This window comes from Ruegeria sp. HKCCD7628 (genome assembly GCF_057221005.1).
This window is the reverse complement of sequence record NZ_JBWVBA010000011.1, coordinates 1-57,070: the sequence shown is the minus strand read 5'-3', so window position 1 is coordinate 57,070 and position 57,070 is coordinate 1. Positions and strand designations below refer to the sequence as shown.

The 57,070-nt window shown below is 54.4% G+C and carries 54 protein-coding genes, 1 tRNA gene and 2 pseudogenes (1 of these 57 cut by a window edge); 24 read left to right on the top strand and 33 right to left on the bottom strand.

Annotated elements, in window-relative coordinates:
- The 3 genes in view from AC2TAD_RS18645 to AC2TAD_RS18635 are tightly spaced (at most 3 nt apart) and all read left to right on the top strand, a layout consistent with a single transcriptional unit that may run on beyond the window.
- A protein-coding gene (locus AC2TAD_RS18645; protein WP_480869458.1) for a selenium-binding family protein crosses the window boundary here: on the top strand, positions 1-561 show its end. The gene continues 795 nt to the left of window position 1, outside the view; the window shows 561 of its 1,356 coding nt (coding positions 796-1,356); its start codon lies beyond the left edge, outside the window; the stop codon is at positions 559-561.
- The gene (locus AC2TAD_RS18640; protein ID WP_010437915.1) at positions 558-923 is read left to right on the top strand and encodes a 2Fe-2S iron-sulfur cluster-binding protein; all 366 of its coding nucleotides are present in this window, start codon (positions 558-560) and stop codon (positions 921-923) included. The genes AC2TAD_RS18645 and AC2TAD_RS18640 overlap by 4 nt, the downstream gene beginning before the upstream one ends.
- A 3-nt stretch (positions 924-926) precedes the next feature.
- The gene (locus AC2TAD_RS18635; RefSeq protein WP_170754812.1) at positions 927-1,391 is read left to right on the top strand and encodes a CoA-binding protein; all 465 of its coding nucleotides are present in this window, start codon (positions 927-929) and stop codon (positions 1,389-1,391) included.
- Between the two features lie 343 nt (positions 1,392-1,734).
- Here AC2TAD_RS18635 and AC2TAD_RS18630 read toward each other — a convergent pair whose 3' ends face one another.
- On the bottom strand, positions 1,735-2,634 hold the full coding sequence (locus AC2TAD_RS18630; RefSeq protein ID WP_480869454.1) for a hypothetical protein: 900 nt from the start codon (positions 2,632-2,634) through the stop codon (positions 1,735-1,737).
- Positions 2,635-2,835: 201 nt separating this feature from the next.
- On the bottom strand, positions 2,836-3,294 hold the full coding sequence (locus AC2TAD_RS18625) for a glutathione peroxidase (RefSeq protein WP_480869451.1): 459 nt from the start codon (positions 3,292-3,294) through the stop codon (positions 2,836-2,838).
- A 576-nt stretch (positions 3,295-3,870) separates the two neighbouring features.
- On the opposite strand from AC2TAD_RS18625, the gene AC2TAD_RS18620 reads away from it, so the two are divergent.
- Positions 3,871-4,368 (top strand): lactoylglutathione lyase family protein, encoded by a 498-nt coding sequence (locus AC2TAD_RS18620; protein ID WP_170356644.1) that lies wholly within the window; start codon positions 3,871-3,873, stop codon positions 4,366-4,368.
- A gap of 342 nt (positions 4,369-4,710) precedes the next feature.
- Here AC2TAD_RS18620 and AC2TAD_RS18615 read toward each other — a convergent pair whose 3' ends face one another.
- Together AC2TAD_RS18615 and AC2TAD_RS18610 are read right to left on the bottom strand one after the other, a co-directional pair.
- Positions 4,711-5,928, bottom strand: a complete 1,218-nt coding sequence (locus AC2TAD_RS18615) for an HlyD family secretion protein (RefSeq protein ID WP_480869449.1) — start codon at positions 5,926-5,928, stop codon at positions 4,711-4,713.
- Complete coding sequence (locus AC2TAD_RS18610; RefSeq protein ID WP_480869447.1) at positions 5,925-6,305, bottom strand: hypothetical protein; 381 nt, start codon at positions 6,303-6,305, stop codon at positions 5,925-5,927. Before AC2TAD_RS18610 ends, AC2TAD_RS18615 begins: the two co-directional genes overlap by 4 nt.
- Positions 6,306-6,702: 397 nt before the next feature.
- Here AC2TAD_RS18610 and AC2TAD_RS18605 point away from each other — a divergent pair, with 397 nt between their 5' ends.
- The 5 genes from AC2TAD_RS18605 (at position 6,703) to AC2TAD_RS18585 (ending at position 11,023) form a co-directional block, all read left to right on the top strand.
- Positions 6,703-7,710, top strand: coding sequence for a helix-turn-helix domain-containing protein (locus AC2TAD_RS18605; protein WP_480869444.1), 1,008 nt, complete (start codon positions 6,703-6,705; stop codon positions 7,708-7,710).
- A gap of 143 nt (positions 7,711-7,853) precedes the next feature.
- The gene (locus tag AC2TAD_RS18600) at positions 7,854-8,144 is read left to right on the top strand and encodes a hypothetical protein (RefSeq protein ID WP_480869442.1); all 291 of its coding nucleotides are present in this window, start codon (positions 7,854-7,856) and stop codon (positions 8,142-8,144) included.
- A gap of 397 nt (positions 8,145-8,541) precedes the next feature.
- Positions 8,542-9,924, top strand: a complete 1,383-nt coding sequence (locus tag AC2TAD_RS18595; RefSeq protein WP_480869439.1) for a cytochrome ubiquinol oxidase subunit I — start codon at positions 8,542-8,544, stop codon at positions 9,922-9,924.
- Positions 9,924-10,925, top strand: coding sequence for a cytochrome d ubiquinol oxidase subunit II (cydB, locus tag AC2TAD_RS18590; RefSeq protein WP_170754826.1), 1,002 nt, complete (start codon positions 9,924-9,926; stop codon positions 10,923-10,925). Before AC2TAD_RS18595 ends, cydB begins: the two co-directional genes overlap by 1 nt.
- Positions 10,922-11,023, top strand: coding sequence for a DUF2474 family protein (locus tag AC2TAD_RS18585; RefSeq protein WP_170754828.1), 102 nt, complete (start codon positions 10,922-10,924; stop codon positions 11,021-11,023). Before cydB ends, AC2TAD_RS18585 begins: the two co-directional genes overlap by 4 nt.
- 865 nt (positions 11,024-11,888) lie before the next feature.
- On the opposite strand, the gene AC2TAD_RS18580 is transcribed toward AC2TAD_RS18585, so the two are convergent.
- The 4 genes from AC2TAD_RS18580 to gntH all read right to left on the bottom strand — a co-directional run bounded on the left by AC2TAD_RS18580 (position 11,889) and on the right by gntH (position 17,078).
- Positions 11,889-13,133, bottom strand: coding sequence for a HupE/UreJ family protein (locus tag AC2TAD_RS18580; protein WP_480869435.1), 1,245 nt, complete (start codon positions 13,131-13,133; stop codon positions 11,889-11,891).
- Between the two features lie 19 nt (positions 13,134-13,152).
- A complete protein-coding gene (locus tag AC2TAD_RS18575; protein ID WP_480869432.1) occupies positions 13,153-14,922 on the bottom strand; it encodes a hypothetical protein in 1,770 nt (589 codons plus the stop codon).
- Complete coding sequence (locus tag AC2TAD_RS18570) at positions 14,873-15,682, bottom strand: hypothetical protein (protein WP_480869430.1); 810 nt, start codon at positions 15,680-15,682, stop codon at positions 14,873-14,875. Before AC2TAD_RS18570 ends, AC2TAD_RS18575 begins: the two co-directional genes overlap by 50 nt.
- A gap of 64 nt (positions 15,683-15,746) precedes the next feature.
- Positions 15,747-17,078 carry a guanitoxin biosynthesis MBL fold metallo-hydrolase GntH gene (gene gntH / locus AC2TAD_RS18565; protein WP_480869427.1) on the bottom strand — a complete coding sequence of 444 codons (1,332 nt, stop codon included), beginning with the start codon at positions 17,076-17,078 and terminating at the stop codon, positions 15,747-15,749.
- 167 nt (positions 17,079-17,245) lie between these two features.
- On the opposite strand from gntH, the gene AC2TAD_RS18560 reads away from it, so the two are divergent.
- Complete coding sequence (locus AC2TAD_RS18560; protein WP_480869424.1) at positions 17,246-18,577, top strand: tetratricopeptide repeat protein; 1,332 nt, start codon at positions 17,246-17,248, stop codon at positions 18,575-18,577.
- A gap of 887 nt (positions 18,578-19,464) precedes the next feature.
- On the opposite strand, the pseudogene AC2TAD_RS18555 reads toward AC2TAD_RS18560, so the two are convergent.
- A pseudogene (locus AC2TAD_RS18555) lies at positions 19,465-19,661 on the bottom strand (integrase); the annotation flags it as partial.
- A gap of 422 nt (positions 19,662-20,083) precedes the next feature.
- On the opposite strand from AC2TAD_RS18555, the gene AC2TAD_RS18550 reads away from it, so the two are divergent.
- Positions 20,084-21,427, top strand: a complete 1,344-nt coding sequence (locus AC2TAD_RS18550; RefSeq protein ID WP_480869421.1) for a phospholipase D family protein — start codon at positions 20,084-20,086, stop codon at positions 21,425-21,427.
- A gap of 86 nt (positions 21,428-21,513) precedes the next feature.
- Here the strand turns inward: AC2TAD_RS18550 and AC2TAD_RS18545 are convergent, their stop codons facing one another.
- Complete coding sequence (locus AC2TAD_RS18545) at positions 21,514-22,761, bottom strand: serine hydrolase domain-containing protein (protein ID WP_480869419.1); 1,248 nt, start codon at positions 22,759-22,761, stop codon at positions 21,514-21,516.
- Positions 22,762-23,190: 429 nt separating this feature from the next.
- Here AC2TAD_RS18545 and AC2TAD_RS18540 point away from each other — a divergent pair, with 429 nt between their 5' ends.
- Positions 23,191-25,152, top strand: coding sequence for an amidohydrolase (locus AC2TAD_RS18540; protein WP_480869417.1), 1,962 nt, complete (start codon positions 23,191-23,193; stop codon positions 25,150-25,152).
- A 55-nt stretch (positions 25,153-25,207) separates the two neighbouring features.
- On the opposite strand, the gene AC2TAD_RS18535 is transcribed toward AC2TAD_RS18540, so the two are convergent.
- Positions 25,208-25,894 carry a YbaY family lipoprotein gene (locus AC2TAD_RS18535; protein WP_480869414.1) on the bottom strand — a complete coding sequence of 229 codons (687 nt, stop codon included), beginning with the start codon at positions 25,892-25,894 and terminating at the stop codon, positions 25,208-25,210.
- Positions 25,895-26,210: 316 nt separating this feature from the next.
- Positions 26,211-26,839, bottom strand: a pseudogene (locus AC2TAD_RS18530) (tyrosine-type recombinase/integrase).
- A 312-nt stretch (positions 26,840-27,151) separates the two neighbouring features.
- Here AC2TAD_RS18530 and AC2TAD_RS18525 point away from each other — a divergent pair.
- Genes AC2TAD_RS18525 through AC2TAD_RS18510 form a run of 4 tightly spaced genes read left to right on the top strand, consistent with a single transcriptional unit; the run spans position 27,152 to position 31,076 of the window.
- Positions 27,152-28,570 carry a circularly permuted type 2 ATP-grasp protein gene (locus AC2TAD_RS18525; RefSeq protein WP_480869411.1) on the top strand — a complete coding sequence of 473 codons (1,419 nt, stop codon included), beginning with the start codon at positions 27,152-27,154 and terminating at the stop codon, positions 28,568-28,570.
- Positions 28,571-28,572: 2 nt separating this feature from the next.
- Positions 28,573-29,514: an alpha-E domain-containing protein gene (locus AC2TAD_RS18520; protein WP_170751434.1), complete on the top strand. Its 942-nt coding sequence runs from the start codon at positions 28,573-28,575 to the stop codon at positions 29,512-29,514.
- Positions 29,515-29,517: 3 nt separating this feature from the next.
- Entirely contained in the window at positions 29,518-30,315 is a 798-nt protein-coding gene (locus tag AC2TAD_RS18515; protein ID WP_480869408.1) for a transglutaminase family protein, read from the top strand.
- 11 nt (positions 30,316-30,326) lie between these two features.
- Entirely contained in the window at positions 30,327-31,076 is a 750-nt protein-coding gene (locus tag AC2TAD_RS18510; RefSeq protein WP_170356820.1) for a proteasome-type protease, read from the top strand.
- Between the two features lie 104 nt (positions 31,077-31,180).
- Here AC2TAD_RS18510 and AC2TAD_RS18505 read toward each other — a convergent pair whose 3' ends face one another.
- The 5 genes from AC2TAD_RS18505 to AC2TAD_RS18485 all read right to left on the bottom strand — a co-directional run bounded on the left by AC2TAD_RS18505 (position 31,181) and on the right by AC2TAD_RS18485 (position 34,402).
- Positions 31,181-31,576, bottom strand: a complete 396-nt coding sequence (locus AC2TAD_RS18505) for a DUF6538 domain-containing protein (protein ID WP_480869573.1) — start codon at positions 31,574-31,576, stop codon at positions 31,181-31,183.
- Between the two features lie 228 nt (positions 31,577-31,804).
- Positions 31,805-32,845 carry a hypothetical protein gene (locus tag AC2TAD_RS18500; protein ID WP_480869406.1) on the bottom strand — a complete coding sequence of 347 codons (1,041 nt, stop codon included), beginning with the start codon at positions 32,843-32,845 and terminating at the stop codon, positions 31,805-31,807.
- Positions 32,846-32,924: 79 nt separating this feature from the next.
- Positions 32,925-33,560, bottom strand: coding sequence for a recombinase family protein (locus tag AC2TAD_RS18495; protein ID WP_170522432.1), 636 nt, complete (start codon positions 33,558-33,560; stop codon positions 32,925-32,927).
- A 199-nt stretch (positions 33,561-33,759) separates the two neighbouring features.
- Positions 33,760-34,065 carry a hypothetical protein gene (locus tag AC2TAD_RS18490; RefSeq protein ID WP_170522433.1) on the bottom strand — a complete coding sequence of 102 codons (306 nt, stop codon included), beginning with the start codon at positions 34,063-34,065 and terminating at the stop codon, positions 33,760-33,762.
- 136 nt (positions 34,066-34,201) lie between these two features.
- The gene (locus AC2TAD_RS18485) at positions 34,202-34,402 is read right to left on the bottom strand and encodes a hypothetical protein (RefSeq protein ID WP_170522435.1); all 201 of its coding nucleotides are present in this window, start codon (positions 34,400-34,402) and stop codon (positions 34,202-34,204) included.
- A 185-nt stretch (positions 34,403-34,587) separates the two neighbouring features.
- Between AC2TAD_RS18485 and AC2TAD_RS18480 the strand changes: the two genes are divergently transcribed.
- Entirely contained in the window at positions 34,588-34,767 is a 180-nt protein-coding gene (locus AC2TAD_RS18480; protein ID WP_170522437.1) for a hypothetical protein, read from the top strand.
- Positions 34,768-35,159: 392 nt separating this feature from the next.
- Here the strand turns inward: AC2TAD_RS18480 and AC2TAD_RS18475 are convergent, their stop codons facing one another.
- The 8 genes from AC2TAD_RS18475 to AC2TAD_RS18440 form a co-directional block, all read right to left on the bottom strand.
- Positions 35,160-36,287 (bottom strand): HlyD family secretion protein, encoded by a 1,128-nt coding sequence (locus tag AC2TAD_RS18475; RefSeq protein ID WP_480869403.1) that lies wholly within the window; start codon positions 36,285-36,287, stop codon positions 35,160-35,162.
- Positions 36,284-36,565 carry a DUF3302 domain-containing protein gene (locus AC2TAD_RS18470; RefSeq protein WP_170522440.1) on the bottom strand — a complete coding sequence of 94 codons (282 nt, stop codon included), beginning with the start codon at positions 36,563-36,565 and terminating at the stop codon, positions 36,284-36,286. Before AC2TAD_RS18470 ends, AC2TAD_RS18475 begins: the two co-directional genes overlap by 4 nt.
- A 46-nt stretch (positions 36,566-36,611) precedes the next feature.
- Entirely contained in the window at positions 36,612-37,688 is a 1,077-nt protein-coding gene (locus AC2TAD_RS18465; protein ID WP_480869400.1) for a DUF1214 domain-containing protein, read from the bottom strand.
- Positions 37,685-38,731, bottom strand: coding sequence for a DUF1214 domain-containing protein (locus tag AC2TAD_RS18460; protein WP_480869398.1), 1,047 nt, complete (start codon positions 38,729-38,731; stop codon positions 37,685-37,687). The genes AC2TAD_RS18465 and AC2TAD_RS18460 overlap by 4 nt, the downstream gene beginning before the upstream one ends.
- A gap of 762 nt (positions 38,732-39,493) precedes the next feature.
- Positions 39,494-40,000 (bottom strand): hypothetical protein, encoded by a 507-nt coding sequence (locus tag AC2TAD_RS18455; RefSeq protein ID WP_170522444.1) that lies wholly within the window; start codon positions 39,998-40,000, stop codon positions 39,494-39,496.
- A 133-nt stretch (positions 40,001-40,133) separates the two neighbouring features.
- A complete protein-coding gene (locus AC2TAD_RS18450) occupies positions 40,134-41,720 on the bottom strand; it encodes a hypothetical protein (protein WP_480869396.1) in 1,587 nt (528 codons plus the stop codon).
- A gap of 95 nt (positions 41,721-41,815) precedes the next feature.
- Positions 41,816-41,891: transfer RNA gene (locus AC2TAD_RS18445), tRNA-Val, on the bottom strand.
- A 62-nt stretch (positions 41,892-41,953) separates the two neighbouring features.
- A complete protein-coding gene (locus AC2TAD_RS18440; protein WP_480869393.1) occupies positions 41,954-43,207 on the bottom strand; it encodes an aminotransferase class V-fold PLP-dependent enzyme in 1,254 nt (417 codons plus the stop codon).
- A 225-nt stretch (positions 43,208-43,432) separates the two neighbouring features.
- On the opposite strand from AC2TAD_RS18440, the gene modA reads away from it, so the two are divergent.
- The 5 genes from modA (at position 43,433) to AC2TAD_RS18415 (ending at position 47,048) form a co-directional block, all read left to right on the top strand.
- Positions 43,433-44,212, top strand: a complete 780-nt coding sequence (gene modA, locus AC2TAD_RS18435; protein ID WP_480869391.1) for a molybdate ABC transporter substrate-binding protein — start codon at positions 43,433-43,435, stop codon at positions 44,210-44,212.
- Between the two features lie 3 nt (positions 44,213-44,215).
- On the top strand, positions 44,216-44,908 hold the full coding sequence (gene modB / locus AC2TAD_RS18430; RefSeq protein WP_480483500.1) for a molybdate ABC transporter permease subunit: 693 nt from the start codon (positions 44,216-44,218) through the stop codon (positions 44,906-44,908).
- Positions 44,905-46,002 carry a molybdenum ABC transporter ATP-binding protein gene (gene modC, locus AC2TAD_RS18425; RefSeq protein WP_480869389.1) on the top strand — a complete coding sequence of 366 codons (1,098 nt, stop codon included), beginning with the start codon at positions 44,905-44,907 and terminating at the stop codon, positions 46,000-46,002. Before modB ends, modC begins: the two co-directional genes overlap by 4 nt.
- An 84-nt stretch (positions 46,003-46,086) precedes the next feature.
- Positions 46,087-46,494 carry a hypothetical protein gene (locus AC2TAD_RS18420; RefSeq protein WP_480869387.1) on the top strand — a complete coding sequence of 136 codons (408 nt, stop codon included), beginning with the start codon at positions 46,087-46,089 and terminating at the stop codon, positions 46,492-46,494.
- Positions 46,495-46,634: 140 nt separating this feature from the next.
- Positions 46,635-47,048: a hypothetical protein gene (locus AC2TAD_RS18415; protein WP_480869385.1), complete on the top strand. Its 414-nt coding sequence runs from the start codon at positions 46,635-46,637 to the stop codon at positions 47,046-47,048.
- Here AC2TAD_RS18415 and hemF read toward each other — a convergent pair whose 3' ends face one another.
- The 4 genes from hemF to clpS are packed head-to-tail and all read right to left on the bottom strand — an operon-like array spanning position 47,049 to position 50,104.
- Entirely contained in the window at positions 47,049-47,933 is an 885-nt protein-coding gene (gene hemF, locus AC2TAD_RS18410) for an oxygen-dependent coproporphyrinogen oxidase (RefSeq protein WP_480869383.1), read from the bottom strand. It abuts the gene before it with no gap.
- A gap of 4 nt (positions 47,934-47,937) precedes the next feature.
- Positions 47,938-48,735, bottom strand: coding sequence for an SDR family NAD(P)-dependent oxidoreductase (locus tag AC2TAD_RS18405; RefSeq protein WP_170356805.1), 798 nt, complete (start codon positions 48,733-48,735; stop codon positions 47,938-47,940).
- A 37-nt stretch (positions 48,736-48,772) separates the two neighbouring features.
- Positions 48,773-49,738 carry a class I SAM-dependent methyltransferase gene (locus AC2TAD_RS18400; RefSeq protein ID WP_170751414.1) on the bottom strand — a complete coding sequence of 322 codons (966 nt, stop codon included), beginning with the start codon at positions 49,736-49,738 and terminating at the stop codon, positions 48,773-48,775.
- A 24-nt stretch (positions 49,739-49,762) separates the two neighbouring features.
- The gene (gene clpS / locus AC2TAD_RS18395; protein ID WP_170356801.1) at positions 49,763-50,104 is read right to left on the bottom strand and encodes an ATP-dependent Clp protease adapter ClpS; all 342 of its coding nucleotides are present in this window, start codon (positions 50,102-50,104) and stop codon (positions 49,763-49,765) included.
- A 93-nt stretch (positions 50,105-50,197) separates the two neighbouring features.
- On the opposite strand from clpS, the gene AC2TAD_RS18390 reads away from it, so the two are divergent.
- Complete coding sequence (locus tag AC2TAD_RS18390; protein ID WP_480869380.1) at positions 50,198-50,899, top strand: HAD family hydrolase; 702 nt, start codon at positions 50,198-50,200, stop codon at positions 50,897-50,899.
- A 281-nt stretch (positions 50,900-51,180) separates the two neighbouring features.
- Positions 51,181-52,557, top strand: coding sequence for a D-alanyl-D-alanine carboxypeptidase family protein (locus AC2TAD_RS18385; RefSeq protein ID WP_480869378.1), 1,377 nt, complete (start codon positions 51,181-51,183; stop codon positions 52,555-52,557).
- A 150-nt stretch (positions 52,558-52,707) separates the two neighbouring features.
- On the opposite strand, the gene AC2TAD_RS18380 is transcribed toward AC2TAD_RS18385, so the two are convergent.
- The 4 genes from AC2TAD_RS18380 to AC2TAD_RS18365 form a co-directional block, all read right to left on the bottom strand.
- Positions 52,708-53,955 carry a hypothetical protein gene (locus tag AC2TAD_RS18380; RefSeq protein ID WP_480869376.1) on the bottom strand — a complete coding sequence of 416 codons (1,248 nt, stop codon included), beginning with the start codon at positions 53,953-53,955 and terminating at the stop codon, positions 52,708-52,710.
- Positions 53,956-54,105: 150 nt separating this feature from the next.
- Complete coding sequence (locus tag AC2TAD_RS18375; protein WP_480869374.1) at positions 54,106-54,867, bottom strand: LamB/YcsF family protein; 762 nt, start codon at positions 54,865-54,867, stop codon at positions 54,106-54,108.
- Positions 54,868-54,880: 13 nt separating this feature from the next.
- Positions 54,881-55,879: a 5-oxoprolinase subunit C family protein gene (locus tag AC2TAD_RS18370; protein WP_480869372.1), complete on the bottom strand. Its 999-nt coding sequence runs from the start codon at positions 55,877-55,879 to the stop codon at positions 54,881-54,883.
- A complete protein-coding gene (locus AC2TAD_RS18365; RefSeq protein ID WP_480869370.1) occupies positions 55,876-56,631 on the bottom strand; it encodes a 5-oxoprolinase subunit B family protein in 756 nt (251 codons plus the stop codon). Before AC2TAD_RS18365 ends, AC2TAD_RS18370 begins: the two co-directional genes overlap by 4 nt.
- Between the last annotated feature and the right edge of the window lie 439 nt (positions 56,632-57,070).

Here is a 57,070-nt window from a genome sequence, read left to right as displayed (position 1 = left end):
GCTCTTTCGACCAATGTGATCCATTGGTGGCAAGACGATGCTAAAAAGTGGCGGTGGGAAAAGATCATCGACGTGGAAAACGAGATGCACCCCGAATGGCCGATCCCGTTGCCGGGGGTTATGTCGGCGATCCTGATCTCGATGGACGACAAATATTTGTACCTGAACAATTGGCTGCATGGAGATATGCGCCAGTATGACATCACCGACCCGCATAATCCCAAGCTGACCGGCCAAGTGTTTATGGGGGGCCTTTTGGGTAAAGCTCCGATCGTTAACGGGGTTGAGGTAGCGGGTGGTCCGCAAATGTTCCAGCTCTCTCTCGACGGGCGAAGGCTTTATGTCACGACCTCGCTGTTCTCGACTTGGGATAACCAGTTCTATCCCGAGATCCGCGAAAAGGGTGGGGTTATGGTGATGATCGATTGCGACCCTGAAAACGGCGGTATGAAGATCAACGAGGATTTCATTGTGGACTTTGGCAAAGAACCGAATGGTCCATCGCGCTGTCACGAGAGCCGGTATCCAGGCGGTGATTGCACAAGCGACATCTGGCTATGACTATGTATACCGTGACGATCGCGAACAGAGATGGCGCGCAATACTGTGTGGATGCGCGGCGTCCACTTCTGGAAACGCTGAGAGAACAGGGCGTCGACTTGCCTTTTGGGTGCAAGTATGGCGGCTGCATTACCTGCGCGGCAAAACTACAGACTGGCGCGATCGATCAACGCCGACAGGTTGCGCTGAATAATCGGCAAATCGCGAACGGCTATGTGATCCTTTGCGTGGCACGTCCGACATCCGACATCACGCTTGAGATCGGGGTCGAGAGCCATGACAAGCTGTACCGCAATCCGTTTCTCGACCCTCTCAAACCCCACGAGCTCAAGGCTGACATTGCGACGCCGAAGGAAGGTTAACCGATGCCCGAAGCAGATATCGACCGCATCTACGATTACGACCCCAAATACCTCGCCGACATCCTGCAGTCGGTTAAAACCATTGCAATGGTGGGGGCTAGCGCAGACAAAACGAAATTCAGCTATGGCGTTCTGCGACAGCTGAGTGAAATCGGCTATGATATCCTTCCGGTGAATCCTAACCCGAATGTTTCGGAAATTAGAGGGCTCAAGGTCTACCACTCGCTGGAAGAGATCGACAAACATGTTGATATGGTAGACGTTTTTCGCCCGAAGGAAGAGTTTTATGCCTTTGCCGAGAAGGCTATCGCAATCGGGGCAAAAGTTCTTTGGGGTCAAATCGGTGTGTACGACGACAAAGCAGCGCAACTCGCCGAAGCGGCGGGCCTTAAAGTCGTGATGAACCGATGCCCCAAGATTGAACTCTTCCGCCCGTTTTGGAAGCCGCGCCTGGACCTAAAGATATGATGGAAATTCGATTGGTAGCGACCTCCTCAGCATCCAATAAGGGTGCCAATTGAGATATTGTGCTTGCGGAAGAGAAGACACGTAATCCTGCCCGCTTTTCGAAAACCGCATACTCTAAACCCAAGAACGGCCGTTTTGTTTATGGAACCAACGGCCACCTTGTCCGCGAACCGGGTATTCAGGCTACGTCCCAGCGCCGCGCAACGGCGAACGGCAGCTTTGTCCGCAGAGTAGCCATTCAAAGAAGTAGCAGCCAACTTTCGCTTTGCGGACAAAGCGGTGGTTCAGACTCAGCCGCGAGAAAACCTCCGCACACATATGGCAAACTGGCTCGATGCCGTGATCAGAACCTGACCCTAAACACCAGCCCAACCAACGGCGCAGTGTCATAGCTTTGCCGACTGATTTCTGCTCCATTCGCATCATCTAAAGTCAGGCGGCCATCAAATTCTGCGCCCGCAAATACGCTCAATGAAACTCCAGGATTCGGATTGTACCGAAGAGAAAGAACTACAGGGATACTCTTATCTTCACCCACCCCATCCGGGGCGAGGCCATCCCCATCCAACCTGAAACGAATTCTCTCTGATCGTGCGGTTAACGAAAGGTCGATAGCCTCATTTAGAGCGTAGCTCAGCGACAACCCGGGACCTTGCGTTGCTCCGACACCAGAGCCAGTGTTCAAATTCCAGCGTTCATTTATGTCCCAGTCGATGAGCAGAGCCGGAAAAAAATCAGTACCGCTTTCGTCTAATTCGGAAAACGCACCAAAGGCTGGGCCTATCGTTAGGCGCTCGTTCAGTTGCCATGCAATACCTGCAAAAACACCGTAGGTTCTACCGTCAGATGAGGAGGCCCCGCTTTGGTAGTCCCACCTGATCTGTGGCGAAACAAAAACCGTTGTTGTATCCCCCACACGAAACCGGACAGGAACAGCTACGCGAAGGTCCCGGATGTTTTCCCAAGGCTGGTTGTTAGATTGGCTGAAATTGTAATCCAGCTTGCCAAAGCTGGTGGAAAGCCCAACGCTGCTTCCGCCTTCTAGTTTGTAAAGTGCGGTAGTACGTAGAAACGCTCGACTTGCAGAGAACTTGCCGCCGCCACTCAAATCCGCATCCCCTTGTAACGCGGCAAGCCCATCAACCTGATACGCCCAGCCTAACTGAGGCTGGGCGGCCGACGGAAGCGAAGTGAACCCAAGAAAAACAAATCCAAAGCAGCACGTTAGAAGAAGGTTTTTCATCTGACATTTTCCACGTGAGACTGGTTTCCTTTTGGGATGCCATTGCTGGACGAGCGGTTCAAGTCCTATACCCGCACAATCATCTGGGTGCTTGCGCTTTATGATGAATGGGCAGTGTGATCCGGCTGGAGCGGTTTTTCATGGCAGGAGTTCCTCGATCTCGTTCGTAACGGACGCCGAAAGCGGATCAACGATCGAGCCTTATGTTTCGACAACTGTACCACCGGGGCCAATCAAGACCTTGTTGAAATTCCACCTTGGCGCGAATCCTTCTTCCTCTTTCAAGGACCGGAAGAAAGGGTGAGCGTCAGGGCCAGTCACGTGTGTTATCACGCTCATTAGAAAATCGGTACGGTATTGCAGTTCGCAGAAATCGCGCACTTCGTCGTTGGTTATCAGTTCTTGCTTGAAGTCATCCGAAGGGACCGCGGCGACAACCAGTCCCCGGTTGCGATACCGATCATAAAGGTCTCGAAGCCCCTGGTATTGACGGTTGAACGCGCATTGGGATGCCGTACTGACGACTAGAACCGGTTGACCATTCCAATCTGACAAAGACAAGGTTCCCCCGTCGATCGAGTCAAACTTCGCGTCAAGTTCAAGGGCGCGAACGTGTTCGCCTGGCAAGAGAAAGCCGCAAAGCACAGTTATCCGAAACATTCCACACCTCCATTTTCATAGTTGGATACGGAAGAACAATGCGGACGGATTTCATTTTGTGGACATAGCGCGCGGGCCGCGTGCAACTGCCGGCGGTCGCAACTCAGAGATAGAAAATTGGGGACGTTCGAAAGCTCAATTCAGGCCCACGATCAAAAATTATCTTGTTCCTCAGTGGCAACGTCAAAATGGCTTTATCCAAATGTATTTAAAATCGGTCGTCGCTAGGAGGCAAATAATCAAATCAGAACTTGGAATGCATTCGGCACTTTGAGAAGCGCAATACTGTAATTTGCACCTCTTCACTTTGAACTTCCGCGCTAAGGCGGGCTTTAGACGCAATAAAGAAAAAGACGTTTTCTGCAGGCTAAACAACGCCTGCATTGCTGACTTGGTCGCTTTCGATACCTGTCAGATAGCTACCCGTGGATCAACGCCGAAGGGTCAATCAAATTGTCTGCAATGGTCGTGAATTTGGCAAACTCAATTTGACTTTTCTGTTGTTAAGTAAACTTCTACTTGCAGATCATTTTGTTGAAACTGATCCTTGGTCCACAACAGTTGAAGGGAACAACAATGTCGCACACGCCTCGATCCTTTTCTCACATAGGTCTTTCTGTGCCGGACGTGGATGAAGCAGTAAAATTTTATTCCGAGGTATTTGGCTTCTACGTCATCATGCCGCCAACGGACGTTCTGGAGGATGATAGCGATATTGGTGTAATGTGCACGGATGTCTTTGGACCAGAATGGAAAAAACTGCGCATAGCTCACATGGCGACTGCGGACCGTGTTGGGATTGAAATTTTCGAGTTCGACGGGAATTATGCGCCAGAAAACAACATAGACTACCGGCGCAATGGGACATTTCACTTTTGCATCCAAGATCCCGACGTGGAAGGCCTGGTGAAAAAAATCGTAGCGGCGGGGGGAAAGCAGCGGATGCCCATTCGTTACTACTATCCGGGCGATAAACCTTACCGGATGGTCTATGTAGAAGATCCATTCGGTATTGTGTTCGAACTGTACAGCCATTCCTACGAATTGACGTATTCGTCCGGTGCTTACAATTGAGAAACGGTTCAATTTGAAGGCTGCTTTGACTCCAAATAACCGTTCTCTGCGTTGCACCGTGTCTTGAGTTTTTGAGCGACTGCTTTGAGGTCTGAGTGGTCGCTAGTTTCAATTCGCTTCAACGACCGCTTTGCGGACGAAGCTGACATTTCGGGCTAATGTACTTAGCTGTCATTCTGCTGCAAAAGACTGCGTGAGCGACCCATCGAACTGTTCTCCGTGCGGCAGGAAACCGTTATTCAACCCGCTTTCTTTTGGCATGCGGCATGCCCGCACACAGCAGAAACGGCTCCCTACATTTATCGGGAGCCGTGTTTGCTGAATAGGTGGGTCTTTCGAAATTCAGGCGTGTCCACCACCGATCAAGCCGATACCCGAAGTCAGGCCGAACCAAGCTTTGACCCGCAGACCAACCGCCTTGATGATACCCATTGCCTGGATCCCATGCGCAACAAGTGTTCCTTCCATGTCACCTTCAAAATTGGTGGTGTAGGATTGAACGATACAGCCGCTGCCGGGCACCAAAAGCTCCCGGTGCTCTGGGTGTACGAGGTCCAGATGAACGACGATTTGACCCCGTTTTGCCTTTTCGCTGGGCTCAATCAGGCGGCCGCTGGGCGCAAGCTGGCCGGAAGAGATCGAGTCTTGAATACGCACGATCCTTGCTGGGAGAACCGTATTGCGCATCGAGATGTTAAAGTTACTTTCACAGGCAACTTCCGCCGCCATGCCTTCGTACAACTCAGTGCGGGATACCTGCGAGAACCCGGCCACGATACGTCCACGCTCGGCGTCTTTGCGGTCAGGGACGATCAGCATGGCGGGGCTCATAGCTGCCTGAGCGGCGCGCGATCCAACGTTGAGCGTGACCTGCTCGACTACACCGTCCACCGAGCTGAGCGTCAACGTCTTGGACAGTTCCACCTGGGCCTGTTTCAGCGATGCACGCGCTGACGCAAGCTGGGCTGGCAAAACGGCGTTCGCCTGAACTTGTGCTACGCCCAATTGTGTCTCAGCTGCTTCAACCTCCGCCTCACGCGTATCCAAAGTCGCCTGGGCGCGTTCCAACTGGCTTACCTGAAACGCAGCAGATCCTTTGGCCTGCAAAGCGCGGTGATCCAACAGAACGAGTTTTGCCTGTTCTCTGGCGGTGAGCGCCGCGTCCAGAACGGCCTGTGCCGTTTCGACTTGCAACTCGGCCGCCAGTTTCGCGCTTTCGATTTCCTCGACTTTGCGCCGCGCGAAATCAACCGCGGCCTGTTCAGACGCGTTCTCGACGGCGAACAGCGGATCACCAGGCTGCACATGGTCTCCGCCCTTTACGAAGACGTCCGTGACGGTCCCGCCATTCTCGGCCACGACAGGTACAGTCCGGAACGGAACAAGGCCGGTGTAAGATTTGGGATAGTAGTAGAACACCGCAAAAAAGACGATCAGGGCCAGTACAAACCACATAAAGACGGCACGGTGAACGTTGTAGAGCGTTACGGGCATCCCGCGCCATTTCAGATAGATCACGCGCAGGACAAACGGAAAAGATGTGACGAGAAGTTCGATCATTTCACCATCTCCTCTTTCGATGGGCGCCACCAGAGCATGAAGTCGCGAGCGATTGCGGTCAGGATCAGAGCGCCCGGCAGCAGGTTGCTAAAGTGGCTGAGTGCAGGCATCAGCTCATACGCCAACGCCACGGTCAGCATCGTCGGAATAGTTGTCCGCAGCGGAGTGCCGATTGATTTGTGTTCGGTATAGCGTTCAAAACGCGCATACAGGTGCACGACCAGCAGGATCGCAAGGGCGAGAACGATCAAGCCTACCCATGCATAGGTATCGGTTTGATTGGGCGCGACCCACCATCTGGGATCGCCGCCAGCGGCAAAGGCAGGAGTTGAGATGAGCCCTAGTATAGGCGCCATCAGGAACGCGGGTGGTTTCATGTTTCAGGTCCTTTTGTTGCGCAGCCAATCTGCGCGTGTGGATTTTCGGTGACTGGAGAACGTCAATTCTCGGATGGTTGTTGTGCGGTTACTGAGGGTTGTTCCGGCGGAGTGTAGGGAGGATCCCAGCGACGCCCATTCGGTGTTTTTTCACCAAGCGCCGAAGTGCGCCGTCCGTGGATGTTCCCACCAGACCACTCCTTTTTGGCGGAGTTTTGGATTGCCTTGAGAACGCGGTAGTATCTTGCGAAGTAGATCATGGTCGTTTCCTTTCTGATGACCCGGACCTAACCGTCATCGCACCAGCGATCCTGAGGGTTCTGGACATTTGTTATTGGCTTCTGGACAATTGCAGTGACTGCAGTGGGTTGCGTACAAGTCAGGGGAGGACGCAAAAGTGCCACGCATCAGTGCTTACAGGTTGCAAAACGTCGGGCTGCGTTATTCGCAAGAACCTGGCGCGAGTATTCCGTTTCTGGAAATTCTGGAAATGGCAGGCGCGCCTTCGGATATCCTCGACAGCCCTGACGCGACCATCGAGCTGCTACATGAGGCAGGCGCAGTCGAAACAGCGTGCCGGGTTTTGGAAGATAAAACCTTTGCCGCGCGGGTGGGTCTTTCGGCGCAAGGTCCTGGGACGCTTTTGGCGTATATCGTACGGGCGGCTGAAACGATTGAAGATGCGCTGGCACTGACCCAGTGCTTCTACGCAATGCAAGACCCTGACCTGCGCCTGGACGTCGTAGGAGCACCTGATGAGCCGAGGATTACGCTGGAAAGCAATGTGATCCCAGCACATCAATACCCGCGCCACCGCGAAATGCTGATCTTCGGTCTTTATAAACGCGTTCAACAGATCACCTCGGGTGGGCTTGCCCCGATCTCGATTGAACTGGAAACGGACGATACCGAGCATTGCAAGAAGCTGGCCGAACTTGCTGGCTGTCCCATCGAAGGGCTCAAAGCAGGATATGCTTTGGCCCTGCCTCCAAATGGCATGAGTTTTCGGATCCCGACTGCGGATCCCAACTTGCTTGGGCATTTGCGTCGGCACGGGGAAGAACAGCTGAAGGCTCAGCCTGATGCAGTCCGCAGCCTGTCCGACCGCATTATGGATATGCTCGGCGAACGTCTTCCCGGACCAATACCAAACGGCGACGATATAGCCGGAGAGCTTGGCCTGACGCGCCGCACCATGACGCGGCACCTGTCTGCCGAGGGTACTAGCTTTAAAGCTCTTCTGGAAGGTGTGCTGTGCGATCTGTCCAAACGCATGCTGCGTAGCGGTGAGGGTGTTGCCCGCGTAGCCTTCATGCTTGGATTTGCGGATCAGGCCGCCTTTTCGGTAGCGTTCAAGCGCTGGACAGGTGAAACGCCTGCCAGATTCCGTAAAGCTGGCCGCTAGAGCGGCTGGCACCGGGAGTCGAAAGATGTCCAAGATCCACAAAACCTTGTCCCGTCTCCAAAAGAAAGCGGGACATCGGGTCACCTAGTTCAATGGCACACAGCAGCCGCGGTGGCTGCTAACCCAGAACAAGGATGAACCCTATGAAGACCTCGAAGAAATTCTTTATCGCCCCGATCTCAGGCGCACTTCTGATCACCATGGCTGCCACGGCTCACGCTGACTACGTCACCGACAAAGCGATCAAAGGCGCAGTTGTCGGTGCCACTATCGCCGGAATCGCTGGCGAAAGCATCGTAGGTGGCGCGGCCGCTGGTGCCGCAGTCGGAGCTGTGGGCGGCGCGATCCAAAAGGACAATTTTGAAGACGCGCAAGACGAAGCCCAAGAGCGTCGCGACGACTTCAAAGAAGAACACAAAGACTGGAACGACTAAGACACGACCCCCAGTGAAGCAAAAAAGGAGAAGCAAAGCCGAACAAACCCGACCGGTTAGCCTGCGCTGTTAGCATCCGGACGCAGTTTGACTGACCATCCCCCACAGAACTCGCATAGTTTCTGAGAGGTTGCCATCCAGCTCGTAATCGAGCCGGGTGGCAACTTTGTTTTGGGCCTTCGAACGTCACACGTACGAGGCGCTCGCGGTTTCAAATTTCAGTCGCCCATCTCGACCAGGGTTTTGTCCAAAACCCAAAAACAACCGTCCAGAACCCAAACGAACTGAACCAGACACCACCCCAAATCCGGCTCATCTGAATGACACCGACGAGTTGGCAGCCGAGACGCCCCTGTTCACTGCCGCACTTTGCAACCCAATGCCAAAGGAAACGGCAATGAACCTATTCGCAAACTTCGACGCAGAGACCCTGGCACGCATCCAGTTTGCCTTTACTGTGTCGTTTCACATCATCTTCCCGGCCTTTTCCATTGGCTTGGCAAGCTTCTTGGCCGTTCTCAATGGCCTATGGCTATGGCGCAAGGACAAGGTCTACCTCAACCTTTTCAACTACTGGAAAAAGATCTTCGCCGTAGGCTTTGCCATGGGCGTCGTGTCCGGCATCGTGATGTCTTACCAGTTCGGCACGAACTGGAGCGTATTCTCGGACACCGCAGGTCCCGTAATCGGCCCCTTGATGGCCTACGAGGTCATGACGGCCTTCTTTCTCGAGGCTGGGTTCCTCGGCATCATGCTCTTTGGTCGTGAACGCGTTGGTTCCGGCTTGCACATGATGGCCACGGCGATGGTCGCCCTCGGCACTCTGATTTCGGCTACGTGGATCTTGTCGGTCAATTCCTGGATGCAGACCCCGGCCGGGTTCGACATCAACGAACTGGGGCAGTTCATTCCCGTCGAATGGTGGTCGATTGTCTTCAATCCGTCTTTTCCCTACCGCCTGACACACATGGTTCTTGCCGCCTATCTCACCACTGCTTTTGTGGTAGCCGGGGTTGCGGCCTGGCACTTGCTACGCCGCAATCGCACAGCTGAGGTCACCCGAATGTTTTCGATGGCAATGTGGATGGCCGTTCTGGTCACCCCACTGCAGATCGTTGCCGGCGACCTTCATGGTTTGAACACGCTGGAGCATCAGCCGCAGAAAGTGATGGCGATGGAAGGTCACTTCGACAGCCATCCCGAAGGTGCACCGCTGATCCTGTTCGGCATTCCAAACGAAGATGAAAAGCGCGTGGATTATGCCATCGAAATCCCGAAACTATCATCGCTGATCCTGAAACATGATCCCAACGCGCCGCTTGACGGGCTGGATACTATCCCCGACGACGAAGAACCCCCGGTCGCGATCGTGTTCTACAGCTTCCGCATCATGCTCGTTATCGGTTTTGCCATGCTGAGCGTCGCCTTGTGGTCGCTTGTTCAGCGAGTACGAGGCCGCCTCAACGAAGATCGTTGTTTGCACCGCACATCCGTCCTGTTGGCGCCCAGCGGGTTTGTGGCGGTACTGGCCGGTTGGGTCACCACCGAAGTGGGGCGCCAACCTTACACGGTGTATGGGCTGATGCGGACATCGGACTCACTCTCACAAGTGGGTGCACCTTCAGTTGCCACGTCTCTAATAGCCTTCATCATCGTATATTTCGCCGTTTTCGGAGCAGGCACGTTCTACATGCTGCGCCTTATGGGGAAACCACCTGTCGAAGGTATCCAGAAAAGTCACAAACCCATTGAAATCTCTATTTTGGCGGAGGCAGCGTAATGCTTGAACTTTCAACAATCTGGGCAGGTATCATTGCCTTTGCTGTTCTGACTTATGTGATCCTAGACGGGTTCGATCTTGGAATTGGGATCCTCTTTCCCTTCGCGAAAACCGACAAAGATCGGGATGTCATGATGAACTCTGTCACACCGGTATGGGACGGGAACGAGACTTGGCTGGTTATGGGCGGCGGAGGTTTGTTCGCCGTTTTCCCGCTGGCCTATTCTGTGGTGATGCCCGCGATCTATTTGCCCGTTATCGTGATGCTTCTCGCGCTTGTCTTCCGCGGTGTCGCCTTCGAATACCGGTGGCGTACGGTACGCGCGCGTTGGTTTTGGGATGTTGCGTTTCACGGCGGGTCAACCCTAGCCGCCTTCTGCCAAGGCATCGCGCTTGGCGCGCTGGTCCAGGGTATCCCGGTCGAGGATCGGCTGTATGCAGGCGGACAATGGGACTGGCTGACGCCGTTCTCTATCCTGACGGGTGTGGCCTTGGTGATAGGTTACGCTTTGCTAGGAGCAACCTGGCTCAACATGAAAACCAAGGGCGAGTTACAGCGGCAGATGCGCTCTTTTGCCCGCCCGCTAATGCTCATGACGCTTGCGTTGATTGGTCTGGTCAGTCTTTTGACCCCATTCCAAGACCCGATCTATCTGATTAGATGGTTTTCGTGGCCCGGTGTCGTTTTCTCTGTACTAGTGCCAGCTATCGTTGCTGTTGTTGCTTGGATTCTTGATCGCAGCCTGAGGGAAAAACGAGACTATCAACCCTTCTTCTGCGCTATTGCCTTGTTTGTCGTCTGCTTCATTGGCATTGGGATCAGCTTCTATCCCTATATGCTACCCCCAAGCCTCACGATTGCGGAAGCCGCAGCGCCAGATAGCAGTTTGGCATTCGCACTGGTCGGAGCCGTCGTTCTGCTGCCTGCGATCCTAGCCTACACCGCCTACACGTACTGGGTTTTCCGCGGGAAGATCGATCCAGAGGAGAGCTACCATTGAAACTGCTAAAGCAAGTTTTTTGGTTCGGCGCGATCTGGTTCGGCAGCGTCTTGTGCCTAACCACTGTCGCTTACGTAATCAGGATGTTCATCACTTGAAATGGCAAGGATACCAATGTTCGCGCATCGGCATGTTTAGATCACGCAAATATTAGTCCAAGCGCCGAAAGAAACTCCGTTCCGGCCCACCAGATTCCCAAGAACAAGCGGCTGGCTAGGTCGTCTCAAATTCAACAATTCAAGGGGGCTTTTATGCTTTCTCGTGCAAAACCAATGCCTGTGCAGTGGGATCAGATTGACCCGGCTCTGCCCATACCAGCTAAAAACAACCACGGTGGCAGCCTTTCGCCTGGCATGTTGCCAAAGCTATTCACAGGACTCGTTGCTGCAGGGCTTGTAACCTTCGTTCTATTGCCCTTCACCTCGGCCGTCAGCGGGGCGGTCTCGAAAGACCTACCCCCAATTATGGACCTGTTGTTCGTCTTGCTCACTGTACTTGTAGTTTTTACTTCCACAGCTGCGATCGTACTGAAAGGGTCAACACTGCGGGCCGTCTTCGGCCGAGGATTGGCTTCTCTCGGCACAGCGCTTATCATTTCGCCCATAGGGCTCTCGGTCCTATTCGCGCTATACCTTCAAGACTGGGTATCGATCGTAGTAGACACGTCTATCGAACAAGCGGGAAGAACCGCGATATCCTTGTTTGGTGGCATCTTCGTAGCCAATGCTCTCGCTATGGGATTGGCTTTTGGATGTTTGTCTCTGCTACTTGGGATCAGGCTAATACAAAATCGTCCAAAACCACCCATTTCGCCTTAGGCGAGTGAATTTCCACTTCGGGCTCAATGCAGTCATTCGGTGTGCAATGTATTAACGATTGCCCTGCGGACAAAGTTGACGTTCAACAAGTCTAATTGAAGATTTGCTTACTGTACAAATCAGCGCAAGATTAACCTAACAAGTATCAGAGAAAAAACTCTGCCCGCTCCACTACCCAAACCATAGCTACCAGACTTGCACATGCGGCAACTACCGCGCGAGATCCGACCCAGATACGGCCTGGTTGTTTGCGCAACAACAGCACCAATGGCCAGACCAATAGAACGATCATGACTTGTCCTGCCTCTACTCCAACGTTGAAGGCCAACAAGCTGTGCCAAACGTTCGGCGCATCAACACGTAGAATTTGGTGCAACATGAAAGAGAACCCAAACCCGTGTAGCAACCCAATGCCCGACGTGATGGCAAATGCCTTCAGATCGCCATGTCCTTTCTCTGGCGGCCAAACAGCCATTGCAGCGGCGTAGATTATCGAAAGTGCTATTGCCAATTCGACAGTTGGGATGAACCATGCTCCGCTCGGCGCGAAGCCAAAAAATCCCAAAATCAGTGTCACCGTGTGGCCCAAGGTAAAGCCTGTTACGCGGGCGAGAAGGCTGTGCAAGTTCAAGGCACCGATGATCATGCAAAGCACAAAAAGAACATGATCGGGACCTTCCAAAATATGCCGAATTCCCTCAACAAAAAAGGTCGAAGCGGCTGCGGTCGCTGATCCGGAGACATCAACCGGGGAATGCATTAGACCCCGTGCGCGAAACGTCCGAACATCTTGCCCATTGTAGTCGAGGATCAGGTTTGCCGTTTCTTCTTGTCCAGGAAGCCCCGGATCAGAAGTGTAAGACAAACTGTAGGCACCTACCTCTCCCGTAGGAAAGCGCAGGTGTACGTCCACCATCACCTCGCCTACATAAATTTCTTCAGGCGTTGGGAAATTGTCTCTTTGCGCAAGTGCCGAACGCGCCTCATTAAGCGTGGCAAATCCAGGTTCTTGCCCCAACGGGTGTAGTGTTATCGAAACTATTTCTGCTATTTGTCGGCGACCGTCGATAGATAGCGAAAAGCCGTTTTCAGCAATACGAGCCAAACCGGACGGGTCTTTGTGAAATGCGGCCTGATCTAGGTAGTGCATGAGCACACCATCTTCGATCTGATTGTATGTGTACGGTGCGGGATCGGGCAAACCGTCCGAACCTTCGGGACCGACCAGTTCCGCGACCAAATAGGGCATCGGAAGGCGTAAATAGATATCTAGCCCATCTTCTGAGTGAGCCACATGATGAATACGGACATTTTGGTTGAGATTGAAATGGGACTCTGCTCTGCCCGCGCACAAAAGGATCGTGGAAAACAAGAACGTGGCAAAAAACAACCTTACCGCAACCACAGAATTACCCTCCTGTCTTGGCGCTGATAATCGTCAGGTCATCAAGCATCCAATGGTCGCCATGCCGCGAAACGTCGAGCAAGCCACGATAAGAAACCGCTTGCCTATGCAGGTGCCCCCAATGGCCTCCGCTTACGCGGGCTGTCCAACTGGCGAGGGCCTGATGCTGGTTTCTTTCTTCGCCGGGCGTGAAACTTTCGACACTCAGTTCGGAAATTGCTTCGACGCGAGCCATGGCGCCAGAGGGCAAGGTAACCGACAATCCACGACGCATTTCTGCTTGAACCTTGTCGCGATTGATTGCTTCGACATAAGGTTCCATCGCCGCCACGGAATTGTCATCTTGCGTCTCAAGCATCGTGGTCCCGATGTTGGTTAACAACCCTTCCACGATTTGACGCGTCGCGATTTCATCCGGCTCGAGCGCCGTCGACGGGTTGCCTAGGAAATACGTGACAATCGCAGCGGCACCGAATGCCCCGGTCAGGCCAAGCAAGACCAGACGCTGACCGTTTGCACGATGCCACGAAAAATATGCGCATATCAAACATATGAACACTAAGGCGAGCGCAAACGATGGAACCTGAGTTACGCCAGCGACGTTGACGATAACCGGGCTGGTCTTTGGGTTGGTCCAAGTTGTCAGGTAATTGTTCCAACTTACAACAGGATCGGATGTATAAATCTGCGAGGGGACCGCCCCTGCCGGATCTGAAAGGGTGATCGGAATAACATCCAGACCAACTGGGAAAAGCTCCCATGCCAGATCAACTCGGTTCGGCAAAGTCGAAACCGGGTAGGCAAGGACGACGCCCAGTAACATCGTCTTTCGGTTTGCCTCGGCTTGATCCGGAAGAACACGCAAACCTTCGGCACCAACTTTGATACGCGAGACCTGCACCGTTTCCGGTTTCATCGGCTTGCCGTCAACGGCGAGAGGGTTTCTCGTCTCAAAAAAGTCCGACACGCTAGACTTGATCCTGACGACATCATCTGTGGTCAGTCGGTCAGCATCGCCAAAGCCCAAGTCCACCCAAGTCTCAAGGTCTTTCAAACGCAATATGACCTCGTGCCGGACGACACGCGGTTCCATGGCAAGAAAAGACATCATCGGGGATTTGTGATGGCGAGTGAGGTTTGTATTCTCAAACTTGCTAAACCAAGGGTCTTCCCAGTCCGGCAGCATTGTTTCAGCCTGCGACAAATAGCGATAATCTGTCACTGGAACGCCCATATGCTCGGCCACAACGCCAAGTGAAGCCAAGGGAATCCCGTCTGGACTTAGTGGGGGAATGAACGTGATCTGTTCCGGCTTGCCATTGAACGGAAACTCCATGTCCACGTAGACGACATTTTCGCTACGCGGTCGCGGTCGATACAGAGTGCTCGCTGCTGTTTGCCGGGAAATTCTGGGGCGCACATCAATCGTGTTCGTTGTGCTGATCAGTTTCTCTTCGTCTGCCCAGATCTGAAGGTTTTGCCCCGTACGCCCAGCCAGTGACGTTCCCGAACCATCATCTGGAATGACGAATATGGGATAGTCGTTCAAATCGACCTCAAGGAGAACCCGCACATGATCAGGCTGCACCGAAAGCTCAACAAAGTTCGGCGCGGTTTCTCCGCCGTAGGGGGACACGAGATCCGCAATCGATTGGCTTGCCCCAAACGCAAGACTCGCAAGTACTGAGCCCAACCGAACCCATGTTTTGCTGTATTCGCCAATCTTAGAAATGAAACGCGACGGCAGCATAGATACCATTCTGGTCCACATCATAGGCAAACTCCCCATCCGAACGGTCGGTGGAAAAGTCGATTCCATAGAACTGATAACCAAACCGCAGGGACGTGTTTTCCCAGCCTTTCCAGTCAAACCCAGCCACAACCAGGTATTGTAGGTCATCGCCATTCACACCGAAACCACTCAGTTCAGCCCGGCTGGCGAAATTCCATTTGTCGTTGATTTCCGAGATATATCGAATTGCGATCATTGGTTCGAGCCATTCTTCTGTCCCACCCAACGTCATACCTGGGCCGGGGCCCGCTAAGTCGATTTCCTGTTTGATCCGGTTCCACTGAACCCCAATTGCGGCATCCGCTGCATAGCGTTGGCCCGAGGCATTTACTCCGTTCGCAAACCGGTAAGCGCCCTGCACGTTGGCGAAGGTCTGCCGGACATCAACATCAACGTCCACCCTGCCACCGGGTAGAGTTCCATCTCCGCCAAGCTTTACATAGTAAACTTCGGAAATAATCCCGAAGTCGCCGTTCCAGCCCTCGTAACGTACTGAAGCAGCGCCTTGCAGCACATCCAGCACCTCGCTCAGGTTCAAGTCCAAATCGACGCTTGTTCCATCTATAGTTGATGTGCCCGTCGTGCTGAGCGGAAGGAACAAATAGGGCGTGATTGAGTGTCGCCAACCGCCGTCATCATCTTCAGAACGTGCAAGTGATTGGGCGTTTGCTGCGTGGGATACAGCGACAAGCAACCATCCAACGCAGAACAAATAGCGAGTAATCAATGAGGTATGTTGCATAAAGAATTCCGATCAGAATTGAAAGAACCGGCGCGTTATGAAGACGCGCCGGTCAAATTTGACTTTATTCATCGCCCGGATACGGGAACTCTTGGCCTAACGCTTCCGAAGCTTCTTCGTAGATGGGTCGCAAAACGTCGTCTACGTCGTCAAAACCACCCTTTGTGAACTCTGAGAATTCCATTACTTCTGGAGAAAGTCCAACCTTTTCCGCATAAGCGGTCTTGTCAGCAGGGTTTGGCGGCTCAGCTGGTGCAGCGAGAGGCGGCGCCCAAGTGTGCTCTTCCGTTGCTGCCATCCGAACCGTAATCGCGTCTTTCGTGACATTCCAAACCATGAAGTCATCTGCCAGACTTAGCGGACCATCATAAGTGCTGCGTATGCGCTCGAATACATTGTTAGAAGTGTCGAAGTCATTGAAGAAATGATAGGCGACCGCCATTCGTGGTTCGATATCGCTCATGACTTTTCCGAAGGCTTCGGGCGCCGTATGTACTTGAGTTCCAACCAATAAAGCGGACTCGGGTGTGAAACCCATCTTTGCTACAAGGTCGGGAACCGCTACGAAGCATTCATGGATGGCGAGGTCTGCGTTCTTAGCGTATTCCTTGAACCACTTGTTCGGATAAGTGTCTGAGCTAAAAACAAATTTTAAACCATTCCATTCTAGTGCGTAGCTGATTGCACCATCAATTGAATGGATGGCTGGAAAAGTACGAATTTGGACGCCATTTTCTTCGTAAATTACCTCGTTCTCTAACCTGTAATCGAACTCATTAACCTCCATTGAATAACCGCGGAAATCAGTGACTCCTGCTCGGCCTGCTAGGTCCCATGTGAGCATCTTTTGCATATGATCTAGTGCATATGCAGTGCCAAGTTCTTCTGATGGTCCACTTGGGCCCCAAACCCGTAGCGGAATATTCCGCCCCATCAATGCGCCACCGATGAACAGGTCATGCAACGCGCCGAAATGGTCAGTATGAAGATGGCCGATGAAGACCTTGTCCAAATAATTATACGGGATTTGCAGGGAAGAAATTCGCTCGGCCGATCCCGAGCCAATATCGAACAAGAACTTGTCTCCGTTGCCAAGTTCCACAAGGAAACACGCAGCAGCCTGAGCAGCTCGCGTTGTAGGCATTCCGGTTCCACACGCGATGACCCGCATTTCATCTTCAGCGAGATCTTCAGTATTGGGGTAGTACACATCGCGAGGGCGATCACGCACCATCGTAGGCGAAACTTCTTCTGTTTCCTGCGCGTATGCCGCCGAAGGGGCAATTAAGTCGATGACTGCTTCAGTGACCGATTGTGGAGAAATAGCCCAAGCGCCAAATAGCATGCCGATTGCGAAGTGCTTGCTAAGCCTCTCGTAATTCATACGTTGTGTCATGTGTAATCCTCCCGTCGCTTAGTAGATTGGCATGCTGGGAATGTGGATTTTCGCGCTCCGGCTCGCTGTTTTGGTACAAGTCTGAGGCTTAGGAAACATTCACGTAAGTGACTCACGGTGAATATCGGCGTGACTCACGCGTCATTAATTGCAAAAATAAGAATGTGATGAGGTATTCCAAAGACATTTCGGACCGTGAGAAGCGCGCCGCCCTTGGCAGGTTGCTTGTTGACGCTCATCTGGATGGATCCGATAGACTTCAGGCGTTCCTGACATACATCGTCGAAGAAGAACTTGCTGGCCGAGGAGACCAAATTCGCAGCAAGACTATCGCTCAAGATGTCTATGACCGCGATACCTCGGAGGGGACCGATCCGGAAAACATCGTTCGAGTCGATGCGCGGCGACTTCGCCAGTTCTTGGAACTGCATTACGAGGGCATCGGAAAAGATGATCCGGTACGGCTGTGTATCGATAGCGGTGGATATCGGCCGCGGTTCGAAAGTGTTTCAGAAACAACCGCTGTATCAATCTCAAAAAAGGCCCTACGCTTTGGACTGCCCGTAGGGGCGTTCACCATTGGGGCCGTCGTCGGTGCGTTGGTTGCAGTTGGTCTTGCCCAAGATGGACAAGAAACTGTTGCTGCCGAAGTGATTGGTTTATCTGCAACTGATCCCAACACGCACTTGCAGCGCGCAGCAATTTACGAAAAATCCCCTGCTGCATTACAAGCATTCAATTTGGCGCAACAAGCACGGACAATGATATTTCCGGTCTTCGACCGACAGCGCCAGTTGCTGGTTCTGTCCGTTTTCGAAGGCGTGATCGAGATCGATCCAGAATATTTCGGCGGATATGCCGGTGCAGCGCAGGCTCTCGCGTCCCTTGCGGTGATAACTCCGCCGTCAGACACCAAGAACGACTATGCGGATGCCGCCATGAAGATGGCGAACCAAGCGGTTAGCCTTGCCCCAGACCAAGCCTGGAGCCAGTCTGCAAAAAGCTGGGCCAGTTTCGCCAATCGCGATTATGACGCCGCGCTGCAACTCGGTAGGCGGGCCTCAAAACTTGATCCTAACGATGGCGCCGTTCTCGACTTTCTCGGTGCCGTGGCGATGTTTACTGGCGAGTTTGGCGAAGCTATTGAAACGGCCGACAGGCTTTCTCTGCTAGATTCCAGAAACCAAAGGTTTGCAAATCGAAACATTTCCGGCGCGACGCATTTTCATCTGGGTGAATATCAAACAACGGTAGAACGCTTTGAAGAGGCAAAGCAACTTGGCGATCCACTCAGCGCACCTTCACTTGCATATGTAACGGCGGCGCTGTCAGCTATGGGGCAAGACCATGCGGCTAAAGCCAAACTAGCTGAACTTGAGCGTGCTTGGCCGGACGCACCAATCGGCGCGATGCTCAAAAGTATCCACAAAGATGTCGAGCATGCAGAAGCCGTACTGCGCGAGTTACGTAAACAAGGCTGGGTAAGCCCTGTCCAATAGGAATTGTGTACAACAAAGAGGTACAAGGCGAAGGTCGAAACAATCTTCACCGGCGCCGGTACTCCAGTCAAAAATAGTCTCACCAGCGCGGTGTCGAGATCGATATCGGAAAGCCAGAAAAGGGGCCTTTGCTTGGGAACCTGACTTTCGCCGCAGAACAGCGTTTGAAAGGCGTTCTTGTCGAAGCGGACATTTGAGATCGCAAAATGCAATAAGTCGCCGAAGTTTTTTGAGCTGCACCAACAAAGACAAGATGGCCAGCCCTGTCACCAGCTCGAATTTCGAACAGATAAGGCTTCACCTAGTTCCCAAGCTGCCAGTCAGTAAATCGCCTCATCATCAAATTCTTCGAAATGCTCATCTTCATCACCGACATCCCTATCGTCGATAGCCGGTGGGTCGCCGAACTCCGCAAATTCTGCGCGAAGTCTCATCGCATGGAGACTGTCCACGCGCCGTCGCGACATTGCGCTGTCGATAGCTTCGATACTCGCATCCAATGAGAAAAATCTGATATTGCGCTGGTGAAGAATTGAGAAATACGGATGGTTCTCGATATGATCAAGCGTAGCCCCTGGGATGATGCCCAGTCGCAGACCTTCATAGGCATAGGGCCACGCCGTACTTTCTAAACCGGCGCCGCTTATTGATTGGTTCCAAACGGCTTGATCGATGGGACCACGTACCAAACCTCGATCGGCGGCCTGACTTATGAGGAGGGCACACATCGGATCTTCAACATGAAAGAGAGGGGTGAGCACCCCTCCGGTGATACGAATGTTGAGCGCAAGCGCCATGAACAAAAACCAGATAAGTTCGCCGCTTCGATCTTCCATTGCGAGGGTGGGAATACGATGATCAATGAAACCTCGCACGCTCTCGACGTCCTTGCTTTTTGCCAAGTCACATCCAAGCAGTTTGCTGTCGATCGCTAAGTTGAGCAGAGCGAGATCGCGATGGTTCTCAGCCAGCTCAAGTCGGCCCAGACGTGCTTTGGTATCAGCGGTCGTTTTTGACCGACGATGCGGCCCTTGCTCCATGCAGGGCGCAGAGCGCGAATGGCTGGTAGGTTTGGTGTTTCCATGACTGATCCTCCGATCCGCCATGCCCTCCCACAACGACAACACGACGTTGACCGGTCCAGCCTATCACGTCATGCTGCGCTGCCTCCGAGGTCAGCTCCGAGCCCAAAGTGGACAAAGCTCGGTTCTCTGTCTGTTGTTTGGACCTAAACTCTTGAAAAACTGTCTGTCGATGGGTCAATCTCAACTATAAGGCAAATCCAACTTGCCATTTGTGGAACCCTGAATGCGGCTGATCAGAACATGTTTGATTTTGGTAGCGGTGATCGCAGTGATCATTATGGGGTTACGACTGACATTTCCGCTTCCTGAGGAAAACTTTTCTGGGCCAACGTTTAAGCAAGATGCCGATTGGGACGGACCGTTAGGTGCAACAATAAAAAATGCACTTGAACGCAATCCCGGGCTCGACGGTGTAAGGCCGTTGGGAAATGGACGCGCAGCCTTTGCGGCCCGGGCGATCCTTGCAAGAGAAGCGACATCCTCAATCGATGCTCAGTACTATATCTGGCAAGATGACGTGACCGGCCTGATGCTTCTGGAAGAGCTTAGGGCAGCAGCAGAGCGCGGTGTCCGTGTCAGATTATTGGTCGATGACAACGGCATTTCCGGATTGGATGAATTGCTCGCCGAACTGAACGCTCTGCCACATGCAAATGTTCGCATTTTCAATCCTTTCACTTTGAGAAACCCAAAACTTCTGTCCTATGCATTTGACTTTGGGCGCCTGAACCGGCGGATGCACAATAAATCAATGACTGTGGACGGAGTCGCCACGATTGTTGGCGGACGCAACATAGGAGACATCTATTTCGACTACGGGGCGGGAACGCACTACCTGGATGTAGACGCGATAGCTATTGGCCCGATTGTAGATGAGGTATCGCAATCCTTCGACGCATATTGGAACAGTGCTTCCGCGTACGACGCGGAGTTATTTTTGGAGCCTCCGTCGGAAAAAACTCTGAAAACGAAGGCAGACGTCGCGCGCCAGACTGCGGTTGGCGCAGGTTATCAAAGGGCTATTCAGGAAAATGAACTGGCCGACCGGATATCGGCGCGCGATCTGAAATTCGAATGGAGCGAAGTCACTCTTTTCGTCGACGATCCGTCAAAAGGGCTGGGCGAAGTCGAGAGTGAAGATCTGATTGTCGAGCAACTTATCGAATTCGCCAAAAACTCTGAGACCTCGCTAGACCTTGTCTCAGCGTATTTCATTCCGGGCGAAAGAGGCGCGGAGGTTTTGGAGGGTTTGGCAGAGTCCGGAGTGAAGGTCCGCATTCTGACCAACTCATTGGATGCCACGGATGTTATGCCCGTTCACGCGGCCTATATGCGTTACAGGGAAGACTTGTTGAACAGCGGTGTAGAGTTGCTAGAGCTTCGAGCTTTGCGGCGTGAACATCGTGAGCGCAGCCTGCCCGAGATGCTGGCCGGGTCGGCCTCCGGTCTACACGCAAAAGTCTTTGGATCGGATGGAGAACGGATCTTCATAGGCTCTTACAACCTCGACCCCAGATCCGCGCGGCTGAATACAGAAATGGGCCTTATGATCGAAAGCCCAAAGATTGCTGCATCGCTCGCGGAGCAATTGAACCGGCCTGAGTTTTCTTATCGAGTCGAACTTAACGACAGCGGCGAGATGACCTGGCTGCAAGAAGAGCAGGATGGGACAGTCACCATTCATACCGCAGACCCGGAAACCACCGGTTTACAGCGTGCGCTGACGGCCGTTGTCAGGTTGCTGCCGGTCGAATGGATGCTCTAGTCACCAAAAGACCAACAATCCATTGACCTGCGGCCGTACACGCCAGTGCGTTATCTGACCTACAGGGAAGTCACAATGGCTCTGGCCTAAGCTTCCATGTCGATACTCGCACCTCCGGTTGCGTACCAAACGACCACTGCGTCTTTTCCTGGCGAGACATAGATGCCTTGGCCATTCATCCCACTTTTGTAGAAATCGCCATCGGCAAAAACGGCATCCCATTGGTATGCGTTTGCCATCGGTTGTTCACGGAATGCTTCGGAAAGGTGTGGGCCGAGTGTTCCCTTCATGTAGTTTTCGGCGATACCCGCTTTTTGGATCGTGTCGATCATCTTTTCAGATACAACACGGTCCGCCGCTGTCTTGTACCAGCTTGGCGTGTAGAGCAGACCAATCTTTGCCATGTCGATCAAGCGGCTGCTGATCAGACCGTGTATGATACCGTTTCCTTGAGGTGACAGCGCAAGGGTGGCGTCGCCAGTCATTCCAGCTTTGCTCCAAACCCGTTCCGTGATCGCTTCGCCAAGTCGCTGGTTCGTAACGGCTTCAATGACAAGACCAAGCATTTGCGTGTTTGCAGAAGAGTATTCGAAGGCTTCAGCCGGTTCCCGCAGCTTGGGTATAGCAAACAGGGCTTCGTTATGCGTTTGCAGGACGCCTGCTTCGTTCGGAACACCAACCTCAGCCCTGACAAAACGCCCATACGGTGTGTCGCCCTTGCGTGAAAGGGGGTTCTCTTCCAGATCCAAACCAGACTGCATGTTCAGGACGTCGATGACTTTTATGCTCTCCCAAGCTGTTCCCTTGGTGCCCTCGACATAGTCGCCAACCGTTTTCTGAACGTCGATCTTACCCTCATCTTCCAATTGACCGATCAGCAAGCTCGAAAGGATCTTTGCATTGGACATCCAGACGTGGTTGTCCGTCCGACGCATTCCCGGGTAAACCTCGTAAGCGATTTCGCCGTTGTGAAGAACCATAACACCCTGCACCGTGGAATTATCGGCATTAATCATCTCGTCGAGCGAGACAGCATTGCCATCAGCGCCCGGGACGCTCGTGGCGCCTATGGCATCTTTAAGGTTTGTCGCAAGCATCGCGACGGCCCCGTCGCGGCGAATAACCGAACTTGGCAGGAACTCGGCGAGGTTCATGTACGAAAACGCCCCGGCTTCGGTAATGTCGAGGAACTTCTGCAAATTCCATTCAGAGCTCAGGTCGTAGGCTTGCTTGGCTGTGTAACCATTCCTCAAGTCGCGGATGGAAAAGTCTTCTCGCGGCGTCGCGTATGGGTCGTCTTCAGCATGTACAGGAGAAGTTCCAAGGTTTTGCATAATCAAACCTCCAATAAGCGCAAAAACTGGAAAATTGGACTTTGAAAGTAACGAAGTGTTTGGCATCGCAGTATCGCTCCAAATGAATTGCAACTGAAGTACGGCCGCGGAGGGCTTGCTAAAATCTGGTTTTCAAAGAACTGAACAACGTAATTCTACCCGGCAGGACATAGTCCGTTTTCTCGGGAATTCGAGAGTTACTGCCGTTCTATGCTGCCTGGTGAAATTCCAACGTTGTTTCCAATGCAGTCATTCTGCGAATTTGGGCGAATTACTGCTGTGAGCCCACAGCGGGCAACAAAAGTGGCTTTCAAGTTTGGGTTGCTCAGTCAGTATTGAGTGACTGAGGGCTTAGGTTGACACATGGCAGATCAGCCTGCTCTGATCGAAGCAATTTATTTACGTCCGTAATCCCATTCGGAGGCATCAATGAAGTTCTTTAAGTCTCTCACAGTATTCGCTTTCGCTTTCCTGCCGCTTCATAGCGCTGCACAGTCCCCCTCATTGCAAGACGCCTTCGAGCGTTTCCCTGAGTTTCCCGGCACAACGGTCTACGTCGGTGGAAAAGTTCTCACCATGAATCCGGACGCCCCGGTGGCTGAAGCGGTGGCGGTCAGGAACGGTCGAATTACTGACGTTGGCACCCTGGAGGAAATCGAGGGTCGCCTACCCGAAGGTAGCTATGCAATTGACCGCAGCTTTGAAGACAAGGTCATGGTGCCCGGGTTTATTGAACAGCATTTGCACCCGCTTCTGGGCGCACTTGCGATGATGTCGGATGCCATCATTTCCATCGAGGACTGGCAATCGCCGGCCGGATTTGCGCCTCTTGCCAATAGCGAGGAGGAGTTTCGCGCACGCCTGTCCGAGGTCATCAACACATATGATCCAAGCAGCGGGCGACCGTTGATGGTCTGGGGGTATCACGCGTCGTGGCACGGGGACATGAGCCGTACGATTTTAGACGAACTGGCCCCCGACATTTCGCTGGCTGTATGGCAGCGCTCTACCCACGAGATGTACTTCAACTCGGTGGCCCTAGAACAACTGGATATCACCGAAGAATACATTGCCAGCTGGTCAAGCGAGTTGGCCCGGTCTCAAGCCAACCTTGAAAAAGGCCTCTTCCTTGAAGCTGCATTCTGGGAGCATGTGTTCTTTGAGAAGTTTGCTCCGGCCTATGCGTCTATCGACAGGGTCATGGAGGCGCTGGAGTTCACAGAGGACTATTATCACCGCAGCGGGATCACGACCCTTGCAGAGCCTGCTGGCCCTGTGGATCAAAACGCCCAAGCTCTGGTGGCGGAAGCGTTCGGTCCAGACGACACACCATTCAACTTTTATTTTATTCCCGACGGTCGAACGCTTGGGAGTATGTTTCTGAACACAGAGGGCCCCGAAAAAGTACTGGCCGAGACCGAAGCTATGCTGGCGTGGAGCGAAGGCCGAACCCAGTTCCTACCTAAGCAAGTCAAGCTGCTTTTGGATGGTGCGATCTTCAGTGAACTAATGATAATGCGCTACGGCTATCTGGACGGGCATGAAGGTCAGTGGATCATGACGCCCGATTTCTTCAAGCAGGTTTTCGACCTTTATTGGGACGCAGGTTTTCAGGTCCATGTTCACAATCTAGGAGACGGCGGTCTGGACATCCTTCTTGATACCCTTGAAGCCGCCATGCAGCGCAACCCGCGATATGACCATCGCACTGTCGTTGTACACTTTGGCTACGCCCAACCAGATCAGATCGCACGTATTAAACGTCTTGGCGCGATCGTCAGCGGCAATTCCGTTTATACGCCGACGCTCGCAGATCGGTACGCCGCAGGCAGCGTTGGTAGTGATCGCACAGAGCGCATGGTGCCTTTAGGCGATGCCGTTCGGGCAGGTATCCCTTTTTCGATGCACTCGGACATGCCGATGGCTCCTGCGGAGCCGCTGAAGTACATGTGGGCTGCTGTCAATCGGATATCCACGAGTGGTCGCGTCGTTGGTCCGGACCAGCGCATCAGTGCTGAAGATGCTTTGGAAGGTATCACCATTGGCGCAGCCTATTCACTGCAATTGGAGGATGAGATCGGTTCCATCGAGCCCGGCAAACTGGCCAACTTCACAATCCTTGAAGAAAATCCGCTAACTGTGGATCCTTTGACGCTGGCCGATATCAATGTGTGGGGAACTGTACTTGAAGGCCGTCTACAGCCCGCTCCTCCTGCAGCGGGAGAAGACAATGACGAAGCCGATGCAGGCCAGTTCATCGATAATCCGGAACGAGTGTTGATGGCGTCACTACGCCACGCACGCAGTAAGGCCCACTATCACGATCACTCGCAATCAAAGCCGTCCAACGTCTATGATCCGCTCGGGATTTCGACCTTTGATTCTCGCTGATATTGGCTTGAACAAGTCGGCTGATTGTCCCAGCTCGCTCCGATAGGCGCGGTACCTATTCTGGCAATTTACGCAGACGCAGAACCGTCGCTCCCGCTGCATTCCTGAGCGCCATGTTTGTTCCGTTTGTCACGTAGGCCACTGCCTCGGACAAGGCTTTGATCGTATCTTGTTCAAGCTTTTCTTGATCCTCAGGGCACGCCATCTTCGTTCCTGCGAAGTTGCCCGGCATGCTGAACTCACCGTTGGCTGCGTCAAGGGTTCCCGTAAACCGGTTACACCCACCGTAAAGGCCAAACTGGCCGTCTTGTTCAACTTTCAAGGAAGGAGGGTTCTCAACCATCAGCATACGCCCTGCGATCTCGTAGACTTCCCAATTGATATCGTTGATCGATTGGTCTGGGTCGTTGCCGCCCGCTCTCTTCGGCATCATTTCTAAAACGAGTTCAGCAGAATTTGGTGCGCCACGGGTGAGCACAGGTGTCGCCGTCGTAGAACGATACTTCACGTGACCGTCTGAAATGATCCTGGCAGCCACTGTGTAAGTATGGCGCTCATCGATGAGATCTTTGTCGTAGGCAATTTCAACTGTTCTGGGGACACCCGCAAGTTTGAACCTCTGGGAAGACAGGCTAACCGAAGGGGCATCAGCACGCGAAGTGTCGAGAAGTTCGACTTCTAAAACGGCGTCAGGCGGCAGCGCGATGCGTTCCTGGTAGGTCACTGTGGTTTTCACATGCATTGTCTCGGCGCCTCCAGACGAAGCGATTGAGAATAGGACAGCTGAAAATATCGCAGTCAGAATGTGTTTAAGCATTGAGAAAGGTTCTCCGAAAAATGTTCAGAAACCAACAGACTACGCGGATCTAAGAAACGCAAGAACAGACTCTTGGACATGTCTCTTTGTGCCCGCTTTGTCCGCTTGCCGTGAGATCACTAAACCCCGGAATTCACTTGCGCGGTGAACGGCAGGAATGCGGGCAGCAGCCGCAGCATTCGAGGGATGCACTGGATGTCTCCTTTGGGCCGCCAATGAAGGCGACCCAAATACGCTAGATTTAAATGGCTTCCGCGATGGCCAAAGCATCCTCCAGTTCAACACCCAAGTACCGGACGGTGCTGTCCCCCCTTGGGGTGACCGAGAAGAAGCTGAACTGCTCGAAGGTTGCCAGTCTTCTTGTATATCTGGGTGACCTTGGTTCGGCGCATCGAATGGGTGCCATGGGCACTCGCCTTGAGCCTGATTGACGTAACCCAGTCACGAACAATCCGTGCATACTGTCGGGTCGAGATGTACAGGCACTCATGGAACCTACCCGGTCACAGGTATTCCGAGCCGACCATGAGTTTATCTTCCATCCATTTCTCAACCGACATACGTGTGCCTTCAGAAATCTCGAAGTGCACCGGTTTCTGCGTTTTGCTTTGCAAAACCGAAGCCCGTTCTTTGATCTGACCAGACGCCATGACGTCCACGACTTTCATCTTCACCAGGTCACTTCCGCCCAGTTTGCCGTCGATGGCCATATTGAAAAGTGCGAGATCACGGTGATTCTCGGCCAATTCAAATCGAACACGGATCGCCCAAAGATGCTTTGGTTTCAACGGTCGTTTCTGACCCACGATGCGGCCTTTGTTCCATGCAGGGCGAAAGGGTGCGAATGGCTGGTAAGTTTGGCGTTTGCATGAATGATTCTCCGATCCGCCATGCCTTCCCACAACGACAACCCGACGTTGACCACGCCAACATATCACATGATGCTGCGCTGCCTCCGAAGTCTGGAATAAGCCCAATGTGGACGTTCGGATGCAGTACAAAACCAGATACTGTTGAACTCAAAACACTGTATGTGACTTCAAGTGGAAACACGAAGAACGCCACGTTGTTAAGTTCACGAAACTATCCAGTTAGCCTGAAAATTAGACGCTCCTTCTAAAGGCAGCTTCCAACCAAGCCTGAATGACTTGAAAAATCTGATCTATGCGTAAAACTCAAAGCATGAGTGTGTATTTTGATGAAATGTTCAACGGCGATGGGTCACTCAGAGGTCCATACGAAGAGATCGGCCGCTGGTTCAACGCGGAAGACGTATCACGACTGAGGGCGAAACAGCGCGAAGCCGAAGAGGTTTTCAGGCTGACGGGCATAACTTTTAACGTCTACGGCAAAGCCGAGGCTGAGGAACGCCTTATACCGTTTGATATCGTGCCACGAGTCATTTCAGCGCGCGAATGGCAGCGGCTGGAACGCGGTATCGAACAGCGGGTGCGGGCAATCAACGCATTTCTCCACGACATTTATCACCGTCAGGAAATAGTCCGGGCCGGGCGTGTGCCGGCTGAGATGATTGCCGGAAACGAAGCGTTCCTGCCGCAGATGCTTGGTGTCTCACCGCCCGGTCAGGTTTATACGCACATTGTCGGCGTCGATCTGGTGCGAACCGGCCCAGACGAGTTTTTCGTTCTGGAAGACAACGCCCGAACGCCATCCGGGGTCAGCTATATGCTGGAGAACCGGGAGACGATGCTAAAGATGTTCCCTGAGCTTTTTAGCGCGACCAACGTTCGGAATGTTTCTGACTACCCCCGCAATCTACGACGGTCGCTGGCGGCCTGTGCACCGGCTTGTGCAGACGGGGAACCCACTGTCGCGGTATTAACCCCGGGCATCTATAACTCGGCTTACTACGAACATGCGTTCCTCGCAGATCAGATGGCCGTGGAATTGGTCGAGGGTCACGATCTGCGGGTTGTCGACGGACGTGTCTGCATGCGCACCACTAGAGGCTATACGCCCATCGACGTGCTTTATCGCCGGGTTGATGACGACTTTCTGGATCCGCTGAACTTCAACCCTGACAGCGCATTGGGCGTGCCAGGCATTTTGGACGTATACCGCGCTGGCGGCATCACGATCGCCAACGCGCCGGGAACAGGCATAGCCGATGACAAGGCTATTTATTCCTACATGCCCGAGATCGTTGAGTTCTACACGGGCGAGAAGCCTCTGCTTCAGAATGTTCCTACCTGGCGGTGTAGCGACCCCGACTCTTTGTCTTATGTACTGGACAATCTTTCCGAGCTTGTAGTGAAAGAAGTGCACGGGTCTGGCGGCTACGGGATGCTGATCGGCCCGACTGCCAGCAAGAAAGAGATTTCAGCTTTCCGCGACAAGCTCATATCGCGGCCAGCGAACTATATTGCTCAGCCGACATTGTCGCTTTCGACGGTGCCGATCTTCGCGCGTTCTGGGCTGGCCCCCAGACATGTCGATCTGCGTCCTTTCGTTTTGGTTTCACCCGAAGGGGTCAAGATCACCCCCGGCGGCCTGACCCGCGTGGCTCTTAAGAAAGGGTCGCTGGTCGTGAATTCAAGCCAGGGTGGCGGGACCAAAGACACCTGGGTTCTGGAGGACTGACCATGCTGGGAAAAACTGCTGGCGGGTTGTTCTGGATGTCCCGATATCTTGAGCGAGCGGAAAATACGGCGAGGCTGCTTGAAACAGGTCAGAGAATGGCGTTGACCCGTACCAAAAACTCTGCCGAGGAATGGGGTTCGGTTCTAAAAACGGCCGGTGTTCTGGATGGGTACCACGCCAAGTATGACGAGATTTCAAAGGACAATGCGGTCGATTGGGTGCTGCGTGACGCTGATAACCCATCCTCGATCAAGTCGGTTATCAAGCAAGCCCGAGACAACGCGCGCCTTGTTCGGACAGCGCTCACCCATGATGTCTGGAGCGCAGTGAACTCCACCTGGATGCAGATCGACGAGGTGATGAAACGACGCGTGAATGAGCGGGACTTACCTGCAACGTTGGAACTCATTCGACAACAGGCGGCTCTGGTCCGTGGTGCCACTTTGGGGACGATGCTGCGTAACGACATTTTCGATTTCACCCGCATCGGGACTTTTGTCGAACGGGCCGACAATACTGGGCGCATTTTGGACGTGAAGTACTATGTTCTTCTGCCCACAGCCTTCTCGGTCGGCTCATCACTGGACAACATCCAATGGGAAAGCATTCTCCGTTCCGTCGGCGCTGGTGGAGGGTATCGGATGACCCATGGTGAGAAAACTCGGCCGTCTGATATTGCTCAGTTTTTGATACTGGATCAGCGGATGCCTCGCAGTTTGCACTTCTGCTGCAGAAAGATTCAGGAAAACTTGTCCTACCTGAAGAAAGACTACGGCTTTGCTGGGCCTTCGTGCGAGGCATCAAATGCTCTCTACAAGAAATACCTGGATCAGAAAATTTCCGATATTTTTGAATTCGGTCTGCATGAGTACATTCAGGATTTTCTGACCGATCTCGGCAATTTGAGCCGTCAGATCGAGATTGATTACAGGTTCTACGAGTAGCCAATGAAACTGCACATTCGACACGAGACACGATACGATTTCGACGCGCCGGTTCCCTTCGGTCTGCAACAGCTGCGGAAAACACCAAAGTCATTTCGAAACCAGAGCATTGTGAGTTGGAGCACCCAGATCACCGGTGGGCATAAAGAGCTGACATTTGAAGACTACCACCGCAACACGGTGGAATTGATCAGTTTCGAAACAAACACCCAAAGCATCTCGTTGATCTCCGAAGGCATTGTTGAAGTGAATGACACGCACGGCGTTCTGGGGCGTCACGAAGGGTCGACGCCCTTGTGGCTATTCAAAAGAAGCACACCGCAGACATCGCCGGGGAAAAGAGTTGCAGAGCTGATAAGCGCATTGCCCAACGGCGAACCGCTGGAGCAGATGCATGCACTGTCCGAAAGAATTCGAGCTACGGTCTCGTACGAAATTGGAAGTTCACACCCGGGTTGGAGCGCAGAAGATGCCCTCAAAGCTGAGCGGGGCGTGTGTCAGGACCATACGCACATCTTCATTACCTGCGCCCGACAGCTCGGAGTGCCAGCACGCTACGTCTCGGGCTACTTGATGATGAACGAAACGGAGCTGCAGGACGCGACCCATGCCTGGGCCGAAGTGCATTTGGACGGGCTTGGGTGGGTCGGATTTGACGTCTCAAACGGGATTTCGCCAGATGATCGATACGTACGCGTCGCAACCGGTCTGGACTATGCCCAAGCCGCCCCGGTAATAGGGAACAGAATTGGGACAGCGGGCGAGCAATTGACAGTGCAGTTGCAAGTCGCACAGCAATAACGGAGACATGAATGACCTATGCTGTCGGCATGCGGTTGAACCGCGGGTTGGTATTTATGTCCGATACGCGCACGAATGCCGGCGTCGACAATGTTTCAACCTTCAACAAGATGTTCAACTGGACAGTCGAAGGTGACCGGTCGATCACAATCCTAACGGCCGGAAACCTGGCCACTACTCAGGCAACGATAAGCCTCCTAGAAGAACGAACGAAAGCGCCGGCAGATCGTTCACCATCGATCTTAGAAGCACCGACAATGTTTCAAGTTGCGCAACTGGTCGCGGCTACGCTGAACGACGTCATCGAGGAGCATGCCCGGTCCGGTCAGCAAGCTGACAGCGCTTTTCACGCGACGCTCATTGTTGGAGGCCAGATCAAGGGCGGTCCGTCTCGCCTTTTTTTGATCTACCCTGAAGGCAATTTTATCGAGGCCGGCGACGACACCCCGTTCTTTCAGATCGGTGAGACAAAATATGGCCGTCCTATTCTGGTGCGAGCCTACGATCCGGAAATGAGTTTTCCAGAAACCGTGAAACTCTTGCTTGTCAGTTTTGACTCCACGATTAAGGCCAATCTGTCTGTCGGGGCGCCGCTCGACCTGCTTCTCTACGATGAAGACAGCCTTGATGGCGGTACGCGGTCAAGATTCGAAGCTGACGACCAGTACTTTCGCAGTGTTTCCGATGGATGGGGTGACGCGTTAAAATCGGCCTTGGCCAAACTTCCAGAATACAGATCGGGGCGAAGATCAAACGATTGAGCGTCCGCTTTGTCCGCGGTCCAGACGTCTGCGATAACTAAAACCGAGCAAGTGCAGCGAATGGCAGCAGTGCGGGTTGCGACTGCGGCATCCAGCCAATGGGTTTAATGTCGGCAATGGGTCGTGAGTGGGGGGTCCGAAGATCGCCTCCCACACATTATCCTGACCTTCGTGCTGTTACTTATCCCGTCCGCTTCAGCTAACCACCTGTCGGCGGCATCTCCCACGGTATTCCCCTGCTTGGGTTTACTAGGGCCAACAACTTGAGACGGTGTTTGTCCTTCGGTGATCGCTTCAATTATTTCCTCAAGGACTCTTGGACGGCGCTTCAATGCTTCGGCTAGATCCTGAGTTCCTAATCCTCTGACAATCTCTCGTTTGCCAACAATGTCTTGGTACTCAGTCGGTACAGCTACCCTTACAGCGTACCCCTTGCCTCTGAGTAACAATCCTCTGGATAGTCCAACGCTGTTTTGAGGTATTGATTCCCGTACATTCATCCTCAATTAGTATCCCAGTTCTCGTTTCAAGACCCTGATTAAACCATTGAAAATGAAGGGAATGGTGGGTGATGAGAGACTCGAACTCCCATGTCTTCACCGCAAGAGCCTTGTTTTTATGGCGCTTCAAAGTCGCTGCCTGTAGCGTGATGTACTCCTTCAATGTACTGCTGGTCAAGGTTTCTCGGACGTCCAATCGGCCAACCTGTGATCGGTCACCAAGCAACATCATGCCCACCTGAGATACGATCTTTTGTAGGTCGGGATTGGGGCGATTGAGTTATAAACATCAGTCAACCCATCAATTCGATGATCCAGAGCTTGATACATGTTCCTCAACCGTGGTCGGAACTCATCGGGCAAAGTCAGTTTCGTGTAGCCGCGCAATAGGTGCCGCTGCAGCTCCAACACCTCAATTGTGACGAGCAACTCCAACAACTGCGGAAGAGTTTTGACAGTGTCCAACTCGAACCTTTTCTCGCCATCCACCAGCTCTACCGATTTCTCAATGTCGGTACAGACTTCGCCGATCGGGTGGTGAAAGTGTTCCCCCAGCGTGTAAAAGGTGAAGAACCTCTGCTGCCGGAAGCGTAGCAGGTCTACGGCCCAACTTGGCTTGAAGTCTCCCGTGGGCCTCGCGACTATGAAGGGTGTATTGAAGCCTTCGACATTAACGGTGTCAGCAGCCTCAACTATTCCCATCGCCTCCTGTAAGAAGCCACCAGCAGAGGCTGACAGAATAACGATGTCCTTGACGATCAGAGCCATCGCGCTGGGCATCCTTATCCAAGCAGTGGTGTCTGTTCCCACAAGGCCAATACCTTTACCCTTTGTCTGGTACTTGAACACTCGTACCAATCTATCCGAAGTCGCCAACCTTTCGTTGATAGAGAAGTTCGGTGTGATGTCATGTCCCGCCTTTCCGTGTGCCAACTGGAGACGCCAAAGACCAACACGAATCTTGTCCATCCAGTCCAGCAACAACCTTGCGTCCGCTCCGAGCAGGTAGCCCTCCTCGAGCCTCTCGAACACTTCTTTGATTAGTTCTTCCAGCCGCCCGTAGTGCTGGTTGCAACTTGTGCAAGATGGGAGTGTGAAGTTAGCCCACAGCAGGTTGCGATCCCCATCGGGTGTCCATACTTCGGCAGGCTTATTTTGATTTCCGGCAAGAGCTTGAAGCCATTTTGGGATAACGTGTTCAAGGTTCTTTCGGTCAGGCTTTTTCCCGCAGAAAACACATTGCCGCCAGTGGCGTTCTTCATTTTTCAATGTCTAACCCTCGCCAAGCCTTCCTCATATTCACTTCCCATGGGCAGAACCAACTACAAATCACCGAAGATAGAAATAGTTAAAGGCCCCATTTGGCTAATGCTACTTGTGCTGCAGCCGGGTCTTTTTTGATCCGCAGGACTGTTTGGCGAGTAAGCTCTGTTGCCTTTGCGATCTCTGAGGTCCCGACGCCCCGAGTTAACATATCTGTAACGATCATCAGCTTGCGGCTGTCATAGCTGGGCTTTTTGCCTCTGTACTTGGCTTCGTTGTTCCTTGCAGCCTGTATGCCCGCCTTCTGAGCTTCTTTTGTTGCTTCCGCCTGAGCCTGAGCTGTCGCAGCCATAAAGGCTATCAGTGCGTCTCTCACCGCTTCCTGCATGGGGTCTGTTGTTGCTCCGTCAAACGTGAGGTTGTTGATCACCGTGCGCACGACTACTCCCTGCCTCATGAAGTGCCTGATGGTGTCGGTCACGTCTTGGTAGTTACGACCTAATCGATCCACCCAGCGGACCAGTAGTGTGTCTCCACGGCGAAGCTTATCGTACAACCGCTTCCCCTCAGGTCTTTCCTGCAGGGTTGTGCTAACGCCTGAAACCCCATGGTCGGATACCACCTCGTCGATCTCAAACCCAGCGGCCTCAGCTTGCGCTCGCTGATGGTCAAGCGTCTGGTCAGCAGTCGAAACTCGTGCATACAGGATGGTCTTGCTCATGTCGTCCTCGTGTCCGTTTAGGTGATGTACGCTGATAATGGTGTACGTTGATATAAGTCAACCCTTGCGGACAGGCATTTGCCGAGCCGTACTGGTGTACGTGGAGCTATACCCCTGCGGACAATTATGTGACGAGCAAGCAGGCACAAGAGGAGAGTTGAAGCTCCCCTCTTAGCTGCCTCCTAGCAGAAATGAAGGCTTAGCTTTCTGCACTGATCTGTCTGTCATGAAGCACCAGCAACTCGCTGTTTACTCTCAATAGTTTGTGGATCAGATCCTTAGCAACTCTGAGCGTGTCGGTCAGGGAAACAAGCTTAGGATCAAACTCATCGTACAGTTCTTGCTGTAGCTTGTGAAGTTCGACCATGCCGACGAAAACCTCCCAAAGCTGTTCAATCGTCGCGTCGATCTTGTGTAGCAGTTCTCCAGTAATTTGCTCCTCCTGCGTAGGATCGCCCGGTAAGGCAAGGGTGTTGGAAGTGGTTTGTGTGGTATTGATTGACATGGGTGTTCTTTCCTAGGTGTCAGTTGCGCTTTGGCGCTGGACCAAAGAACTCGCCAAGCGGAGGCATGACGAGCGGTTATTAGGAATTTGTGTGGAGGGTCTTGATGATCCGTGGGTGGCTAATTTGGCTCGATCCTTACAGCTCAGCTGCAGCTTCGACAGTTAGAGACTTACTGACCGAGTGGTTGATACGTTCAACGCGCAGCTCGATCAGGCGGTCCCAGTTATAGGTTGCTTCCACTATGGCGCGGATTTCGCTCATCTCTTCGACTTCGTGTGTTTCTTCAATTGGCCCGGTCTCAGACCGGTATTTGAGGGTCGCATTCCAGCGGTTCATGCTTGCTTCCAATTCTTGATTGAGGAGGGGTCAGCGTCTAGCAGCTCGGTGGCTTCACATTGAAAAGCCTGTGCTAGATCATTGGTGGAACTTAATTGCCGACAGGTGAGTCAAACTGACTCAGTGCAGTTCTGGAATGCGCGACGTAGCGTCCGGTTCAATCGAACTCGAACGAAGGAAGACCCATGAAGACCCACACCGTCGCGTTGCCATTCACCGGTGCCATCACGATTGAGAACAATGGTTCACTGCTGCCGTTCTGCCGTCCAGAGCTAAAGCGCACAAGCGCAGGCGAACTGACGCTATGCGCAGGAAAGGTGAAGCTGTACCTGACCCGCAGTGCTGCTTATCAACGCGCTGTCTGAGGCGCATAGAGACGTTGAGAGGGGTGGGACACCTCCCCTCGACTTCAGGTCCGCTGCGTCCCTAGCGGTTGGCTGGTCGTAGGCCATCACGCTATCCCCCGGTCAATTCTCGCAGCCACAACCGTAGCGCCACCTTGAAGGGGGGAACGGTTTACAGCCGTATATAGATTGAGGCGTTCAGATTTTTGACCCCTTTTATGCCGTGACAGTTACTCGACTAGTGTTCGGCACCTGACACAAGATACCCGATGGAAGTAGCTATCCAACACTAGCCCGCATCCCTGACCAAAACTGTCAGATGACGGCAGTGAGCCCAAACTTACCAAATGCTGCAGCTTGTACCGATGTCCGCTTCCACTATAGGGCTCGCGGTCGGCCTTCAAATAATTTCGCTACAGTCCTGGTCTGATGTAATTCAGGATTGAGTTCATTCTGACAATCACTTTGCGGATCACGTGCGTTGCCGCAGCTGAATCAGTGTACATCGCCGCCAAACCGGCTGCGCCCGGAGGGATCGATGCCAGTATGTCAGGGTCGTCCGGAATAATGGTAACGATGAAGGGCTCGCTTACGATCTCCCCAGCCTGAAAGACAGTTCCGCTGACTTGAGCTTGTCCCTGTGAAGAAATATCGAAGATCGTATCCACCGTGCCGGTTACCAGCTCTCCCGGTCTGATCTTGAAGGCAATTTCAGCAGGTTGACCTGGCCGAAGATGGCGGAGGTAGATCTGATGTACCTGAACGACCAAGGCTTTTTCAGCAGTGTCAACGAACACTCCCGCGGGCGAAAACGGGAACGATACCACTCTTTGACCTTCTGTGATGGCAAGGTTGTTCACAAAGCCTTCCGAAGGAGCACGGACAATTGTCTCTTGCAGATTCCACTGCGCCTGATCAAGCGCCGCTTGCGCCTCTGCAAGCTTAGCGACAACGCCATCCGGTGTGAGGGCATCGAGTTCGACCTGTGCCCGAGACACGGCCGCCTGTGCTTGATCAACTGAGCCTTGTGCCGCTTCGAGATTGGATTGACGGGTTTCAAGCCGATTTTCCGAAATAGCCCCGCTTTCGACAAGCCTACTATCATCCTCAAATCGTGATTGAGCCAGGTCTCTTTGCGCGATTGCCTGACGCAGTTGCGCCTGGGCGGAGGCAAGGCTATCACGGTCCTGTCGAATTTGTGCCTCGACACGTGAAAATGTTGCTTGCGCTCGTTCAACCGCAATTTGAAAGGGCTCCGGATCGATGCGGAATAGCACGTCACCCTCTTGCATCGGAACATTTGGCTCTGCCACGACCTCTACCACCTGGCCAGCGACGTTTGGTACAATTGGAACAGCTCTCGTCAAAACCTTAACGGGTCCAGAAGGTGCTCCCCATTGCATTGGAATGAAAAGGAAGATGAGCAAGATGACCATCCAGCCGATGGTCGAAAGCCAAGTCGCCTTGGAGTTGGGAAGAATCCTGAGTTTTACAAGAACGAAAAGGACTGCAATATATATGAGGGTCAGAAAGACAATCATGACGCACCTTCCGACCGAGCACCGGTTTTGGCTTCGATTGCTGAATTCGTTAATGTTTGCAGCGGCGATTTTGTGAATGCCCAAATCAGTGCAAGCGGCCAAAACACGCCAAAGGTAATCGCTCCCACCCAGCCAGCGACATTGATTGCATCTGCCTGGGGATGTTCGCGCTGCTTCGCGATTTTCCCCGGCAGCATTGCCAAGATCACAAACCCTACGATGGCTGTGAGGATCAGTATGACTAGTACGACCCACGCAAATATGTCCAAGCCACTCACTCGAAGTGCCTCCCTGTTTTAGCTATGCTCACCGAACTTTGTTTGTCTAATTAGCCGGAACAATATCCGGAACACGGTAGGCTCGAAATTCTTCGACATCTGGTCGATATGCCCGAAGCAGCAGGTTCCAACCGTCTTCGGGCGTGAACACGAAGTTAGGTGCAAGTGTGCGACAGTCCTCGCTACCGAATGCAACGTCAAACGAGCCATCGTCGTTGCTGACAACGCCCTGGTTGGAGCTGACGATGTTATCGGTATCCGACATCAGGTACTTCTGCGGGCCATACACCGTGATTGAAAAGAATGCGTCGACCGGCACTTTCGGGAAAGTTGCGGTGTAGCAAGCGCCTCCCACAGCGCTTTCAGGACGACCGATAGCGTACATTGCGTTTTCGTCCGCCGACAAACCCCAGGCGCCTGCCGTGACGTAGGTGAAATATTCCCAGTCCTCGACATCGGCGACCCGCTTCTGCATCGCACCGAACGATGAAGGCAGCTTGGAATACTCAGCCAGTAGGGCGGCCCGCACCCTTTCAAGTGCCTCCGCGTCAAAGCTTGGCAGATCATCCTCTGGCGCGGCGCCTGAAATCGCATATTGTGGCTGAAGTTCTTCAGTCACCAAACGCACATCGTCGGCCGTGGCATCTGTTCCTGTCCGAATGCCAACAGCGACGAAATCGGTCTCGAAATCCTCGGACGAGAAAGTGTATTGACCGTCCCCGTACAGGTAGAACGGCGTCATGTGGTCTTCCGTAATGATCTGGATCGATAGAAACCTGTCGCCCACATCTGGCACATCCAGCGTGAAGCCCTGTCGCGCATTAACAATCGCAATCGAATAGATCGTGTCGTTATTGGGCGAAACGACCCAGCGGTCGTCGGCGGTGGACAGGTTCGTGAAGTGAAAGAACTGGTTGATGCCAGAGCGACCCATGAAGTTCGCAAAGAACGCCCGGCTATCTGCATTGATATATTCGGCGGCGCTCATCCCGTAATCGTTCGGATCGGTGGACCAGCCGGAACTGTCTATGTCCGGGATATCCGCGACCGCCGCTGGTGCGATCAGAGTGCTGCATAGCAGGGCGGCTGCAATCTTGTAGAACTTGCTGGATGCGTTTTTCATTTTGTTTGAACCTCGACTGTCAAGTCAGCGCCGGGAACCGGAACATAGGCGCGAAGGACGCCGTAAAACGGCGTTCCGGTTGGGATGCCGTTCTGCCCCTCGCCGGACGGGCTGAGCGTCACGGTATGGGTGCCGTCTTCATTCGGCTCCGCTGTATAGCTGGTTTGATCGTAGATGCCCTTATCGTTCGGGATCAGCAGCTTGTTGGCGGAGGCATAAACTGTGACGGAGAAGTAACCGCCATCTTCGACGATGTTTGCAGGCACGGTCAGAACATATGTGTCATCACCATTAAAAGGTTGGCCGTGTTCATCAAACGCCAGTAGGCCGTACCTCACCACGTTGGACGGTGTGCCAAGTTGTCCCTGAAAAACGCCGACCGCGGCGTGAATTTCGCCCACGTCACCGGAAACTGACCCGAATAGCTTGTCGGTATCCACCAGCGGCACCGCCGTCTCGATCAGCTTCAGCGCCGCCGCCTCTGTATCGGGCGAGAACCGCTGCACGTCGCGGTCCATGTCGCCCTGGCCGCCTTCCATCACAATCTCACCGCTCAGCGTCATGACCTCGTCAAGATTGTCGACGACGACCATGCGGGTGAAGGCAAGCCCTTGGTCGGTCTCAAGGGCCAGTTTGTGAAAGTCGCCCTCGGGCAGGGTTTGCCCGGGCCGGTACAGCAGGATCGGCAAATCCGGGTTCACGATGACGCCCGGTATGTTGTGCTTCATGTCAAAAATCGACACCGAGAAGTAGCGGTCGTATTGCGGAGCGCGGATGATCGCCGGGCCCTCGGACAGGCTGAACCAGTTATAGCCATAATTCACCGTCGCCTGCGGCGTGATAACCGTGTCATCGGTGGGGTCTACGAGTCCCGTGAACTGAAAACTGCCCGGCTCGTTGGTTTCAAGCCAGCGCTGCATCATGCGGACCTGTTCCTGATTGGGATACTCGCGGATGTAGTTTTCGATGGTGTCCTGAGCAATTGCAGGAACAGCAAAGAATGGCAGAAACAAGATCAGAGTGCACAGCATGCGTATCAACATTTCGGTCCGCGCCTTATTGAAAGTTGGAAACATGAATTTTGGATGTGTGATTACTAACGTATCGGTTTACTAGTGTGGAGCAAGCTCCAACGGATAGTGCGCTCCCATGACGCACATTTTGGGCCGTAAATGGCCAAAGTTGGCAAACGAGTGATTTCCACGGTCCAAAACCCTTCAAGAACGAGCCTTTGTCTCTCCTAGTTTCGGATTTGTTATTGATCACATGCGCCCGCCTTCGACTGGTAACCCCAAAGCGATCATCGACGAACTTGCGGCGGATGGCAGTTTCGTCCGCATACCTGCACCTCGAACCTTCCTACGAGCGACCGAGGGCATTCTGGGGATATCAGTCTGTCACCCAACACTAGCAACAGCGACAAGACCCACACCGCGTAAAACAAAAAAGCCCCCCAAACGAAAAACGCTGGAGGGCTGTAGCTACATGCCATCACCTAGCCATGGGGCTGGGTCATCCCCTATGGCTGTAGCTATGGAAACTATGACTATGGGATATAACGGGGGAGGGGATAAGCCACAGACAGCTACACACGAAGCATTGGGATAGCTATAGTGTAGCGGGGGCATTTATCAATGGTGGAACCTATTCCCAAAGCATTGTTAATAAAAGATTTTCGCCACCTCAATTCTGCACCCGAAATCCCACCGCGATCCGCTGTCGAAACCCACCTACGATAAGCTAAAGCCCCCGCCGAAAAGCGGGAGGCCCTGTTGATATCATGGCGGCATTTGGCTCACGCATAGCTATTTTGCGCGAGCGGCGATCATCCTTTGGCGAGCGATCATCAGTGTACGGTCTTCAAGTTGATCCAGCGCCTTGTTGACCCAAACCCTGCCTTTATCGGTCAGCTTGTGACGGTGTCTCTTGCCATCTTTGTATGCCACAATGAGACCCGGTGCTTTTGTTCCCCCGCCTTTCTTTGCGCCGAGTTTCTTAAGCGTCTTATAGATCGTGCTTTGGACCATACCGAATTTGTCTTGCAGGTACTTTGACGTGCATCCCGGCTCATCAGCGATGGCCAGCAAAACATGGGTGTTCAACAGTGCTTCAACATCGCGCCCAAGTGAGAGGCTGGCTAGTGCTGTACACATCGGCCCCGCCAACTCGCTGATGATTTCCTCGTCGTTTGTTTGATTTGGTTTTGTCATGGATTGCCTTTCAGACTTCTTGAAATTCTGCCCGAGCGTTTCGGGTATTAAGCAATGGTGGAACTCAATGATTTCGGACGGAATAGATGGTGGGCCTGCCAATGGGACAGAGGGAGCGTTGCAATTCGGGCAGGGCTGTGTTGCGCGGTGCAGCGAAGAAGGACGAGGCCCAGTATGTGGGCTGAATCCATGCCGCTAATGCTGCTTCAGTTGTGTTTGGCGGAACCCCATACGCTCAATCAACTGCGTAAGGCGTTACCTTTCGCATCTGAGCTGCCAAGCCGGGAAGCATCGCATCGCTTTTGCCGTATCCCTCAGCCGAAGACCCGCGCGACCGCCCCGTGATGTACAGCTTGGCGGCGTCCGTCATGTGCGCGATCAAGGCCATGTCTTCGAATAGGTGCCGCCAGCCGTGGTTCGGTGCCAATTCGCGTCGTGTTAAGCCGAGTTCATTTCTGACCCAGTCACGGATGTTCCCCTGCGATCTGTTCGGGAACAAGCGATTGCTACCGCCCTTGCGCCCCTCTTCGACGAACTGAAGCAACCCCTCGTCAATCAAAGCTGGGTGTACCGGAACGCGCCTGATGCTGTATCCGCCTTTGATCAGTTTGTCGTCCTCCGACGTGAGCCTGTAGAACCAGTCATCGCCGACGCAGAAGAAGTCATCTGGTCCGAGTTGCGCCACTTCTCCAATACGCGCACCTGAGTATGCGCACATCCAAGGGAGCCAGCGGCGCTCCGGCTTGCTCTCATTACGTGCAGCTTTCAGGATGATCCTCGCTTCGTCCAATCGAATCGTACGCGCTGCGCTGTCCGTCGCTTCTGCCTTCGGTGGTTTAACCACGTCCAAAGGGTTCCTTTCGGGAAAGACCTCGCCCAGCCCTTGCTCCCGCGCCCATTCGATAACTGTCTTTACGTTCTTGAAGCGGTCGCGGACAGTTTTGATTTTGAGCTTTCCAGCATCAAGCAAGCCGTTCAGCCATTGGTCAGCTTGCTTGGCGTCGATAGACAGAACGTCATCATCACCTCTGGCAGCGTCGAACTCTGCGACAGCTTGCCTGTACTTCTTTTCCGACCGCTCACGTAGCGGCGTTCCACCACGCCCAGAGGCCCGCCGTTGTACCTCTTTGTCGATCACTTCTTCGAAGGTGAGGCGGGCGCGGGCAGGAGGTGCTTCAGCTGCAGGTTCGGCGACCTCAAAGGCTGGGTAATTGGTTGTCTCTCCGCTATCCGAATAGTCGCCCTGCGCCTTAGCCTCATTCACTTGCGCCGCCTCATTCAACGCATTCGATAGGTGTCCCAGCAGTTTCGTACGCGACGCTGCAGTTATGTTCAGGTGATGCTTTCGGAGAACGTCATCGACGAACCCGCCAAACCTCGCTTCAAGTGTTTTCAAAGTCTGCTTCGGGTCATCAACTTCCACCTGCAACTCGTTGACAAGACCCCGCTGCGCCAGCTCGTTCCACTTAAGCACCCGCTGCCATCTCTCCGGGTCTCCGGGGTTGTCATCGAAAACCGTCACAAACACGCTTCTCACTTCGCCTGCAAGCGCCAGCGACTGCTTGTGGGTGAGTTTTGCTGGCCCCTGTCTCAAGCTCTCCCAGTGGGCTTCTATTCCAGCTAAGGCGGCAGGGAACCTCTGCCGTGCCACTTTAAGGTCAGATGTTCCGAGAGGTAGCTTCGCGTGTGTCCCGACCTTACGATTGATGATCTGCCCGTTGATCGTCGCCGTCACGTAAGTTCCCTTAGCCTCGCCCTTGAGATCGGCAGGGACAGCGACTCGGCAGTAATACGAGCCTTTGATCAGTGTTGGATTAGGCATGACTAAACAACCCATAATGTACTCCCGCAATGTACTCCGAGCGGCAGCGGATCATCCTTATTTTAAAGGACGCCAGTAAAACAAGGGCTGTTTGATGGTGGGTGATGAGAGACTCGAACTCCCGACATCTTCGGTGTAAACGAAGCGCTCTACCAACTGAGCTAATCACCCGTGACGGTGCATTTAGCCAAGCCAGCGCCCGGGTGCAAGAGGGTCTGGAAGAATTTATTTGATCAAGCTGTCATCTCGTTCACTGCGGCTAGCAATTGGGCGACTTCTTGTTCGGTGTTATAGTGACAAAGCGATATGCGGATGCAGTCGTTCAGCCCCAACGGGGTCAGAACGTTGCCGCTGTAGTGATCGGCTTTGCGGATGTGGGTACGGATGCCCTGGTTATTCAGGCGTGTCACAACATCGGCAGAGGGGATATCCCACACGACAATTGAAACCAACCCTTCGCGGGCAGGGTTGTTTGCGCCGCCAAGAATTGAAACATGCTCCATATCGCGCAGGCCCGGCAGATTGCCGGTGCCGTTGATCATTGCACCTGTCAGATGCGATTCGTAGGCATGGATGGCGCGGCCAGCAGCCTCGATCCGGGCGCGGCGGTCCATGTGCTCCGAGACTTGGTCGCCCAGCCACTCGAAATAAGCCACCACGTCGGAGATGGTCGCGTAAGCACCGGTGTCGCGGGTTCCGAATTCCCACCCTTCAGACGGGGCGTAGATCAATTGGTCGTGGGGAAGGGCGGTCAGCCGGTCCGATATCCATGCAATGCCATACCCGTGGCGCGAGAACACTTTGTAGGGTGAGATTGCATAACCATCGACATTGTAGCTGTTGATATCCAACTGCCCGTGAGCCGCGTGCTGAATACCGTCCACAATGATGAAACACTCGGGCGAGACCTCACGAATGGCCCGCGCGATGGCTGCCACATCCATCCCCATACCTGTGACCGGCGAGGCGTGAACGATTGTGGCGACACAGACGTCCGGAGTCATTGCAGCCCGGAATGCTTCAGCGGTGACGAGACCTGTATCGTTGTCGTGCTGGACGTTGACATAGTCCAGCCCAGCAATGTCAGCCCAGCGGCGGGCGGCGCTGCGACTGGCGGGATGTTCGATGGAACTGCCGATGACCTTGCCGCCTTTGGGCGCGTTCACGCAGGCGGTGCGGATCATACGAAACAGCAGTTCGGTCCCGCTTTCACCGACAAAAAACTGACCTGAAGGCGCATTCATGAACACAGCTAAGTCAGCCTTGGCGGTGTTGATGGTGTCGACAAGCGCATGGCTAGCGACGTTGTCGCGCCCCTGATTGTCGGGGATAGCTGCGAACTTGGCCGACGTCTCGACCACGGAATTCAACGTCAGGGCCCCACCTGCGTTTTCAAAGAAAATCCGGGGCCCTTGAAAGGGACAGCTTTCGACATGGGCAAAACGCGCGCGTACGGCGTCCATCAAACCTGGGATAGTGTGCAACATGTCGGCTTTCCTGTTCCTGACTCGCGCGCAGCATCCCCGTGACACGTATCAGGATCAAGATCGTTTGCGACATTGTCGCTGGGTCTGTTGACGAAAATGGCTTGGGACAAGGATTTTCCAGCAATATCTGCCCTTTGGGTGAACCTGCGGCGCATCGGCGCTTGCACGCCCCCCGGTGCCTCAGATATCCCCAAGAGGACCTTAACCCCGAGGGGCGGGAATGAGATGATCCTGTCACGTCTGCTTCGTGTATTTCTTGCGGCCATCACTCTGGCTATGTTTACACTGGCTCCGCTGCGCGCGGGGGCAGACGGCGTATTGGTTTTTGCAGCAGCCAGTCTGAAGAATGCTCTGGACGAGATCGCTCCGGCGTTTGAGGCACAGACCGGACAAGAGATCACGGTTTCCTATGCGGCTTCCTCGGTTCTGGCGCGTCAGATTCAGCTGGGCGCACCGGCGGATGTGTTCATTTCGGCGAATGTCGAATGGATGGATGTCCTGCAGGGCAAGGGCCTGATCGAAGCAAATAAGCGGGTCGATCTGCTGGGCAATGGGCTGGTTCTCATTGGCGGTACCTCGGCCCCCGACATGCACGAGGTGACCCCCGAAACCGATCTGGCGGGGGCTTTGGCCGGTGGGCATCTGGCCATGGCATTGGTCGATGCTGTACCCGCTGGGATCTATGGCAAGGCGGCGCTGCGCAGTCTGGACCTGTGGGATAGTGTTCAGGGGCAAGTGGCGCAAACCGACAATGTGCGTGCAGCGCTTGCTCTGGTTGCGGCAGGAGCAGCCCCCTTCGGCATTGTATACCGATCGGACGCCGTGGTCGAAGACCGCGTTCGCGTACTCGCTGAGTTTTCGTCTGATTTGCACCCTGCGATCATCTATCCGGCTGGTGTGACAACGTCTGCCCGACCAGAGGCACTTGCTTTTTTGGAGCATCTGCAATCGCCCGAAGCGCAAGAAATCTTTGAAAGGCAGGGCTTTTCCCTGCCGGAGCAATAAGCGATGGGATGGTTGGGTCCCGAAGAGCTTGAGGCCCTGAGGCTGTCATTGCGCGTATCCTTTTGGGCCACGCTGGTAACTTTGCCCTTTGGAGTTTTCACTGCTTATGCATTGGCCCGCTGGCGATTTCCGGGACGACAGGTCTTGAACGGGCTCGTGCACTTACCCTTGATCCTGCCGCCGGTAGTCACTGGCTACCTCCTCTTGCTGACCTTTGGCATTCAGGGGCCGTTGGGTCGCGCCCTGTCCGAAGTCGGAATTGTGTTCGCATTCCGTTGGACCGGTGCAGCGCTAGCGGCGGGGATCATGGCATTCCCTTTAATGGTGCGCGCGATCCGGCTGTCGATCGAAGCGGTGGACCCCAAGCTAGAGCAGGCTGGGGCTACATTGGGGGCTTCGCGCATTATGGTGTTTGCGACCGTCACTCTGCCGATGATCCTGCCGGGCGTTATCGCCGGGGCTATTCTGGCCTTTGCCAAGGCGATGGGCGAATTCGGCGCCACCATTACCTTCGTGTCCAATATCCCCGGGCAGACCCAAACGCTGCCGTCAGCGGTCTACGCCTTTCTTCAGGTTCCCGGCGGTGAAGCGGCCGCCACGCGGCTGGTTGTTATATCGGTCGTTATCGCCCTAAGCGCGCTTTTACTGTCAGAGTTCATAGCCCGCCGTGTCGCAGCAAGAGTGGCCGGGTCATGAGCCTTTCTGTCCGATTGCAGCATGATCTGCCCAACATCAAACTCGATCTCAATTTTGACGCACCGTCCGGCGTGACTGTTCTGTTCGGACGCTCGGGCTCGGGTAAGACGACGGTTGTCAATGCCGTCGCTGGATTGCTCAAACCGACTTCGGGCCGTGTTGCGGTTGATGGATGGGAGCTGTTCGACACCGAGAAACATCTGTGGCTTCCGCCGCACAAGCGGCGTTTGGGCTATGTCTTTCAAGAGGGACGGCTGTTCCCCCACCTGACGGTGCGCCAAAACCTGTCATACGGCCGTTGGTTCGCGCCCAAGGGCGCGCCGCGCGAGAACCCCGACAAGGTGATCGAGATGTTGGGGATCGGCCATCTGCTGGACCGCCGTCCTGCTGGCCTTTCCGGGGGCGAGAAACAGCGCGTGGCGATTGGCCGGGCCTTGCTGGCCAGCCCGCGCCTGATTTTGGCCGATGAGCCGCTGGCGGCGCTGGACGATGCGCGCAAGGCCGAGATCCTGCCCTATTTCGAACGCCTCAGGGATGAGGTTTCGGTGCCCATTCTGTACGTCACACACTCTGCCGCCGAGGTGGCGCGCCTCGCGACGTCGGTTGTGGCGTTGCAAGACGGAAAGGCAGTGCGCCACGGGCCAGCCTCAGAAGTTCTGGCCGACCCATCGGTTGCGCCTGCGGGTATTCGCGCGGTCGGTGCGGTACTGCAAGTGCGGGTCGCCAAGCACCATTCCGATGGTCTGACCGAGTTGAGCGCGGGCGGGACAAGCCTGTTCCTGCCGCGTATTCCGCATCAGATTGGCGATGAACTTCGAATCCGTATCCCCGCCCAAGAGGTCATCTTGTCCAACAAACGGCCCGAGGGTTTGTCGGCGCTGAATATGCTGGAAGGTACGGTTGACACCATTCGCGCGGGCGAAGGTCCGGGGGCGATCGTTTCAGTGAAAACTCCGGCGGGATCTGTTCTTGCTCGCATCACTCGCCGTTCGGTCGACGCGCTGGGCCTGCAACCGGGCCAGCTTTGCTATGCTGTGATCAAGACGGTTGCGCTGGCTCCACAGAATGTGGGCGGGCGTGTGCTTAGCGAATAGCGCGTTGTGGTGCAGGAACTTTACTAGACTGTGATGTTGTCTATGCTTTGTTCTGCGGTGTTTATTGTGAAAGGGTAAGGGATTATGTGGTTTCGGAAAATGCCTGCCATTGCGGCGATTGTATTGTTGCCAGGGGTCGCTCAGGCGATCGGTTTCGGAGTGAATCTTAATCCTGCGGTCCGGGTTGACGTGGCGGACAAAGGCAATGGGATCTACGAGGTATCAACCCGAGGGACCACGGCGCCGGTCGCGTATTGGTGCGGTATTGGGGATTATGCGATCCGAACACTCAGAACCAAGGCGACCCAGCGGATTTACATCACGCGTGCCTATGAAAAACAAACCCGGTCGGTTCAGTTTTCCCTGACCGCACCAGAAGGCGTCGATACCACTCCGGGATATTCGGTCACGGTCAAACGTGTGGGCGAGAACCTGTCGGCGGGGTCCGCGCAGACCTATTGCTATGACAATTTCCTCGATTTCGGATTCTGAGGGCCTGAACGCTCTGCTGGGATTCATCACGACTGAATGACGCTTTTGTGTTTTGCCAGCGCTTTGCGGTTCAACAACGCTGCGTAGTCAAGGGATGCGGCCAATGAGGGCTGCTGTGACTTGCGCAGAGGTAATCGACCGTGAAACTCTTTAAATGTATGCCTTTAGCTTTGGCGCTGCTTCTCGGTGCGGAAGCTCAGGCGGATCAGCCGGGTATTGGTATATTCCCCACCTTTCAAGTTCACGTGACGCCATTACAAACGGGCAATTTTGAAGTTAACGTGGTCGGGTCATCAGTTGCGTTGGCGTATTGGTGCGGGATTGGGGACTATGCGATTAGGACACTGGGAACTGAGTCGACCCGGCGTATCTATCTTTCAAAACCATATGAGCCGGGTATTCGAACCGTAGAGTTTTCCCTGGACCCGCAAGTTGAGCCCGACACGACATCCAAACATTCAATCACCGTGAAGTATGTGGGCGAAAATTACTCGGCATCCAAGGCTGAAAGCTATTGTTACGACGCTGTTCTGGATATCAGGATGAAGAAGTAATCACACCCATTTCGCCATGGGCGGCAGGCTCATCAGCACGGCATCCGGGTCGTGGCCGGTTTCCAGCCCGAACTTGGTGCCGCGGTCATAGACAAGGTTGTATTCCGCATAAAGGCCGCGATGCACCAGCTGCTTGGTCTTGTCCGCATCGCCAAAGCCCTGCACCCGGCGCTTTTCGACCAAGGGCAGGAAGGCGGGCAAAAAGGCGCGGCCGATATCCTGCGTCAGTGCGAAATCGGCGCTCCAGTCGCCGGTACAGTAGTCATCCATGAAGATGCCGCCCACACCGCGCGCGCGTTTGCGGTGCGGGATGTAGAAATACTCATCCGCCCAATCCTTGAGGCGCGGGTAATGCGCCGGCCCATGCGGGTCTAGATGCGCCTTTTGCGTGGCGTGGAAATGGGCGGTGTCGTCGTCATATTCGATACACGGGTTCAGGTCAGACCCGCCGCCGAACCACCACGCATGAGGGGTCCAGAACATACGGGTATTCATATGCACCGCTGGCACGTGCGGGTTCTGCATATGCGCCACCAGTGAAATGCCCGAGGCCCAGAAGCGCGGGTCTTCGGTCATGCCCGGAATGCCTTTGCGCGCAGCCATAGCATGCTGCGCGCGATCGCCCAGCGTGCCGTAAACGGTCGAGATATTGACGCCCACTTTCTCAAACACGCGCCCGCCGCGCATCACCGACATCAAACCGCCGCCCGCATCTGATCCGTCGTCTGATTGGCGGGTGGTTTCCTTCACTTCGAAGCGGCCGGGGGTGGCGTCGGAAAACGGCCCAGTGTCGTGGCTGTCTTCCAGGGCTTCGAACGCAGTTACGATCTGGTCGCGCAGGGTGCGGAACCACGCGGAGGCGGTGGATTTTTCGGTGTCAAACATGGGGTCAGTGCGCCGGTGCTGCGACGGGGTCCAGCAGGGTGCGACCTCCGTCAATGGTCAGGATTTGCCCGGTGATGAAACCTGCCGCGTCCGAGGCCAGAAACTGCGCCGTCTCGGTCAGTTCGGTGGGGGCGGCAATGCGGGCCAACGGGGTGTGCTTTTCGATATCGTCTCGGAAATCGCGGTTTTCCTTGAGCGTTGACTGCAACGAGGCGCTCATGACCGAACCCAGCGCGATCGAGTTCACGCGGATGCGGTGCGGGGCGAAAGCCACGGCCAGTGACCGCGTCATCTGATCCAGCGCAGCGGTCGAGACGGAATAGGCCATCAGATCCGGATGTGTTCGACGTGCGGCTATCGAAGACAGGTTGATAATCGATCCGGCAGGGCCGTCTCCTTCTCCGGATTGTTTGATCATGCGTTTGGCGACAGCCTGGCTGAGACGCAGGGCTGGCATCAAATTCTGATTCAGCAGGGTCTTGACCGAGTCGTCATCTGTATCCAACGGATCGGACGGGATAACCTGCCGCGACCCGTTGATCAGGATATCCACCTGATCAAAGGCGTCTATCGTGGCGGAAAGCAGGTTTGCGATGGTTAGCTTTTCCCGTAAATCGCCCGCGAAAAAGCGGATATTGCTGTCGTCGGCTTGCTCGCCCAACTCGTCGGTCAGCCGCTTTTCATCCATGTCGGCAAACATCACATTGGCACCCGCATCCGCGAAGTGCCGCCCAATGGCCAACCCGACGCCATTGGCGCCACCGGTGACGATGGCGGTCTTGCCTGCTATGGAAAAGGACATGCGTTGTCTCCCTGAGTTGCGCGCAGATTAACCGGGATCACCGCCGAGGGCGAGAGGCATGGAACACCTTGAACCGGTTGTCGCCAGTGACTTCGTCGACGCGCGAGAAAGCTTCGTTCAGCGTGGTTTCGTAAGGCAGGTGGCGGTTGGCCACCATCCACAGCTCACCATGTTTTGCCAGATTACGTGCGGCGGATCGAATAAAGCCCTGACCCAGCGCGGGGTCTGCGCTGCGCGAAGTGTGAAAGGGCGGGTTCATAACGACCGCGTCCAGCCCCTCGGGTGCGCGCCACGTTACCGCGTCGGCCCAGTGAAAAGTCGCCCGGTCATCGGTGATATTGGTCTTGGCACAAGTCAGGGCGATGTGGTCGGCCTCAACCAAGTATAGGGCGCGTAACCCCTGTTTTTGCAACACGTTGGCAGACAGATACCCCCAGCCCGCACCCAGATCCGCCACCCGTGCGCCCAATTTTGCGGGCAGGACGCCCAGCAACAGGGCCGAGGCCGGGTCCACTCCGTCCGCCGAAAACACACCGGGCGCGGTCGTAAACCCGTCCACCATTTGCCCATGGGGCGCGGCCCAGTCGGCGAAAGCCTCTGGATCAGAGGCAAACCAGAAGATTTTGCCATGCGCTTTGGAAATTGGCCCTTCGACCGGCACACGCTTTCGGATGTCCTTCAGCAGGCTGTCCACCCCATCGGTTTTGGCCCCGTCCACCACAACCGTACCCTTGGCGCGCAGGCAGGCTTGTTGAACAAGGCTGCGGGCCAAAGCTTTTGCGCGGGGCAGGAATATCACCGCATCCTGGCATGGATCACGGGTCTCGGGGATAACGTCAAAACCTTGTGCCGCGAAATGATCATGGAACGGTTTGAAGGGCTGTACCACCTGCGTATCGCGAGGCAGTTGGGACAGGTCATGGGCTGGTGTCGGCCCGATCACCGTCAGCGGCTGTGACAGCGAAAGGCCGCTGTTCAGGGCAAGATCAAGGCGAGGGGACATACGCGTTCGTTGGAAGAGCAGACGCTACTCTTCGCGTTCCATTGTGCATTGCAGGGGGTGCTGGTGTCGGCGAGCAAAGTCCATCACCTGACCCACTTTGGTCTCGGCGATCTCGTGGCTGAATACGCCAACCACGGCGACGCCTTTCTTGTGCACGGTCAGCATGATCTCGAACGCTTCGGCGTGGGTCATGCCGAAAAAGCGCTCCAGCACGTGCACAACGAACTCCATCGGGGTGTAGTCGTCATTCAGCAGCAGTACCTTGTAGAGCGGCGGGCGCTTGGTTTTAGGGCGCGTTTGAATTAGGACGGACGAGTCGCCGTCGTCGTCCGAATTGTCAGACATCATCCAAGGGTTTTCAAACATTGCGCGCAAAAGTCCGATTCAGGCTTCGGTTTATCTGAGCTGTTATATAACGTCCTAGGGGCCAGAGAAAAGAGCCAGCAGGACGTAATCGCAATGGAAGACAAGCTGACCATCGTTGGGTTCGATGCTGATGACACGTTGTGGCACAACGAACGGTTCTTTCAACTGACGCAGGCGTATTTCGCCGATCTGCTGGCGGACCATGCCGATCGGGATCATCTGATGGATCGTCTGCTTGCTGCAGAAAGACGCAACATTCGGCACTATGGGTATGGAATCAAAGGCTTCATTCTGTCGATGATTGAAACCGCGATCGAGGTCACCAAAGATCGTGTCCCGGCTTCGGTCATTCGTCAGTTGATCGACGCGGGGCAAGAGATGTTGGCCCATCCGATCGAACTACTGCCCCATGCCCGCGAAGCGGTCGAAGCAGTCGGAGCGACCCACAAGGTTGTGCTGATCACCAAAGGCGACCTGATTGATCAAGAAAGGAAGCTGGCGCAATCTGGTTTGGGCGAGCTTTTTGACGAGGTCGAGATCGTTTCGGAAAAAACGGCTGGAACCTATCATGAAATATTTGCGCGCCATGGAACCGGCCCTACCCAAGCGATGATGGTTGGCAATTCGATGCGATCCGACGTAGTGGCTCCGATCGAGGCTGGCTGCTGGGGGGTCTATGTCCCCCATGGGCTGGTCTGGGAGATCGAAAAAGCCGAAGTCCCCACGCGTTCGAACCGGTATAAGGAATTGCGGGATCTGGGTGAGTTAGCGAGCCTTGTTCGCACGCTTGCATGATGTTGCCGAATGGTCCCAGTTACAAAAAATTGAATAGGCTCTGTGCAGCGGCACCAAATCAGAGGACGATTTAGTGGGTGAGGTGTGCAAGTCGACCATATGTTGCGGGTGACTGCGCGCCGAAAGAAAGATCGAATTTACCAGCTTTCGGTTTATTTCGGACGTCCTCTGTGTTAGCCTTACGGGTAATATAATAAATTAATTGCTGACCGGGAAAACCCGGCGGCCCGAGGTAGACAGAGGCAAAGATCGTGCAGGTTCGGCGGACAGTTCCGGCCCGAATGGGCTTATTTCTTATAGCATTCGTATGGCTGCTTTCTTTTGCGCCGTTGCAATCGGTTGCCGCGCCCTATGCGGCGATGGTGATTGACGCGCGCACGGGTGAGGTTTTGCACTCGCGCAACGCAGATACCCGACTTCACCCGGCTTCTCTGACCAAGATGATGACGCTCTATATTGCGTTCGAGGCCGTCCGGAATGGTGAGATCGAGTTGGATACGCAAGTACGTATCACCAAAGCAGCTGCGGCAGAGCCTCCGTCCAAGCTGGGGTTGCGCTCGGGTCAGCGGATTGCGTTCCGGTACCTGATCCGCGCGGCCGCCGTGAAATCCGCCAATGACGCGGCGACCGCCATCGGGATTGCCATCAGTGGATCCGAGGCCGCGTTTGCCCGCCGTATGACGCGCACCGCTAAAGCCATGGGTATGAGCCGCACAACCTTCAAGAATGCGCATGGATTGACCGAGTCCGGCCACTTGTCGACTGCACGGGACATGACGACGCTGGGGCGGCATCTCCTGTATGACTATCCGCAGTATTACAACCTGTTTTCACGTCAATCGACTCATGCAGGGATCAAAACGGTTCCGAACACCAACCGCCGCCTTTTGGCCGCCTATAAGGGTGCCGATGGGATCAAGACAGGATACACACGAGCGGCGGGCTTCAATCTGGTAGCCTCGGCCAAGCGTAAGGATGAGCGGATCATCGCGACCGTCTTCGGCGGAAAATCCGGCGCATCGCGCAATGCCAAAGTGGCTGAGTTGCTGGATATGGGCTTCCGTCGCGCTCCATCCCGTGCGCCTATCCGTAAACCTGCCCGTCCGGCTTACGCTGGAAATGTGGGCCTGAATGCGCAGGTCGCGCGCCTAACCACTGCGCCAACGGCCAGCCTGCGGCCCGTTTTGCGCCGCGCAGCTGCAGTTCAAGTCGCCGGAACAGTTGCCGCAGCAGCGGCAAAAGACGAGAGCAGAATTCAGGATGGAATCGCTGCGGCAATCGCAGCGGCTGATATCCAGACCCCGGATGACGGAACGGTACGCCCGGCGCCTCGTCCAAGTGATCTGGTTCTGGCGTCGACCAACCCAGCTGCTCAGCCAGAGCCGGAAAGGGAAATTGTCACCCGTCTTTCTACCTCGGGCGGGCATCTTTGGGGCGTAAATGTAGGTCGCTATACTACGCGATACGAGGCCGAGAAGGTGCTGCTGAAAACCGCTTTGGCCGAAATGACCACTTTGGAAGGAACCTTGCGCAAGGTGAATCAAAGTTCACGAGGTTTCGATGCGACGTTCCAGGGCATGACCCGCGAACAGGCCGACCTGGCTTGCCGCAGGTTGCAGGCCCGAAATGTCACCTGTTTCATGATCGGGCCGTCATAAGACCCGACATTCTCTCTCCTGATTGGATGGGGCTGCGAGGGAACTCGCAGCCTTTTTTTCGGCGTTGGGCTAACGTGAGAACATCCCGCGACGCGTTTGCCATTTTCGGGACATTCGTGTCCCAGAGCGTTTCGGAGATGCTTGCAGGCTTTAGTCGAACACGTGACCGTGCTGGTACTGCTCGTCCTGACCGGCGGCGGCGGTTAACGCGGCGACATTGTCCTTGGTGAAAAAGCCATCATATTTGTGGCAGCGTTCAATGTATTCCGTGATCAGCAGCGTGTTTTTTGAGTGTTTTGAGAATATCTGCTTGAGGTTCGGATCGTCTTTGCACTCGCCTACTACATGGGCCAGAAACGGCACGCCTTTGTCTTTGAGGGTGTTTACCACGAAATCCACATTCTTTTCACCCGCGCCATGATCGCCATCCTGAATCTCGACCGCCATGTGATGCAGGCGACGGCCGAAATTCCGGACAAAATCCTCGGTCGGCATTGGCAGTTTGGCAAAGGAATTCACGAAGGACGGCGTGTTGTTGGCGGTGAACACTTTGGCAGGTGATTTCTTGTCGTCATCTACGTTTGGGTTTCGGTTCACATTGGTGGACGAATTCATGTCGAAGATGTTGTACGCGCCCCAGAAATAGTAGGGCACCATCGTCAGGAACTCGAGGATCGCGTCCTCGCGTTCTCCGGCAAGAACACGCGTGGCGAGGTGATCAATACCTAGCATGAGCGGTGCGATATTGCTGTCAGCCCCAAACGCGGCAGCCTGATTCAGACGAGCTTGCTCACTGTCGCTCAATAGAACACGGTCGCCCAGACCGAGGCTATCCGTGTCGTTGAAGTCCAGATTGGAATAGCCAACCCGATTACAGGTGAAATCCGAAGGTGTAGTGAACTGAAAACCCTGCAGCGTGTAGAACGTATTTTCTGTGTCGCCTGAATACTCGAACCGAATATTCTGATCCTCCAGCGTTTGCGTCAGCGCGGTTAGGTCCGACGCGCCGAAGACCTCTCCGACATATCGGGTTTGCGGAGTCTTTCGAGCCAGCGGATACATGCGGTTGATGCGGGGAATAAAGTCTTCGAAAGCGGGGCTGAGCGGTGCCATCACGATCAGGGCAGGGTAGTCGGAATGTGAATGCAGGACCGAAAATTTATGCGTGCGCCCCAGATAGCTGGCTGTGTGGCGATAGGGCGTCATTACGTAAAGCTCGACCAGTGTGTCAAACAGCGCATCGGATTCGACCTGTATCACGATGGCCTTCATCGCCCCGACCAGATCGGCAACGCCCGAGCTGGCGCGGCGTTCGTAGATTTTTGGCAAATACTCGTTGAAAAAGTCCGAGTTTTTCTTGTCGCCGCGGGGTTCGTAGGACATCAGATCAAAAGACATAAAGCTATCTCCTTGCTCCTGCGCTTTGCAGGTGGTGCAGGGTGTTGCCGGGATTGTGGCACTCAGAACATGAACTTGTGGTCATGCTAGGGGCTGAACCTGACCCCGGCAACACCAACGGTATACGCGTGCTGTCTTAAGCCAATCTGATCAGCGGATGAATTTCGTCACATCGACCCCGCCAGTGATCAGGTTTTCCCGCACCGAAGCTGCGATTTGTACCGCCGTTGGGCCGTCCCCGTGCAGACATATTGTGTCGATCGAGGTTTCCAGTCGTTTGCCGGATTCAGTGATGATGGCCCTTTCGCGCACCATTTTCAGGATGCGTGGCCCGGCAAGTTCAGGGTCGTGAATGACTGCTCCGGGCAGGCTTCGATCCACCAGCGTTCCGTCGTCATTGTAAGCGCGGTCGGCAAAGATCTCTCCGACCCATTTGCAGCCAAGGTCGCGTACAGCTTCTTCCTGTTTGGTGACGGCCAGCACCATGATGATGATATCGGGATCCACGTCCAGCGCGCCCTGATAACACGCTCGTGCCATATCCACGTCGACCGAGCACATGTTGGCCAACGCGCCGTGTAGTTTAAGGTGCCGGACCTGCGTTCCAACCGCCTTGGCCATACCCAAAGCTGCCCCCAATTGATACCGCACCAGATTGCGCAGGGACGCATGAGGGATTTTCATATTTCTGCGGCCAAAGCCCTGCAGATCGGGAAAGCCGGGATGTGCGCCGATACCGACGCCGTTTTCAGCGGCCATCTTCATCGTCTGCGCCATCACATCCCAATCACCCGCGTGAAAGCCACAAGCGATATTGGCCGAGGTGATGATCCTCAGCAGACTATCGTCATCGCCCATCTTCCAGGGGCCAAAGCTTTCCCCCATATCGGCATTCAGATCGACGCTGGGCATCGGCAAAACTCCTTTAGTCGGTGGCAGAGATCATTCCGTCGATCAATTGGTAGGACAACAGGTCCGGGATGTCATGGGGATTGCGCACCAGCGGTTCGATCTGACCGTTTAGCCGGATCAGGTCAGCCGAGTGGCGGGCCTGTCGCGTCGCAGCCTCCTCAAGCGTCACGAATTCGAACCGAATTTCAGCTCCCGCTGGCGTTTGTGCCGCCCGAGGGATGTCGCAAGGCAAGACCGTGGCGATACGTGGGTAACCCCCAGTGGTCTGGCATTCCGGCAGCAGGATAAAGGGGTTTCCAGTGCCGGTCATTTGGATGTCGCCGGGTGTGATGATCTCGGACAGGATATTAAGCTGCCCTTTTGCCGCAAATCCGGGTCCGTCGCTTTCCAATTGCATCCCCATGCGGTTGGCCCTTGCACCGCGCGTAAAGCTGGTGGCGGCAAACCGGTCCAGAGTACTTTGATCGAACAGGGATGTCTGAAAACTGGCGACTAAATGCAAAAGTCCGCCCGAGAACCTGTCCTCTGGTCTTAACTTCCAACCAGCACGCCCCGCGCCCTTGGGGCTATTCAGTATGTCATCTTGCTGAACAACTCGCCCAATCTTTGCGGTCAGATGCGTTGAGCGGGACCCCAAAAATTCTGGCACGTCTATACCGCCACCAAGATGAAGGTAGCCATAGCTGCCACGTAGCGCAGCTCCGATCACCAATCGTTGCCCGGCCTCGATCTGATGAGAGGCATTCCACGGCACGGGACTTCCATCAATACTGGCCTGCATCGGTGCGCCAGTGAGGGCAAAACATGTGCTTTGGGTCGCTTCGAACTCTCCACCCATGCCCGCCATTTCCAACGCTGCAAGTTCCGGACTCTGGTCCAACAGCGCAGCCCCTTCGTGCAGGGCAAGGATGTCAGCAGCCCCGGATCTGGACAAACCTTGATCCAGATATCCAATACGTCCCTGGTCCTGAATTGTGCAGGCTGGGCCGATGCGCAGAACGGTCAGAGTCACTGCTTGATCTCCTGACAAGTTGCGCCGCCCGTGCCGTCGGCGTTGTTTGCGCGGATATCCTCCAGCGCGTCTCGGGAAATCGGCACGAACTGCATTTCGTCGCCGGGGCGCAGGGCAAAGCTGTGATCTGCTTCGGGGCGAAAGCATCGGAACGCGGTTTGGCCGACATGCCTCCATCCCGTCGGAGTTGGTCCTGAAAAAAGTACAAACTGCGATATTGCCAGAACCAGCGCGCCCTCGGGCACCATCGGGGTTAAATCCTGAAGTCGGGGTATGTTAAACTCGGGTCCAAGCGGGCCCAGATATGGCTGCCCCGGCGCGAACCCAATCGTCAGGACGCGGACGCGAGTTTCCGACAGGCGACGGATAGCTTCCTCGACGCTTAACCCTGCGGCGTTTGCCGCGTCGCCAAGCTGGGGTGCAAGCTCACCACCGTATACTGTTGGAACGCGCCAGAACCTGCGTCCCATGGGCATGGGCGCAGAGTACCAGTCTTGGTGGCCCAAAGCCCCGCGTACCCTGGCATCGAGGTCGGCATGTGACAAACGTTTGGTATCGAACCGTATATAAGCGGATGCCAAAGTGGCCGAGGTTTCAAGTACGCCTTCCCAGTTTTCGCTGTCGATGAGATCGCGAAACGCCAAGGCTGCCCGGTTCGAGGATTCTTCCATTGTGTCACCAAAGGAAACCAGCAAACCGTCGTATCCGACGGTGCGCACGCGCGGGAATTTATGATCGGGCACTTGGGTCATGGAATTTCGTCAATTCAGCTTGGTTGCCGTGACCTGACCGCATCCGCAGTTGATACGCAAGCATTTGAGCGCGTAGATCCACTTTTGACACGCTGTGGCTTCCGGAATCCTGCTTTTGCGCCGCAGGTTTCGACTCGCAAAGAGACGCACGAGTCGAGAGCTTCTAGTATCTGTCTGCTTACTGCTCACTATATATAGGGCTTTGTTCGCCCCGCCTTGTTGTCATCCAATACCTTGGGCTGTTGTTCGACGCTGAATTGGAGGGAAATGACGTCGATGGCTGGTGATTAGATCTTTGTTTTCAAATGACAAAACAAAATAATGCAAAAAAAATGGAATTTTTCAAATTTTCTGCTTGCGGCTTTGTGGGGTAGACCTTAGAACCCCCTTCACCGGCGCTGCTGAGGCGGTGCTGGGGCGCTGGAGACGGTGCTGACGG

Coding starts and splice junctions, on each gene's coding strand:
- AC2TAD_RS18535 (WP_480869414.1), bottom strand. CDS start 25,894: ATGCATGTGAAAACCACAGTGACCTACCAGGAACGCATCGCGCTGCCG.
- gntH (WP_480869427.1), bottom strand. CDS start 17,078: ATGACACAACGTATGAATTACGAGAGGCTTAGCAAGCACTTCGCAATC.
- AC2TAD_RS18545 (WP_480869419.1), bottom strand. CDS start 22,761: ATGCAAAACCTTGGAACTTCTCCTGTACATGCTGAAGACGACCCATAC.
- AC2TAD_RS18375 (WP_480869374.1), bottom strand. CDS start 54,867: ATGCCCAGCGTCGATCTGAATGCCGATATGGGGGAAAGCTTTGGCCCC.
- AC2TAD_RS18485 (WP_170522435.1), bottom strand. CDS start 34,402: ATGAACCGCTGGAATGCGACCCTCAAATACCGGTCTGAGACCGGGCCA.
- AC2TAD_RS18575 (WP_480869432.1), bottom strand. CDS start 14,922: ATGATGTGGACCAGAATGGTATCTATGCTGCCGTCGCGTTTCATTTCT.
- AC2TAD_RS18465 (WP_480869400.1), bottom strand. CDS start 37,688: ATGAAAAACGCATCCAGCAAGTTCTACAAGATTGCAGCCGCCCTGCTA.
- AC2TAD_RS18570 (WP_480869430.1), bottom strand. CDS start 15,682: ATGCAACATACCTCATTGATTACTCGCTATTTGTTCTGCGTTGGATGG.
- hemF (WP_480869383.1), bottom strand. CDS start 47,933: ATGTTTGACACCGAAAAATCCACCGCCTCCGCGTGGTTCCGCACCCTG.
- AC2TAD_RS18640 (WP_010437915.1), top strand. CDS start 558: ATGACTATGTATACCGTGACGATCGCGAACAGAGATGGCGCGCAATAC.
- AC2TAD_RS18525 (WP_480869411.1), top strand. CDS start 27,152: ATGAGTGTGTATTTTGATGAAATGTTCAACGGCGATGGGTCACTCAGA.
- modA (WP_480869391.1), top strand. CDS start 43,433: ATGATCCTGTCACGTCTGCTTCGTGTATTTCTTGCGGCCATCACTCTG.
- AC2TAD_RS18635 (WP_170754812.1), top strand. CDS start 927: ATGCCCGAAGCAGATATCGACCGCATCTACGATTACGACCCCAAATAC.
- AC2TAD_RS18625 (WP_480869451.1), bottom strand. CDS start 3,294: ATGTTTCGGATAACTGTGCTTTGCGGCTTTCTCTTGCCAGGCGAACAC.
- AC2TAD_RS18615 (WP_480869449.1), bottom strand. CDS start 5,928: ATGATCGAACTTCTCGTCACATCTTTTCCGTTTGTCCTGCGCGTGATC.
- AC2TAD_RS18610 (WP_480869447.1), bottom strand. CDS start 6,305: ATGAAACCACCCGCGTTCCTGATGGCGCCTATACTAGGGCTCATCTCA.
- AC2TAD_RS18490 (WP_170522433.1), bottom strand. CDS start 34,065: ATGTCAATCAATACCACACAAACCACTTCCAACACCCTTGCCTTACCG.
- AC2TAD_RS18630 (WP_480869454.1), bottom strand. CDS start 2,634: ATGAAAAACCTTCTTCTAACGTGCTGCTTTGGATTTGTTTTTCTTGGG.
- AC2TAD_RS18475 (WP_480869403.1), bottom strand. CDS start 36,287: ATGATTGTCTTTCTGACCCTCATATATATTGCAGTCCTTTTCGTTCTT.
- AC2TAD_RS18510 (WP_170356820.1), top strand. CDS start 30,327: ATGACCTATGCTGTCGGCATGCGGTTGAACCGCGGGTTGGTATTTATG.
- AC2TAD_RS18460 (WP_480869398.1), bottom strand. CDS start 38,731: ATGTTGATACGCATGCTGTGCACTCTGATCTTGTTTCTGCCATTCTTT.
- AC2TAD_RS18540 (WP_480869417.1), top strand. CDS start 23,191: ATGAAGTTCTTTAAGTCTCTCACAGTATTCGCTTTCGCTTTCCTGCCG.
- AC2TAD_RS18390 (WP_480869380.1), top strand. CDS start 50,198: ATGGAAGACAAGCTGACCATCGTTGGGTTCGATGCTGATGACACGTTG.
- AC2TAD_RS18495 (WP_170522432.1), bottom strand. CDS start 33,560: ATGAGCAAGACCATCCTGTATGCACGAGTTTCGACTGCTGACCAGACG.
- AC2TAD_RS18505 (WP_480869573.1), bottom strand. CDS start 31,576: ATGAATGTACGGGAATCAATACCTCAAAACAGCGTTGGACTATCCAGA.
- AC2TAD_RS18620 (WP_170356644.1), top strand. CDS start 3,871: ATGTCGCACACGCCTCGATCCTTTTCTCACATAGGTCTTTCTGTGCCG.
- modC (WP_480869389.1), top strand. CDS start 44,905: ATGAGCCTTTCTGTCCGATTGCAGCATGATCTGCCCAACATCAAACTC.
- AC2TAD_RS18600 (WP_480869442.1), top strand. CDS start 7,854: ATGAAGACCTCGAAGAAATTCTTTATCGCCCCGATCTCAGGCGCACTT.
- AC2TAD_RS18440 (WP_480869393.1), bottom strand. CDS start 43,207: ATGTTGCACACTATCCCAGGTTTGATGGACGCCGTACGCGCGCGTTTT.
- AC2TAD_RS18520 (WP_170751434.1), top strand. CDS start 28,573: ATGCTGGGAAAAACTGCTGGCGGGTTGTTCTGGATGTCCCGATATCTT.
- AC2TAD_RS18400 (WP_170751414.1), bottom strand. CDS start 49,738: ATGTCCCCTCGCCTTGATCTTGCCCTGAACAGCGGCCTTTCGCTGTCA.
- AC2TAD_RS18515 (WP_480869408.1), top strand. CDS start 29,518: ATGAAACTGCACATTCGACACGAGACACGATACGATTTCGACGCGCCG.
- clpS (WP_170356801.1), bottom strand. CDS start 50,104: ATGTTTGAAAACCCTTGGATGATGTCTGACAATTCGGACGACGACGGC.
- AC2TAD_RS18385 (WP_480869378.1), top strand. CDS start 51,181: ATGGGCTTATTTCTTATAGCATTCGTATGGCTGCTTTCTTTTGCGCCG.
- cydB (WP_170754826.1), top strand. CDS start 9,924: ATGCTTGAACTTTCAACAATCTGGGCAGGTATCATTGCCTTTGCTGTT.
- AC2TAD_RS18420 (WP_480869387.1), top strand. CDS start 46,087: ATGTGGTTTCGGAAAATGCCTGCCATTGCGGCGATTGTATTGTTGCCA.
- AC2TAD_RS18365 (WP_480869370.1), bottom strand. CDS start 56,631: ATGACCCAAGTGCCCGATCATAAATTCCCGCGCGTGCGCACCGTCGGA.
- AC2TAD_RS18405 (WP_170356805.1), bottom strand. CDS start 48,735: ATGTCCTTTTCCATAGCAGGCAAGACCGCCATCGTCACCGGTGGCGCC.
- AC2TAD_RS18450 (WP_480869396.1), bottom strand. CDS start 41,720: ATGCCTAATCCAACACTGATCAAAGGCTCGTATTACTGCCGAGTCGCT.
- AC2TAD_RS18560 (WP_480869424.1), top strand. CDS start 17,246: ATGAGGTATTCCAAAGACATTTCGGACCGTGAGAAGCGCGCCGCCCTT.
- AC2TAD_RS18380 (WP_480869376.1), bottom strand. CDS start 53,955: ATGTCTTTTGATCTGATGTCCTACGAACCCCGCGGCGACAAGAAAAAC.
- AC2TAD_RS18480 (WP_170522437.1), top strand. CDS start 34,588: ATGAAGACCCACACCGTCGCGTTGCCATTCACCGGTGCCATCACGATT.
- AC2TAD_RS18595 (WP_480869439.1), top strand. CDS start 8,542: ATGAACCTATTCGCAAACTTCGACGCAGAGACCCTGGCACGCATCCAG.
- modB (WP_480483500.1), top strand. CDS start 44,216: ATGGGATGGTTGGGTCCCGAAGAGCTTGAGGCCCTGAGGCTGTCATTG.